Annotated in this window: 62 protein-coding genes (1 of these 62 running past the window's edge); 41 read left to right on the plus strand and 21 right to left on the minus strand. The window is 61.6% G+C overall.

Going from position 1 to position 54,797, the window contains the following annotated elements:
• The 8 genes from BTN82_RS31350 to BTN82_RS14910 all read left to right on the plus strand — a co-directional run.
• Window positions 1-751: hypothetical protein (locus BTN82_RS31350; protein WP_186828397.1), on the plus strand; the 751-nt coding region annotated here is incomplete at its 5' end.
• Between the two features lie 68 nt (window positions 752-819).
• Window positions 820-1,446, plus strand: a complete 627-nt coding sequence (locus tag BTN82_RS14880; RefSeq protein ID WP_261792977.1) for a hypothetical protein — start codon at window positions 820-822, stop codon at window positions 1,444-1,446.
• Window positions 1,437-2,435 carry a DegT/DnrJ/EryC1/StrS family aminotransferase gene (locus tag BTN82_RS14885; protein ID WP_075119890.1) on the plus strand — a complete coding sequence of 333 codons (999 nt, stop codon included), beginning with the start codon at window positions 1,437-1,439 and terminating at the stop codon, window positions 2,433-2,435. Before BTN82_RS14880 ends, BTN82_RS14885 begins: the two co-directional genes overlap by 10 nt.
• The gene (locus tag BTN82_RS14890; protein ID WP_075119891.1) at window positions 2,432-3,679 is read left to right on the plus strand and encodes a hypothetical protein; all 1,248 of its coding nucleotides are present in this window, start codon (window positions 2,432-2,434) and stop codon (window positions 3,677-3,679) included. Before BTN82_RS14885 ends, BTN82_RS14890 begins: the two co-directional genes overlap by 4 nt.
• 212 nt (window positions 3,680-3,891) lie before the next feature.
• Window positions 3,892-5,100, plus strand: a complete 1,209-nt coding sequence (locus BTN82_RS14895) for an MFS transporter (RefSeq protein ID WP_075119892.1) — start codon at window positions 3,892-3,894, stop codon at window positions 5,098-5,100.
• Between the two features lie 69 nt (window positions 5,101-5,169).
• Window positions 5,170-6,300 carry an efflux RND transporter periplasmic adaptor subunit gene (locus BTN82_RS14900; RefSeq protein ID WP_075119893.1) on the plus strand — a complete coding sequence of 377 codons (1,131 nt, stop codon included), beginning with the start codon at window positions 5,170-5,172 and terminating at the stop codon, window positions 6,298-6,300.
• An 18-nt stretch (window positions 6,301-6,318) separates the two neighbouring features.
• The gene (locus tag BTN82_RS14905) at window positions 6,319-9,429 is read left to right on the plus strand and encodes a MexW/MexI family multidrug efflux RND transporter permease subunit (protein ID WP_075119894.1); all 3,111 of its coding nucleotides are present in this window, start codon (window positions 6,319-6,321) and stop codon (window positions 9,427-9,429) included.
• Window positions 9,422-10,855, plus strand: coding sequence for an efflux transporter outer membrane subunit (locus tag BTN82_RS14910; RefSeq protein ID WP_075119895.1), 1,434 nt, complete (start codon window positions 9,422-9,424; stop codon window positions 10,853-10,855). Before BTN82_RS14905 ends, BTN82_RS14910 begins: the two co-directional genes overlap by 8 nt.
• 480 nt (window positions 10,856-11,335) lie before the next feature.
• Here BTN82_RS14910 and BTN82_RS14915 read toward each other — a convergent pair whose 3' ends face one another.
• Complete coding sequence (locus tag BTN82_RS14915) at window positions 11,336-12,811, minus strand: aldehyde dehydrogenase family protein (protein ID WP_075119896.1); 1,476 nt, start codon at window positions 12,809-12,811, stop codon at window positions 11,336-11,338.
• A gap of 100 nt (window positions 12,812-12,911) precedes the next feature.
• On the opposite strand from BTN82_RS14915, the gene BTN82_RS14920 reads away from it, so the two are divergent.
• Entirely contained in the window at window positions 12,912-13,850 is a 939-nt protein-coding gene (locus BTN82_RS14920) for an AraC family transcriptional regulator (RefSeq protein WP_075119897.1), read from the plus strand.
• On the opposite strand, the gene BTN82_RS14925 is transcribed toward BTN82_RS14920, so the two are convergent.
• From BTN82_RS14925 to BTN82_RS14935, 3 genes are all read right to left on the minus strand, one after another.
• Entirely contained in the window at window positions 13,847-14,596 is a 750-nt protein-coding gene (locus BTN82_RS14925; RefSeq protein ID WP_075119898.1) for an SDR family NAD(P)-dependent oxidoreductase, read from the minus strand. The genes BTN82_RS14920 and BTN82_RS14925 overlap by 4 nt on opposite strands.
• Before the next feature lie 152 nt (window positions 14,597-14,748).
• Window positions 14,749-16,068 (minus strand): MFS transporter, encoded by a 1,320-nt coding sequence (locus BTN82_RS14930; protein ID WP_075119899.1) that lies wholly within the window; start codon window positions 16,066-16,068, stop codon window positions 14,749-14,751.
• Window positions 16,069-16,111: 43 nt separating this feature from the next.
• Window positions 16,112-16,885 carry an SDR family NAD(P)-dependent oxidoreductase gene (locus tag BTN82_RS14935; RefSeq protein WP_075119900.1) on the minus strand — a complete coding sequence of 258 codons (774 nt, stop codon included), beginning with the start codon at window positions 16,883-16,885 and terminating at the stop codon, window positions 16,112-16,114.
• A 148-nt stretch (window positions 16,886-17,033) separates the two neighbouring features.
• On the opposite strand from BTN82_RS14935, the gene BTN82_RS14940 reads away from it, so the two are divergent.
• Complete coding sequence (locus tag BTN82_RS14940; protein WP_075119901.1) at window positions 17,034-17,912, plus strand: LysR family transcriptional regulator; 879 nt, start codon at window positions 17,034-17,036, stop codon at window positions 17,910-17,912.
• A gap of 177 nt (window positions 17,913-18,089) precedes the next feature.
• Here BTN82_RS14940 and BTN82_RS14945 read toward each other — a convergent pair whose 3' ends face one another.
• From BTN82_RS14945 to BTN82_RS15020, 15 genes are all read right to left on the minus strand, one after another.
• Window positions 18,090-21,350, minus strand: coding sequence for a response regulator (locus BTN82_RS14945; protein WP_075119902.1), 3,261 nt, complete (start codon window positions 21,348-21,350; stop codon window positions 18,090-18,092).
• Between the two features lie 354 nt (window positions 21,351-21,704).
• Window positions 21,705-22,076, minus strand: coding sequence for a Mor transcription activator family protein (locus BTN82_RS14950; protein ID WP_075119903.1), 372 nt, complete (start codon window positions 22,074-22,076; stop codon window positions 21,705-21,707).
• Entirely contained in the window at window positions 22,073-22,450 is a 378-nt protein-coding gene (locus BTN82_RS14955; protein WP_261792978.1) for a regulatory protein GemA, read from the minus strand. The genes BTN82_RS14950 and BTN82_RS14955 overlap by 4 nt, the downstream gene beginning before the upstream one ends.
• Window positions 22,451-22,527: 77 nt before the next feature.
• Entirely contained in the window at window positions 22,528-23,160 is a 633-nt protein-coding gene (locus BTN82_RS14960) for a hypothetical protein (protein ID WP_075119904.1), read from the minus strand.
• A 1-nt stretch (window position 23,161) separates the two neighbouring features.
• A complete protein-coding gene (locus BTN82_RS14965) occupies window positions 23,162-23,551 on the minus strand; it encodes a DUF2528 family protein (RefSeq protein WP_081375476.1) in 390 nt (129 codons plus the stop codon).
• A gap of 1 nt (window position 23,552) precedes the next feature.
• Window positions 23,553-24,170 carry a DUF3164 family protein gene (locus BTN82_RS14970; protein ID WP_075119905.1) on the minus strand — a complete coding sequence of 206 codons (618 nt, stop codon included), beginning with the start codon at window positions 24,168-24,170 and terminating at the stop codon, window positions 23,553-23,555.
• The gene (locus BTN82_RS14975; protein WP_075119906.1) at window positions 24,163-24,780 is read right to left on the minus strand and encodes a hypothetical protein; all 618 of its coding nucleotides are present in this window, start codon (window positions 24,778-24,780) and stop codon (window positions 24,163-24,165) included. The genes BTN82_RS14970 and BTN82_RS14975 overlap by 8 nt, the downstream gene beginning before the upstream one ends.
• On the minus strand, window positions 24,780-25,064 hold the full coding sequence (locus BTN82_RS14980; protein ID WP_075119907.1) for a hypothetical protein: 285 nt from the start codon (window positions 25,062-25,064) through the stop codon (window positions 24,780-24,782). Before BTN82_RS14980 ends, BTN82_RS14975 begins: the two co-directional genes overlap by 1 nt.
• Window positions 25,057-25,377, minus strand: coding sequence for a hypothetical protein (locus tag BTN82_RS14985; protein WP_075119908.1), 321 nt, complete (start codon window positions 25,375-25,377; stop codon window positions 25,057-25,059). Before BTN82_RS14985 ends, BTN82_RS14980 begins: the two co-directional genes overlap by 8 nt.
• A 1-nt stretch (window position 25,378) precedes the next feature.
• Window positions 25,379-26,557, minus strand: a complete 1,179-nt coding sequence (locus BTN82_RS14990) for an ExeA family protein (RefSeq protein ID WP_075119909.1) — start codon at window positions 26,555-26,557, stop codon at window positions 25,379-25,381.
• A complete protein-coding gene (locus BTN82_RS14995; protein WP_075119910.1) occupies window positions 26,557-28,332 on the minus strand; it encodes a DDE-type integrase/transposase/recombinase in 1,776 nt (591 codons plus the stop codon). The genes BTN82_RS14990 and BTN82_RS14995 overlap by 1 nt, the downstream gene beginning before the upstream one ends.
• A gap of 2 nt (window positions 28,333-28,334) precedes the next feature.
• Window positions 28,335-29,273 carry a hypothetical protein gene (locus tag BTN82_RS15000; protein ID WP_075119911.1) on the minus strand — a complete coding sequence of 313 codons (939 nt, stop codon included), beginning with the start codon at window positions 29,271-29,273 and terminating at the stop codon, window positions 28,335-28,337.
• 10 nt (window positions 29,274-29,283) lie between these two features.
• Window positions 29,284-29,586, minus strand: coding sequence for a helix-turn-helix domain-containing protein (locus BTN82_RS15005; RefSeq protein ID WP_075119912.1), 303 nt, complete (start codon window positions 29,584-29,586; stop codon window positions 29,284-29,286).
• On the minus strand, window positions 29,583-30,062 hold the full coding sequence (locus BTN82_RS15010; protein WP_075119913.1) for a hypothetical protein: 480 nt from the start codon (window positions 30,060-30,062) through the stop codon (window positions 29,583-29,585). Before BTN82_RS15010 ends, BTN82_RS15005 begins: the two co-directional genes overlap by 4 nt.
• Before the next feature lie 389 nt (window positions 30,063-30,451).
• Window positions 30,452-30,664, minus strand: a complete 213-nt coding sequence (locus tag BTN82_RS15020) for a DNA-binding protein (protein ID WP_075119915.1) — start codon at window positions 30,662-30,664, stop codon at window positions 30,452-30,454.
• 85 nt (window positions 30,665-30,749) lie between these two features.
• On the opposite strand from BTN82_RS15020, the gene BTN82_RS15025 reads away from it, so the two are divergent.
• The 24 genes from BTN82_RS15025 (at window position 30,750) to BTN82_RS15145 (ending at window position 46,937) form a co-directional block, all read left to right on the plus strand.
• Window positions 30,750-31,166 (plus strand): transcriptional regulator, encoded by a 417-nt coding sequence (locus BTN82_RS15025; RefSeq protein ID WP_038632459.1) that lies wholly within the window; start codon window positions 30,750-30,752, stop codon window positions 31,164-31,166.
• Window positions 31,167-31,169: 3 nt separating this feature from the next.
• Window positions 31,170-31,760, plus strand: coding sequence for a hypothetical protein (locus BTN82_RS15030; protein ID WP_075119916.1), 591 nt, complete (start codon window positions 31,170-31,172; stop codon window positions 31,758-31,760).
• A 59-nt stretch (window positions 31,761-31,819) separates the two neighbouring features.
• On the plus strand, window positions 31,820-32,236 hold the full coding sequence (locus BTN82_RS31100; protein ID WP_148169553.1) for a hypothetical protein: 417 nt from the start codon (window positions 31,820-31,822) through the stop codon (window positions 32,234-32,236).
• Window positions 32,237-32,473: 237 nt separating this feature from the next.
• The gene (locus BTN82_RS15040) at window positions 32,474-33,004 is read left to right on the plus strand and encodes a hypothetical protein (RefSeq protein ID WP_075119918.1); all 531 of its coding nucleotides are present in this window, start codon (window positions 32,474-32,476) and stop codon (window positions 33,002-33,004) included.
• 105 nt (window positions 33,005-33,109) lie between these two features.
• Window positions 33,110-33,577 carry a structural protein gene (locus BTN82_RS15045; RefSeq protein ID WP_075119919.1) on the plus strand — a complete coding sequence of 156 codons (468 nt, stop codon included), beginning with the start codon at window positions 33,110-33,112 and terminating at the stop codon, window positions 33,575-33,577.
• Window positions 33,574-33,813, plus strand: coding sequence for a hypothetical protein (locus BTN82_RS15050; RefSeq protein WP_075119920.1), 240 nt, complete (start codon window positions 33,574-33,576; stop codon window positions 33,811-33,813). The genes BTN82_RS15045 and BTN82_RS15050 overlap by 4 nt, the downstream gene beginning before the upstream one ends.
• Window positions 33,814-34,008: 195 nt before the next feature.
• Window positions 34,009-34,608 (plus strand): lysis protein, encoded by a 600-nt coding sequence (locus BTN82_RS15060; RefSeq protein ID WP_075119922.1) that lies wholly within the window; start codon window positions 34,009-34,011, stop codon window positions 34,606-34,608.
• Window positions 34,609-34,614: 6 nt separating this feature from the next.
• Window positions 34,615-34,833 carry a TraR/DksA C4-type zinc finger protein gene (locus BTN82_RS31870; RefSeq protein WP_075119923.1) on the plus strand — a complete coding sequence of 73 codons (219 nt, stop codon included), beginning with the start codon at window positions 34,615-34,617 and terminating at the stop codon, window positions 34,831-34,833.
• Window positions 34,830-35,135 carry a DUF2730 family protein gene (locus BTN82_RS15070; protein ID WP_075119924.1) on the plus strand — a complete coding sequence of 102 codons (306 nt, stop codon included), beginning with the start codon at window positions 34,830-34,832 and terminating at the stop codon, window positions 35,133-35,135. The genes BTN82_RS31870 and BTN82_RS15070 overlap by 4 nt, the downstream gene beginning before the upstream one ends.
• The gene (locus BTN82_RS15075; RefSeq protein WP_028684132.1) at window positions 35,132-35,425 is read left to right on the plus strand and encodes a hypothetical protein; all 294 of its coding nucleotides are present in this window, start codon (window positions 35,132-35,134) and stop codon (window positions 35,423-35,425) included. The genes BTN82_RS15070 and BTN82_RS15075 overlap by 4 nt, the downstream gene beginning before the upstream one ends.
• A 2-nt stretch (window positions 35,426-35,427) precedes the next feature.
• Complete coding sequence (locus BTN82_RS15080; protein WP_075119925.1) at window positions 35,428-35,979, plus strand: phage protein Gp27 family protein; 552 nt, start codon at window positions 35,428-35,430, stop codon at window positions 35,977-35,979.
• Window positions 35,976-37,580: a hypothetical protein gene (locus BTN82_RS15085; RefSeq protein WP_075119926.1), complete on the plus strand. Its 1,605-nt coding sequence runs from the start codon at window positions 35,976-35,978 to the stop codon at window positions 37,578-37,580. Before BTN82_RS15080 ends, BTN82_RS15085 begins: the two co-directional genes overlap by 4 nt.
• On the plus strand, window positions 37,577-39,073 hold the full coding sequence (locus BTN82_RS15090) for a DUF935 domain-containing protein (RefSeq protein WP_075119927.1): 1,497 nt from the start codon (window positions 37,577-37,579) through the stop codon (window positions 39,071-39,073). The genes BTN82_RS15085 and BTN82_RS15090 overlap by 4 nt, the downstream gene beginning before the upstream one ends.
• A gap of 1 nt (window position 39,074) precedes the next feature.
• Complete coding sequence (locus BTN82_RS15095) at window positions 39,075-39,914, plus strand: phage minor head protein (RefSeq protein ID WP_075119928.1); 840 nt, start codon at window positions 39,075-39,077, stop codon at window positions 39,912-39,914.
• Between the two features lies 1 nt (window position 39,915).
• A complete protein-coding gene (locus BTN82_RS15100) occupies window positions 39,916-40,392 on the plus strand; it encodes a phage virion morphogenesis protein (RefSeq protein WP_075119929.1) in 477 nt (158 codons plus the stop codon).
• Between the two features lie 134 nt (window positions 40,393-40,526).
• Window positions 40,527-41,339, plus strand: a complete 813-nt coding sequence (locus BTN82_RS30735; RefSeq protein ID WP_081375477.1) for a hypothetical protein — start codon at window positions 40,527-40,529, stop codon at window positions 41,337-41,339.
• 94 nt (window positions 41,340-41,433) lie between these two features.
• On the plus strand, window positions 41,434-42,465 hold the full coding sequence (locus BTN82_RS15110) for a peptidase (protein ID WP_075119930.1): 1,032 nt from the start codon (window positions 41,434-41,436) through the stop codon (window positions 42,463-42,465).
• Window positions 42,466-42,473: 8 nt separating this feature from the next.
• Window positions 42,474-42,842 (plus strand): head decoration protein, encoded by a 369-nt coding sequence (locus BTN82_RS15115; protein WP_075119931.1) that lies wholly within the window; start codon window positions 42,474-42,476, stop codon window positions 42,840-42,842.
• Between the two features lie 13 nt (window positions 42,843-42,855).
• The gene (locus tag BTN82_RS15120) at window positions 42,856-43,836 is read left to right on the plus strand and encodes a major capsid protein (RefSeq protein ID WP_075119932.1); all 981 of its coding nucleotides are present in this window, start codon (window positions 42,856-42,858) and stop codon (window positions 43,834-43,836) included.
• 3 nt (window positions 43,837-43,839) lie between these two features.
• The gene (locus BTN82_RS15125; protein WP_075119933.1) at window positions 43,840-44,271 is read left to right on the plus strand and encodes a gp436 family protein; all 432 of its coding nucleotides are present in this window, start codon (window positions 43,840-43,842) and stop codon (window positions 44,269-44,271) included.
• Complete coding sequence (locus tag BTN82_RS15130; protein ID WP_075119934.1) at window positions 44,271-44,753, plus strand: Gp37 family protein; 483 nt, start codon at window positions 44,271-44,273, stop codon at window positions 44,751-44,753. The genes BTN82_RS15125 and BTN82_RS15130 overlap by 1 nt, the downstream gene beginning before the upstream one ends.
• Entirely contained in the window at window positions 44,750-44,983 is a 234-nt protein-coding gene (locus tag BTN82_RS15135; RefSeq protein ID WP_075119935.1) for a hypothetical protein, read from the plus strand. The genes BTN82_RS15130 and BTN82_RS15135 overlap by 4 nt, the downstream gene beginning before the upstream one ends.
• Before the next feature lie 5 nt (window positions 44,984-44,988).
• Window positions 44,989-46,413, plus strand: a complete 1,425-nt coding sequence (locus tag BTN82_RS15140) for a phage tail sheath subtilisin-like domain-containing protein (protein ID WP_075119936.1) — start codon at window positions 44,989-44,991, stop codon at window positions 46,411-46,413.
• Window positions 46,413-46,937, plus strand: a complete 525-nt coding sequence (locus BTN82_RS15145; RefSeq protein ID WP_075119937.1) for a phage major tail tube protein — start codon at window positions 46,413-46,415, stop codon at window positions 46,935-46,937. Before BTN82_RS15140 ends, BTN82_RS15145 begins: the two co-directional genes overlap by 1 nt.
• Here BTN82_RS15145 and BTN82_RS15150 read toward each other — a convergent pair whose 3' ends face one another.
• Complete coding sequence (locus BTN82_RS15150; RefSeq protein ID WP_075119938.1) at window positions 46,938-47,393, minus strand: hypothetical protein; 456 nt, start codon at window positions 47,391-47,393, stop codon at window positions 46,938-46,940.
• 371 nt (window positions 47,394-47,764) lie between these two features.
• Here BTN82_RS15150 and BTN82_RS15155 point away from each other — a divergent pair, with 371 nt between their 5' ends.
• The 6 genes from BTN82_RS15155 (at window position 47,765) to BTN82_RS15180 (ending at window position 53,693) form a co-directional block, all read left to right on the plus strand.
• The gene (locus BTN82_RS15155; RefSeq protein ID WP_081375478.1) at window positions 47,765-48,175 is read left to right on the plus strand and encodes a phage tail assembly protein; all 411 of its coding nucleotides are present in this window, start codon (window positions 47,765-47,767) and stop codon (window positions 48,173-48,175) included.
• A 188-nt stretch (window positions 48,176-48,363) separates the two neighbouring features.
• A complete protein-coding gene (locus BTN82_RS15160) occupies window positions 48,364-50,955 on the plus strand; it encodes a phage tail tape measure protein (protein WP_075119939.1) in 2,592 nt (863 codons plus the stop codon).
• Window positions 50,955-51,836, plus strand: coding sequence for a phage tail protein (locus BTN82_RS15165; RefSeq protein WP_075119940.1), 882 nt, complete (start codon window positions 50,955-50,957; stop codon window positions 51,834-51,836). The genes BTN82_RS15160 and BTN82_RS15165 overlap by 1 nt, the downstream gene beginning before the upstream one ends.
• A complete protein-coding gene (locus BTN82_RS15170; RefSeq protein ID WP_075119941.1) occupies window positions 51,836-52,042 on the plus strand; it encodes a tail protein X in 207 nt (68 codons plus the stop codon). The genes BTN82_RS15165 and BTN82_RS15170 overlap by 1 nt, the downstream gene beginning before the upstream one ends.
• Complete coding sequence (locus BTN82_RS15175) at window positions 52,030-53,142, plus strand: phage late control D family protein (RefSeq protein ID WP_075119942.1); 1,113 nt, start codon at window positions 52,030-52,032, stop codon at window positions 53,140-53,142. The genes BTN82_RS15170 and BTN82_RS15175 overlap by 13 nt, the downstream gene beginning before the upstream one ends.
• A complete protein-coding gene (locus BTN82_RS15180; RefSeq protein ID WP_075119943.1) occupies window positions 53,142-53,693 on the plus strand; it encodes a phage baseplate assembly protein V in 552 nt (183 codons plus the stop codon). Before BTN82_RS15175 ends, BTN82_RS15180 begins: the two co-directional genes overlap by 1 nt.
• Here the strand turns inward: BTN82_RS15180 and BTN82_RS15185 are convergent.
• A complete protein-coding gene (locus BTN82_RS15185; protein ID WP_075119944.1) occupies window positions 53,690-54,349 on the minus strand; it encodes a DUF4145 domain-containing protein in 660 nt (219 codons plus the stop codon). The genes BTN82_RS15180 and BTN82_RS15185 overlap by 4 nt on opposite strands.
• A gap of 100 nt (window positions 54,350-54,449) precedes the next feature.
• Between BTN82_RS15185 and BTN82_RS15190 the strand changes: the two genes are divergently transcribed.
• Window positions 54,450-54,797 carry the 5' portion of a GPW/gp25 family protein gene (locus tag BTN82_RS15190; protein WP_075119945.1) on the plus strand. 33 nt of this gene lie beyond the right edge of the window, so 348 of the gene's 381 nt are visible here — the first part of the coding sequence; its start codon is at window positions 54,450-54,452; its stop codon lies off the right edge, out of view.

A 54,797-nucleotide genomic window follows, 5' to 3' on the forward strand; every position in this document is an offset into this window, starting at 1 on the left:
CGCGGTCAGCGTCGTCGACCCGGACAACCCGGGGCTGATCGCCTACCGCTATCAGCTCACCGGCAGCCAGCCGGCGATCTGGCTCGGCTACGAACAGGCGCTGCTGATCAACGAGCGGCGCACCAGCCTGCCGGCGCTGAATGTGTTCGACCACCAGGACGCCTGGGCCTCGCTGTCGGTGGAGCGCAACCGCATCCTGTTCCCCGCCGCGGACATCGGCACCTTGCAGACCAACCCGCTGTTCCGTTTCTCGACCCCGGTGGTGCGTTTCGTCGACAGCATCAGCCCGCACATCACCCAGGACAGCTTCTCCCTGGACGGCCTGCCGGTGCCCAAGGCCAGCCTCGACGACTACCTGGAGGTGTTCTTCGCCGCCCTGGGCGCCGGCAGCAACGGCACCACGGTGCAGATCGGCATGGAAGGACGCTACAGCTACGACGTCGCCGGCCCGGGCGTGGTCGCGCGCACCGTGCTGCCGGCCGCGCTGCTGCTGCCGGTGGCGACGTCGCTGAACAGCCCGCCGGACTTCACCGGCGCCTTCAGCCAGGCCATCGACCGCTGGCGCCTGGCCGAGCGGGTCACCACCTCAGGCAACGCCCGGGTCGACCTGACCCTGCGCGCCTTCAGCGCCGACGACCCGGCGCAATTGGCCCTGGGCGCGGTGGCGTCGGACAACCAGCCGCCTTTGCTGAGCATCGAGACCCTGTGGGTGTCGGCAACCAAGGTTCCCCCGGAACAAGGAGGTCTATGAGGCAAAAAAGCAGCGCGCACGCTTGATAAAGATGAACGGCCTTAAATCACACTATTGGAGTACACCTAATGAACGGACACACCAATCCCTCCTTTGACGAAGCCATGCCACTGGGGGCGTCTGATGCGCAATTCATCACCGATCTGCACGAGCTACTGGAGCGCCACGGCAACCTGGATCGCTTCGGACTCTGCCTGCTGCACGATCACTTCGCGGTCGGCGAGGACGAGATCCTTCTCGAATGCAACGACCACGACGCCCGGACCCTGCACCTGGATGTGGTCAAGCGTGGCGACTTGCCGCAAAGCAAGTTCACCAGCTGGCGCATCGGCGGTCCCCGCGCCGAGTCCCTGACCGCGTGCGCCGACGACCATTGCAAGGTCGAGGCGATGACGGCTTGCGCGATGGACAAGTGCAAAGTCGAGGCCCTGACCGCTTGCGCGATGGACAAGTGCAAAGTCGAGGCCCTGACCGCTTGCGCGATGGACAAGTGCAAGGTCGAGGCCCTGACCGCTTGCGCGATGGACAAGTGCAAAGTCGAAGCCCTGACCGCCTGCGCGATGGACAAGTGCAAGGTCGAAGCCCTGACCGCTTGCGCGATGGACAAGTGCAAAGTCGAAGCCCTGACCGCCTGCGCGATGGACAAGTGCAAGGTCGAAGCCCTGACCGCTTGCGCCATGGATAAGTGCAAGTAGCCCCGGGCCCTGCCGACGGCCAGTGGCGGGCACGGGAGGCCGACCGCCTGCCGTGTTCGTCCTGGCTCGCGCAGTTTTACGGGCGCCGGCATGGCGCCCTGCTGGGTTCCGGCACCGCGGCGCTGGAACTGGCGCTGCGCCAGCTGGGAGTCACTGCCGCCTGGCGGGTGGCGATCCCGGCCGCGACCTGCCATCAGGTGGTGGCGGCCGTGCTGAACACCGGCGCGGTGCCGGTCATTATCGAAAACGCCGCCGAACTGCTGCTCAGCCCCGCGGCCCTGGCGCCGCATATCGCTGGCCTGGACGCGGTGATCGCGGTCCATCAATACGGCTTGCCCTGCGACATTCCGGCCTTGCGCCAGCTGGTCGGCGAGCGGCTGCCGATCATCGAGGACAGCGCTGGCGCCTGGGACCTCTGCCGCCCTGGCGCGGCCCGGGTGGTGACGTCGCTGGGCAGCGGCAAAGCCCTGGATATCGGCGGTGGCGGCGCGGTGTTCGGCGACCGGCCAGTGGACGCCGAAGTCGATGTCTGGTCGCCGGGCCAGCGCGCGCGCATCGCTCCGGCGTCCAGCCCGCCCTTGTCGATCCATGCCTTGCCGGCGCTGGTGCCCGCCGTCGCCGCGGCCCAGGCGCGCACCGCCCGGCTCAGGCAACAGGTGCCGGCGTTATTGGCGCGCTTGCGCGATTACGGCCTGGAACCCTGGAGCGACGCCGACGCGCCGCCGCCAAGCTGGCAGTACATTGCGATCCGCACCCGCAACCCCTTGTTGTTCGAGCGCCTGCGCTACAGCCCCTACGCCGATGCCCTGGGCGTCTGCGCCCCGGTCGCCGAGGCCTTGCGCGAACTGCCCATGCTCCGCCGGCGCGGCGAGGTGGCCCACGGGCCGCACCCCAGCCTCAACCTGCGCCACAACTGGATCCTGCTCGACCCCCTCGCCGCTCTCGACCAACCCCGGCGCCTTGCCGCCTGGGCCGGAGGCCACCGATGACCCCGCTCGCCCACCCGCCTGCACAACGCTCCGGGCACGACCTGGACCTGCCCTTCGCCGCCGGCCCGCGGGTTCGCCGCTTGGCCGACTACGCCAGCACCGGCCAGGGCCTGGACGAAGAACAATTGCTCGGGGTGGCCGGCGCCCGGGTGGTGTTCGCCAACTACGCGGCGCTCCGCGCCGATTTCGCCGCGCCCTGGCAGGCCTTGGCGGGCGAACCGGAGACGGCCGCCATCGACCGCTGGCTGCTGGAAAATGCCGCCTGCATTTCCGCCAGCCAGGCCGCGGCCCAGGGCATCAACACGCCGATCGCCCTTGACCGGCGTCGGCTGCCGGCCTGGCGTCCGCCGCGCTATGGCCGCGCCGCGGTGCTCTGCGCGGCGGGCCGCGCCGCGGTGTTGTTCGACGTCAAGGGCCTTGGCGTGCCGCCGGACGAAGCTCCGGTGCTGCCCCATTCCAACGGTTTGCTGACCCTGGGCGAAGCGGTGCACGAAGTGCTGATGGAACACCTGGTGTTCGCCGCCATGCACCACGCCGGCGGCGCCGTCAGCCCGCTGCCGGCCTATGCCTTGATCGACCTCGGCTTCGACGCCTTGTGGCTCGACGGCCGCGCGCCGGAACCGGCGGTGCTGCTGGTGCGCCGGCCCTGCACCCGCCCGCGCTGCCAGTGGCAACGCTATTGGCAGGGCCCCGAGCTGGCCGGCGCCCTGCTGCAGGCCGAACTGCTGCTGCGGCGTTACGGGCTGACGGCCAGCAGCTGCGGCGCGGTGCGTTTCCAGGTCAGCCGCCAGGCCGGGGAACTGCGGGTGCAGCGCGACGGCGAAAGCCTGCCGGTCAGCCCCGAAGTGGCGCAAAACCTGGAACGCCTGCTGGCGGCCAACCGCGGCGCGCCGCTGCTGATCGACGGGGTCAACGTGCAACTGGCCGGCGCGGCCAGCGTCGCGCCGCTGCACCTGCAGGTCATGGATTTCGGCCGCTATCGCTTCGCCGAGCGGTTCGAGCATCACCTGTACGCCTGGGTCGACGCCGACTACCAGAACCTCAACGGTGTCTACCTGGCGCCCGACGACCCGCGCTACGTGCAGCCCGACCCCGCCCTGAGCCTGGCCGGCACCGCCGCCAGCCCGGCCTTCGCCGAGCTGCAACGGCGGGTGCGCGACTTTCGCCAGGGTGTCGAGCCCGAGCGCCTGTGCCAGGCCCTGCGCGCCACCCTGGAGACCGCCTGCCGGCCGTTGCGCGGGTGAGCGCCGCGGTTGCATAGCGCCTCCTGGCGCCGGTTTTCCCTGGGCGAATACCCGCGCCATCGCCGCTCTGGACGCTGGCCAATAAACCCCGGGGTTTCGCGCATGGTGCCGTCCAGCCTGGCCGATATCATGGGCTGGTCGGTTCAGCGCCACCCCTGAGCCCTGGACCGGCGCCTTCTCGCTTGCCTCGATAGCCAACGGACCGATACCCCATGCCCGCACCCACGCTTGCCGGTGAACGGCGTTCGCACGCCTTTGTGTTTTGCCTGGCCCTGTCCCTGATGGTGGCGCTGATGAACAGCAGCGCGCCGACACCGCTCTATCCGCTCTACGGTGAACGCCTCGGCCTGGGCGCGCTGGACCTGACGCTGATTTTCGGCGCCTATGGCGTCGGCGTGCTGGTGGCCTTGATCGCCATGGCCCGCCTGGCCGGCAACCTCGGCGACCTGCGCCGGGTGTTCGTCCCCGCCAGCCTGCTGGTGGCGCTCGGCGCCGCGGCCTTTGCCCACGGCGCGGCGCTGGGCCCGTTGTGCGTGGCCCGCCTGCTGGCCGGTCTCGGCTCGGGGGCCATGACCGCGGCGGTGAATGTCGCGCTGGTGCGTTTCAACCCGGGGCACAACGAGAAATTGCCGGCCCTGGTGGCGACCCTGGCGATGGTCTCGGGCCTGGCCCTTGGGCCGCTGGTCAGCGGCGCGGCCTTGCAGCTGGATATTCGCCCCCTGGCCGCGCCGTTCTGGCTGGTCGCCGTGCTCGGCCTGGCGCTGGCGGCCGCGACCCTGTTGCTGTGGCCGGCCGGCGGCACGCCACCGCCAGCTCCGGAACACCCTCGCGCGGCCAGCCTCAGGGAGGCGCTGCTCGGCATCGGCCGGCCTTTTCACCTGTGTGCCTGGAGCGTGTTTTTCAGTTGGTCGTTCGCCGCCTGCGTGTTCGTCATCGGCCCGCAGGTGGCGCAACAGGTGTTTGGCCTGGAGGACCGCGGCGTGTTCGGTTATGTGGTGTCGGCCTACCTGCTGGTCGCCGGCCTGAGCCAGCTGTATTGCCAGCGCCTGGACGCCCGGCAGGCGTTGCTCGGCGGCTGGTGGTGCCAGTGCCTGGCGCTGCTGGTCCTGCTCCTGGCCTGCTACACCCGCTCCCTTTACCTCGCGCTGGCGGGGCTGGCCATCGGCGGTTACGCCTACGGCGCGCTGTTCGTCGGCAATGCCCGGCTGGTCAACCAACTGGCGCCGCGCCACGGCCACGCCACGCTGATCGCCTACTTCTACGCCACGGTCTACCTGTTCAACGCCACTCCGCTGCCCCTGGGCCTGCTGGTGGATGCCTACGGCGTGGTCACCGCCAGCACCGTCGCCCTGTGCCTGTTCCTCGGCCTGGCCCTGGCGTTGTTCGCCGCGGCGCGCCGCACCCGGTTCGCCGCCCGGTGAACCCACCCCTTCGTCCGTCTTGCCGCCCCGTGCGCAAGGCGCTTGTGCAACCCACGCAGTAGTGAAGACATGAAAAAGACATTCAAACGATGGGCCGGCGGCAGCGCCTTGCTGGTGGCTGGCAGTACCCTCGCCATCGCGCTGGCCGGCAGTGACTCCAGCGCCGCCGACGCCGACGCCGACGCGACGCCGCCGTTGCCCGCGATCAAGGTCGCGGTGGCCCCGGTGGTCCAGGGCCCCATGCCGAACCTGCTGACCGGCATCGGCGAACTGGAAGCGACCCGCCAGGTCATGGTCACCGCCGAAGCCAGCGGCCTGGTCACGCTCATCGCCTTTCGCCCGGGCGAAACGGTGCGCGTCGGGCAGACCCTGGTCCAGCTCAACGACGCCCCCGAACGCGGCGAACTGGCGCGCCTGCAAGCCCAGGCGAGCAACGCCCGCTCGCGCCTGCAACGCACCCGCCTGTTGCTGCCGCAACAAGCGGCCACCCAGGAACAGCTGGACGAGGCCCAGGCCGATTTCCGGCAGATCCAGGGCGATATCGCCCGGGTCACCGCGCTGATCGAGCAAAAGCGCATCAAGGCGCCGTTTTCCGGGGTGCTGGGGGTGCGCAAGATCAACCTGGGGCAGTTCGTCCAGGCCGGTGAGCCGATGGTCTCGCTGACCGATGCGCAAACGCTGTACGCCAACGTCAATCTGCCGGAACGCAGCCTGGCGCAGCTCAAGCCCGGGCAAGACATGCAACTGTCGGTGGACGCCTACCCCGACCGCTCGTTCGCCGGCACGGTCAGCACCCTGGAGCCGCGCATCGACCCGGGCACGCGCACGCTGCTGGTCCAGGCCACGGTGCCGAACGCGCAGCACCTGCTCGCGCCCGGCATGTACGTGAACGCCCAGGTCAGCCTGCCGACCTCGGCCCAGGTCCTGAGCGTTCCGGAAACCGCGGTCAGCTACAACAGCTACGGCGATTTCGTCTACGCCGTGCAAGGCGACGACCCGCAAGCGCTGAAGGCGCGCCTGGTGCAGGTCAAGACCGGCCAGCGCAGCGCCGGCCGGGTGGTGCTGCTCGACGGCGTCAAGGCCTCGGACCGGGTCGTCACCTCCGGCCAGCTGCGCCTGAGCAATGGCGCGCACATTGAAATCATTCCCTGGGACAACGTGGCCCTCAAGGCCCCGCTCGCCCCGGCCTCGAACCAGTAACAGGCGAAAGAATCTGCCATGAAGTTCACCGATCTGTTTGTCCGCCGCCCCGTACTGGCGCTGGTGGTCAGCACCCTTGTGCTGTTGCTCGGGTTGCTGGCCGTCAAGCAATTGCCGGTCCGCCAATACCCGCTCACCGAAAGCTCCACCCTGACCATCACCACCCAATACCCGGGCGCTTCGCCGCAACTGATGCAAGGCTTCGTGACCCAGGCGATCGCGCAATCGGTGGCGACCGTCGAAGACGTCGACTACATGACCTCGACCTCCACCCAGGGCCGCAGCGTCATTGCCGTGCGCATGAAGCTCAACGCCGACTCGAACAAGGCCATGACCCAGGTGATGGCCAAGGTCAACGAGGTCAAGTACCGGCTGCCCGCCGAGGCCTACGACCCGGTCATCGTCAAGTCGTCCGGCGAGGCCACCGCGGTCGCCTATGTCGGCTTTTCCAGCCCGAGCCTGTCCACCGCGGCGCTGTCGGACTACGTGACCCGCGTGGTCCAGCCGCAGCTGTCGTCCATCGAAGGCGTCGGCAGCATCGACCTCAACGGCGGCCAGAAAATGGCCATGCGGATCTGGCTCGATGCCAATCGCATGGCCGCCCACGGCATCTCCGGCGGCGACGTGGCGCAAGCGTTGCGCGACAACAACGTGCAGGCCGCCCCGGGCCAGGCCAAGGGCCTGTATGTGGTGTCCGATATCCAGGTCAACACCGATCTGGTCAGCGTCGACGAATTCCGCGACCTGGTGGTCAAGGCGACGCCGATGGGCATCGTGCGCCTGAACGACATCGCCACCGTGGAACTGGGCGCCGCCTCCAGCGACACCAGCGCCACCATGGATGGGGTCAACGCGGTGTTCTTCGGCCTCAACGCCGCGCCGAACGCCAACCCGCTGGTGATCGTCAAGAAGCTCAACGAGCTGCTGCCGGGCATCCGCCAGAACCTGCCGCCGGAGGTGAAGGTGGCCGTGCCTTTCGAGCTGGCGCGGTTTATCAGCGCGTCGATCGACGAGGTGCTGGGCACCCTGTTCGAGGCCATCGTCATCGTCGTGCTGGTGATCTTCCTCAGCCTCGGCTCGGCACGCGCGGTGATCATCCCGGTGATCACCATTCCGCTGTCGATGCTCGGCGCCGCCGCCTTCATGGCCCTGTTCGGCTTCAGCATCAACTTGCTGACCCTGCTGGCCATGGTCCTGGCGATCGGCCTGGTGGTGGACGACGCCATCATCGTGGTGGAAAACGTCCACCGGCATATCGAGGAAGGCCACTCCCCGGCCCGCGCCGCCTTGATCGGCGCCCGCGAAGTGGCGGCGCCGGTGATCGCGATGACCCTGACCCTGGCCGCGGTCTATGCGCCCATCGGCCTGATGGGCGGCCTGACCGGCTCGCTGTTCAAGGAGTTCGCCTTCACCCTGGCCGGCTCGGTGCTGGTTTCCGGGCTGATTGCCCTGACCCTGTCGCCGGTGATGAGTTCGTTCCTGCTCGACAGCCAGATGAACGAAGGCTGGATGGCGCGCCAGGCCGAACGCTTCTTCCACGGCCTGGGCCAGGCCTACGGCCGGATCCTCGACCTGTCGCTGCACCATCGCTGGGTCACCTGCGCCGTCGCCGCGGTGGTGCTGCTCAGCGTGCCGTTGCTGTACAGCCGCGCGCAAAGCGAACTGGCGCCGGTGGAAGACCAGTCGACCGTGCTGACGGCCATCAAGTCGCCGCAGAACGCCAACATCGAGTACGTCGAGCAATTCGCCAAACAGTGGAACGCCGTCATGGCCGACGTGCCCGAGCAGAGCAACCTGTGGCTGATCAACGGCATCAACGGCGTGTCCAACAGCATCGGCGGGGTGAACTTCGTCGACTGGGAAAACCGCCAGCGCAATGCCAACCAGATCCAGGTCGACATGCAGAACCGCGCCAACGCCATCGAGGGCAACAACGTCTTCGCCTTCCAGTTGCCGTCGCTGCCGGGCTCCACGGGCGGCCTGCCAGTACAGATGGTGGTCAAGAGCGCCGGGGACTACCGGATTGTCTTCGAAGCCATGGAGGCGCTGAAAAAAGCGGCGCGCAGCAGCGGCCTGTTCATGGTGGTGGACAGCGACCTGGACTACAACAATTCGGTCATCCGCATCCAGGTCGACCGGGCCAAGGCCAACAGCCTGGGCGTGACCATGAAGGCCATCGGCGACACCCTGGCGGTGCTGGTGGGCGAGAACTACGTCAACCGCTTCGCCATGGACGGGCGCTCCTACGACGTCATTCCCCAGAGCCTGCGCCACGAACGCCTGTCGCCCGAAGCCCTGGCGCGCTTCTACGTGACCAGCGCCTCCGGCGCGCAGGTGCCGCTGTCCAACCTGGTCACGCTGTCGACCGGCGTCGAACCGAACCAGCTGACGCAGTTCAACCAGCTCAATTCGGCCATCCTGCAGGCGATTCCCAACCCCGGGGTGAGCATGGGCGAAGCGGTGCAGTTCCTCGAGGCCCAGGCCGCCGCCCTGCCCCCCGGGTTCAGCCATGACTGGCTGTCGGACTCGCGCCAGTACCACCAGGAAGGCGCGGCGCTGGTCATGGCGTTCGTCTTCGCCATCATCGTCATCTACCTGGTGCTGGCAGCCCAGTACGAGAGCCTGCGCGACCCGTTGATCATCCTGATCAGCGTGCCGATGTCGGTGTGCGGCGCCTTGATTCCCCTGGCGCTGGGCATGGCGACCATCAATATCTATACCCAGATCGGGCTGGTGACGCTGATCGGCCTGATCAGCAAGCACGGGATCCTGATGGTCGAGTTCGCCAACGAGGTGCAGATCAAGGAAGGCCTGGACCGGCGCGGCGCCATCCTGCACGCGGCCAAGCTGCGCCTGCGGCCGATCCTCATGACCACCGCCGCCATGGTCACCGGGCTGGTGCCGCTGCTGTTCGCCTCCGGCGCCGGCGCGCACAGCCGCTACGACCTGGGCCTGGTGATCGTGGTCGGCATGCTGGTCGGCACGCTCTTCACCTTGCTGGTACTGCCCACCATGTATTCGCTGATTGCCGTCGACCATCGCGCGGCAGCCGACAACCCGCGCGCCCGCGAACTGGCGAGCGTCGATACGGCCATCGCCCCCACCGAGCCAGGAGCCACGCATGTTTGATCGAAACGTTTTCCCCCGGCGTCTGCTGTCCGCCCTGCTGTGCCCGGTCCTGCTGGCCGGCTGCGCGGTGGGCCCCGACTATCGGCGCGCCAGCGAGCCGCCGGTGACCTTGTCGCAAGCCGTGTCGCCGGCCCTGTATGCCAGCGACCGGCTGCAACAGGACTGGTGGCGCCAATTCCAGGACCCGCAACTGGATGCCCTGATCGAACGGGCGCTGGCGGCCAACCACGATATCCGCCTGGCCCAGGCCAGGCTGCTGGAGGCCCGGGCGGTGCTGGACGAACGCCAGCTCGACCGATTGCCGACGGTGACCGCCGGCGCCGCCTACTCGCGCAGCCTGGCCCAGGACAACCCGGGGCCCGCGGGCGAGCGCAACCTGGCGCAAAGCTACCGGGGCGGCCTGGACGTGCAATGGGAGCTGGACCTGTTCGGCCGCCTGCAACGCTTGTCCGAAGCCGCCGCCGCGCGTGGCGAAGCCGCGGCGGACGACCTGGCGCAGGCGCGGATCCTGGTAACCGCGGAGGTCGCCAGCCAGTACTTCCAGTGGTACGGCGCACAGCGGCAACTGGCGGTGGCCCGCGCCAGCCTGGAGAACCAGGACGCCAGCGTGGCCGTGGTGCAGAGCCTGGTCGGCAACGGCCGCGGCAGCCCGGACGAACTGGCCAGCGCCCTGGCCTTGCGCGCCCGGACCCAGGCCACGCTGCCGCCCCTGGAAACCCGGCGCGACCTGGCGCGCTACCGGCTGGCGGTGCTGGTCGGGGTGCGCCCCGACCAACTGCAGGCGCTGGACCAGGCCCCGGCGCTGGCGCCCCTGGTGGCGCGCCTGCCGCTCGGCGATATCGGCGACCTGTTGCGCCGTCGGCCGGACGTCGCCAGCGCCGAACGCGCGCTGGCCGCCGCCAATGCCGACGTCGGCGCCATCACCGCCGAGCTCTACCCGCGGATCGACCTGGGCGGCTTCCTCGGGTTTGTCGCGCTCAGGGGTGGCGACTGGGGCGACGGCGCCAGCCGCGCCTTCAGTGTCTTGCCCTCGGCCAGCTGGCCGGCCCTGCACCTGGCCAGCGTCAAGGCCCGCCAGCGCGCGGCCGAGGCGCGCCACCTGGGCGCCCAGGCGCGCTACGAGCAAGTCGCCTTGCGCGCCATCGAAGAGACCGAAGCGGCGCTGACCACCTACAGCCAGTCGCAACAACGCCTGCGTGCCCTGGCCGATGCGGCCGGGCAAAGCGCCCGGGCCTCGGCGCTGGCCGGTATCCGCTACCAGGCGGGGCGTGCCCCGTACCTGGTCCAGCTGGATGCCCAGCGCACCCTGCTCGACGCGCAGGACGCGCTGGCCCAGGCCGACACCGCGAGCTACCTGGACGTGGTGGCGTTGTACAAGGCACTGGGCGGCGGCTGGCAGTCCGTCCCGGCGCTGACGGCGAACTGATAGCAACCCCTGGCTGACCCACAGGCCCTTCGCAACAGCACCGCGCTGGCGAAGGGCTTTCCTGCCCACGGCCAACGCCTCGCTCGTCACCCACAAAACCCTTCGCCCCGCCCGGGGTTTGACCGGACAGCCTCTGTCCCCGCGCTCGCTCAAATCCCCCCCGGAACGATCCCGACGGGCCGCCACGCGGCTCATCGCTTGGCCTGGTTGGCCGGTTCATCGTCCCGCACCGGCCAGAGCTGGCTCAGGACCAACCTGGCGCAGCCCGAACCCGCTCGATAAAACCCCGACGGCAGGTTCGAACGGTGCGGGCATGGCGGATTGCGCGGGTGCGCAGGCCAGTCGAATCGACGCGGCTTGAAAGGACCCGAGGCGCTGGCGGCAGGCATTCCATGGGCACGCGCCGGCGACTGCCGACCTTTGCATCGCCCACAAAAAAGCCGCTTGCCCCTCAAGGGGCAAGCGGCCTGTGCCGACGGCTCAGAGCGGCGCGAACCAGCTGTCCGGCACCTGGGCCTGGACGGTGATGGTCTTGACCTGGGTGTAGGCATTGAGCGTTTCGCGGCAGAACTCGCGGCCGATCCCGCTGTTCTTGTAGCCGCCGAAAGCCGTGCCGTCGGTGATGTTGGAATAGCGATTGATCCACACCGAGCCAGCCTCCAGGCGGCTCGCGGTGTCCATGGCGTGGCGCAGGTTGCTGGTGTAGATGCCGGCGGCCAGCCCGTACTGGGTGTCGTTGGCCTGGGCGATCAGGGTCTCGTAGTCGTCCCAGACGATCAGCGACAGCACCGGGCCGAAGATTTCCTCCTGGCAGATGCGCATGCCGTTGTCGGCCAGCAACAGGGTCGGCTCGATGAAGAAGCCGTGCTCGCACCCTGCGACCTCGGCCCGCCCGCCGCCGGCCAGCAGCTCGGCGCCTTCGGCGATGCCGAGGTTGATGTAGTCCAGCACCTTCTGGCCCTGGCGGGCGTTGACCAGGCAACTGACGCGGGCGTTTTCGTCCTGGGGCGAACCGACCCGCACCCGCTGGAACGAAGCGACCAGCTTCTGCTTGAACGCCTCGAAGATGTCGGCGTGCACGAACAAGCGGGTTCCGGCCAGGCACGACTGACCGTTGTTATGGATGGCGGCGAAGGTGGCGTTGTCCACCACCGCGTCGAGGTCGTCGATGTCCGGGAACACGATATTGGCGCTCTTGCCGCCCAGTTCCAGGGTCGCCGGCACCAGGCGCTGGGCCGCGACCCCGGCGACGATCCGGCCGACTTCGGTGCTGCCGGTGAAGGACAGCTTGCGCACCGCCGGATGCTGGCTCAAGGCCGCACCGGCCACCTCGCCCTGGCCCGTGACCAGGTTCACCACGCCCGCGGGAAAGATCGCGTTGATCAACTTGCCCAGCTCCAGGGTCGACAACGAGGCGTTTTCGTCCGGCTTCAGGACCACGGTATTGCCGGCCACCAGCGCCGGCGCCAGCTTGAACGCGGCCATGATGGCCGGGGCGTTCCAGGGAATGATCTGGCCGCAGACGCCCAGGGGTTCGCGGCGGGCGATGGCGTAGCCGCCGTCGATTTCGCGGGCGCTATCCTCGTGGGCCATGATCACCGCGGCGAAGTAACGGTAATGCCGCACCGCGGTCTGGTAGTCCTTACGCACTTCGCTGATGCAACGGCCCACGTCATGGGCATCGATGCGCGCCAGGCGCTCGCCGTGCAATTCGATGGCATCGGCCAAGCGCGCGATCAGCCGCGCCCGCGCCTGCTGCCCCAGGGCACGCCAGGCCGGCCCGGCCTGCTGCGCGGCCGTCACGGCACGATCCACATCGGCTTCGTCGCAAGCGCGGATTGACGCCAGGTGTTGCCCGGTGGCCGGGTCCACGGCGGCGAACGAACGGTGGGCCCCGGCGGTTTCAAAAACGCCGTCGATCAGCGGCCCGTAGGCCTGGTCCAGGTCGATCTTCATGCTGGTTACCTCATGGTTGAATCTGATTTGTATGAATGAAAAAAGGACTTTCTCTATGCTAAATTGCGGATGACTTTATCAATCGTCCAAAAGGTGCCCCATGGATCCGCTTTCCGGCGTCCTTTCGCTGCTGAGAATCCGTAACTACCATTCGGCGACGTTGCAGCTGGGCGGCGACTGGGCCTTCGAGTTTCCCAGCCGGCCCGGCATCAAGTTCACGGCCGTGGTCAAGGGCCGTTGCTGGGTCTGGGTCAAGGGCGAACCGGCCCCGCAGCAGTTGGAGCAAGGCGACTGTTTCCTCATGACCCGCGGCGAGCCTTTCGCGCTGTTCAGCGACCTGTCGGTGCCGGCCATCGACTCCGCGGGCCACTTCCAGACCCTGGCCGCGGACGAAATCGCCCTCAGCTACGGCGGCGACGAGGTGCAGTTGGTCGGCGGGCGTTTCGACTTCAGCGGCGTGCCCACCCAGTTCCTGCTCAGCACCCTGCCCTCGCTGGTCCATGTGCAGGCCAGCTCGCCCCAGGCGTCGATCCTGCGCTGGGCGCTGGAGCGCTTCACCGCGGAGCTGCAGCAACAGCGCCCCGGCCGTTCGCTGATGAACGAGCACCTGGCGCACATCATGCTGGTCGAGGTCCTGCGCGCTCACCTCGCCGCCCTGGACCGCAACGGACTGGACGACGGCATGGGCTGGTTTTTCGGCCTCGCGGACCGCCACCTCAGCGCCGCCTTGAGCGCCATGCACGCGGAGCCGGCACAGCGCTGGACGGTGGAGGAGCTGGCGCGCCTGGCGGCCATGTCGCGGTCGGCCTTCGCCCTGCGCTTCAAGCAGGTCGTCGGCGCCGCGCCGATGGAATACCTGACCCATTGGCGCATGCTGCTGGCCGGCGACCGCCTGAGAAACTCCAGCGACTCGGTGGCGACCATCGCCTTTTCCCTGGGCTACGAGTCGGAGAGCGCCTTCAGCACCGCCTTCAAGCGGGTCATGGCCCACTCGCCGCGCCAGTACCAGCGCGAGCCGCTGGCCGCCGCCGAGGCTTAGTGCAGGCCGCCGCCGATCACCAGGACTTCGCCGGTGATCCAGCCGGCATCGGCGGACGCCAGGAAGGCCACGGCCGGCGCGATGTCCTCGGGCTTGCCGATGCGCCCCAGCGGGGTGATGGCTTCGATCTTCTGGCGGAAGGCGTCCTCGAAGAAACCGCTGGCATGCACCCCTTCGGTGGCCACCAGGCCCGGGTTGACCGAGTTGACCCGGATGTTCTTCGGCCCCAGCTCGTTGGCCAGGGTCCGGGTGACGGCGTCCACCGCGCCTTTGGAGGCGGTGTAGACCGTGGAGCCGGCCGGGGTGAACGAGGTCACGCTGGAACTGATATTGACGATGCTGCCGCCCGCGGGGTTGAACACCGCGACCGCTTCGCGGGTGCACTGGATCAGGCCCAGCACGTTGAGGTTGAACTGGCGGTGGTACTCCTGCTCGTCGATGTCGGCCAGGGCGCCGGTGGCGTAGACCCCGGCGTTGTTCACCAGGATGTCCAGGTGCCCATGCTCGTGCGCGATGGCCTTGAACAGCGCCTTGACCTCCAGGACGTTGGCGATATCGGCCTGAATCGCATAGGCCCGCCCGCCAGCCTGCAAGACCTCTTCGACCACCCGATCGGCCTCTTCGCGGCTGCGGGTGTAGTTGACGATCACGGTCGCGCCGTCCTTGGCCAGCTGCTTGGCGATGGCCGCGCCGATGCCCTTGGACGAGCCCGTGACCAGGGCGATTTTCCTGTGCAGTTTTTTCATCTTCGTAGGCTTCTCTTGCGGGGTCTGAAGGGGGCGGCGACCGTGGACAACCGGCCGCCGCTCGACCCAGCCAGCTTATGAGCGAGGCCTCGAACGGTTAATAGGCGGTCCTCCAGAATAGCTTCGCCATCGTCCAGACCTGTCGCCGCGGCTCAGCGCCGGACCTTGACCAGGGCCATGAGCAAGGCCGCGGACAAGACGCCCAGGGTCATGAACACATAGGCCGCCCCGGGGTTGCCGGTGAGGCCGATCAGGTAGCCCACGACCCACGAACCGGCAAAGGCGCCCAGGGCCCCGCAAGCGTTGATCAGGCCGATGGCCCCGCCGAAGACGTTGGCCGGCAGCAGCTCCGGAATCAGCGCGAAAAACGGCCCGTAGGGCGCGTAGAGTGTCGCCCCGGCCAGGCTCAGCAAGGCGAACGACAGCCAGAAATGCGAGGAACCGAGCAGGTAGGAACAGAAGAACGCCAGCGCACCCACGGCCAGCAGCGGCCAGACGAAATGCTGGCGTTGCTGGTATTTGTCCGAGGCCCAGGCCACCAGCAGCATCAGGCCGACGGCCGCCACATAAGGCACCGCGCTCAACCAGCCGACCGTGACGATGTCGGCGGCCGCCGCCTGCTTGATGATGGTCGGCAGCCACATGATGAAACCGTAGACGCCGATGCTCCACAGCGCGTGCACGCAGCAGAGCTGGAGCACCAGCGGGCTGGCGAAGGCCTGGCGATAGTTGCGCACCGCCTGGATGCCCTTCTGCTCCTCGGCCAGGGTCGCGGCCAGGCGCTGCTTTTCGCCCTGGCCTAGCCAGGCGACCTGCTCGGGCTTGTCGCGCACCAGGCGCCACCAGACGAACGCCCAGAGCAGCGCCGGCGCGCCTTCGATGACAAACATCGCGCGCCAGCCCCAGGCGTGGATCAGGTAGCCGGAGACCACCGACATCCACAACACCGTGACCGGGTTGCCCAGCAGCAGGAAGGTATTGGCCCGCGAGCGTTCCTGGCGGGTGAACCAGTTGCTGATAAGGATCAGCATCGCCGGCATGACCGCCGCCTCGACGATGCCCAGGGAGACGCGGATCACCATCAGCATCGGGATATTGGCCACCAGCCCCGTGAGCATCGCGCACACGCCCCAGAGGATCAGGCTGTAGAACACCAGTTTGCGCACGCTGTAACGCTGCGCGTAGATCGCGCCCGGGACCTGGAAGAAGAAATAGCCGAGAAAGAACAGCGCGCCGATCAGCGAGGACGTGCCCTTGCTGATGCCCAGGTCCTGCTCGATCCCCGCGGCGCTGGCGAAGCCGTAGTTGGCGCGGTCCAGGTACGCGAGGCTGTAGGTGATGAAAATCAGCGGCATGAGGTACAGCCAGCGCCGGCGGGCGAAGCCCTCGGCCCTGGCGCTCGGGCGGCTGCCGACAGGCTCGGCGCAGCGGCCAGCGCCTCGCGGTTGCGGGTGTTCTTGAAGATGGCTCATGGGGCGTTACCTATTGTTGTTGTTTTTCGCTACGGCGGTGGGGTCAGACGACGCTGGTCAAGCCGCCGTCGACGAACAGGGTCTGGCCGTTGATGAAGTCGGACGCCGGCGAGGCCAGGAAGACTGCCGCGCCGCACAGCTCCTCGACGCGCCCCCAGCGCCCCGCCGGGGTGCGCTTGCACAGCCATTGGGAAAACGCCTCGTCGTCGATCAGCGCGCGGTTCATCTCGGTGGCGAAATAGCCCGGGGCCAGGCCGTTGGCCTGGATGCCGTGGCGCGCCCATTCGGCGCACATGCCCTGGGTCAGCATCTTTACCGCGCCCTTGGACGCCGCGTAGGGCGCGATGCTCGGCCGCGCCAGCTGGCTCTGCACCGAGCAGATATTGATGATCTTGCCGCGCCGCCGGGTAATCATGTGCCGGGCCACGGCCTGGGACACATGGAACACGCCGTCCAGGTTGACCCGCATCAGGGCGTGCCAGTCGTCGGCGGCGAAGCTCTCCAAGGGCGCGCGACGCTGGATGCCGGCGTTGTTGACCAGGATGTCGATGGCCCCGGTCTGCGCCTCGAAGCGGTCGATGGCCTCGAACAGCCCGGCGCGGTCGGTGACGTCGAACACCGCGATCTCGGCGCCGACGCCCTCGTCGCGCAATTGCCGGGCGATGGCCTGGGCCTTGTCCCTATTGCGATCGTTGATCACCACATTGGCGCCCGCGGCGCCCAGGCCACGAGCCAGTTCCAGGCCGATGCCCTTGCCGGAACCGGTGATCAGGGCCCTTCTTCCCTGGAGCTGGAAACAATCGGGGTTGAATGACATGCTTTTCTCCGCACAATGGCCGCGGGGGTCGTATCGGCCTTGCCGGCACTTCACCGCAGGCGGCCGAGGCTGTCCAATCGTCATTGATGATCTGGTGATCAATTCCCGTGATCATGCAATCGAGCCGTTTTCGCCCTGGAGTTGCCCGATGGAAATCAAACATCTGCGGTCGTTCGTGACCCTGTCGCAGGAGCTGCATTTCGGCCGCGCGGCCCAGCGCCTGGCCATCGTCCAGCCGGCGTTGAGCATGCAGATCAAGCTGCTGGAGGATGAGTTGGGTGTGCGCCTGTTCGAGCGCAACCGCCATTCGGTGGCGCTGACCGAGGTCGGGCAGCGCTTCCTGCCCGAGGCCCAGGCGACCCTGCACCAGGCGGCCCACGCGATGGACGTGGCCCGGGCCTCGGGGCGCGGGGAAATCGGCCGGGTGCGCCTGGGGTTCGTCTCCTCGGTCCTGCCGGCGTTTTTGCCGGCGCTGATCCGCGCCCTGCATGAACGCTTTCCGCGCATCGAGCTGGAACTCAAGGACATGCCGGGCCCGGACCAGGCCGCGGCGCTGAAGAACGGCCAACTGGATTTCGGCCTGATGCGCCTGCCGGCGGTGATTCCCGGCATCCAGACCCGCGAGGTGCTGCAAGAAAGCTTCATGGTCGCCCTGCCAAGCGACCATCCCCTGGCCGCGCACACCCGCCTGGCGCCGACAGCGCTGACCGGGCTGCCGGTGTTCATCCTCGCCCGGCGCTATGCGCCGGGCTTTCACGACCAACTGATGCAGGTGCTGGACCGCCATGGCGCACAGCTGGACGTCGCCGCGGAACTGGGGGAATTCACCACCATGCTCGCCCTGGTGTCCGCCGGGCTCGGCGTCGGCCTGCTACCGGCCCACGCCGGACGCGCCCTGCCCGCCAACGTCAGCACCCGCCCCCTGGAGCTGGGGGGCTATCGGGCCACCACGGGCCTGGCCTGGACCGATCTGGAAAGTCCCCTGAAGCAGACGGTGTTCGGAGTGATCGATGAGGTGTTCGGGTGACGCCTGCCCCTGGGAATCTGGACGCACGCCAATAACCTCAGGGGTTTCGCATAGGGTCTCGTTCGCTCCGCGAGATATTATGGCCGGCGCACATTAGTGGCTCGGAGCCACTAGCGCATCGGCTTTCGTATCCCTTTCGAGACCTGACGAACAGTGAGCACAGCCTGGTTTATCGTTTCAAGGAAGCGGTCCTTGGGCAGCGCCATCCAGCAACGCCAGCGCCGCCTCAACCCGCTCGACGAAGTGCCTGAGGGCCAAGACCATCGCGTCCTGGCCACGGCTTTCGGCCTGAGCCTCCAGTTCCTTGCTCAACCGTATCAACGATCGGGCCTTGCCCACGCTCAGCGAGCTGCGAATCCGATGCAGCAGGCGCGCCACTTCGCCAGCGTCGTAAGGTCGGGTCGCCGCCTTGAGCTCATCCAGGTCCTGGCGCAGGGTCTGGGTAAAGAGAGCCAGCATGCGCGGCGGCACCTGCAGCGGGTCCACAACTGGCTCGGTGAAAGGCTCGACGACGGTCGCCAACGTCTCCCCAACCGGTGCCGGCACCGCCACGGCTTTCAGGCACAGGTACAGGCCGTCGATCGAGATCGGTTTGCTCAGCCAACTGTTCATCCCCACCCGAATGCAGTGCTCGCCTTCCTCGCGCAGGGCATTGGCGGTCACACCGATGATCGGGATCCGCGAGTCGTCCCGGCGTACCGCTTCGGTCAGTTCGTAGCCATCCATGAGCGGCATGTTGACGTCCGTGAGGATCAGGTCGAACGTCTGTCGCTCCAGCGACAGCAGGGCTTCACGGCCGTTGCCGGCCAGGGCGACCTGACACCCGATATTTTCCAGCTGTTCACGCATCAAGGCCTGATTGACAGGATTGTCTTCGACCAGCAGCACACGCAGCCCCAGATCGTGACGCGGGCTCGCCTGTGCCTGTTCGGGCTCTGGCAGTTCCCCGGTCATGGCCAGCAACACGCCCCGCAGAACCGCCGCAAGGCTGTGCTGATTGACCAGCACATCCTTGCCGATGCGCTCGAGCAAGGCAAAATCATGCCGGGCGAACACGGTTGGCCCTCCCCATTGCAGATTCGCCCCGGCTTCGGGCATGACGTCCAACACCGCGTCGGGCTGTTCCAGGTCCAGGTCTTCCTGGATCGAAGTCCGGGCCCCGAAGTGTTCAAGCCAGGCACAGAGCGAATCGGTCAGGTCGGGGAACGGGCTGCGGACCACGACCTTGCGTCCCGCCAGCCCGCTCAGCCGCCATGGCGCGTCTTGATCCCGGGCACGGGCCAGGCTCAGGCCAACGCTGAATTCACTGCCTTGGCCCACCTCGCTGCACACGTGCAAGGTTGCGCCCATCAGTTCGCACAGACTGGCGCAGATCGGCAAACCCAGCCCGGCCCCCGTGATGCTGTGGCGCTGGTTGTCGACCTGGTAGAACGGCTCGAACAAACGCCGCCGGGCAGCCTCTTCTATGCCGGGGCCGGAGTCGATCACTCGCCACGACAACTGCACGCTATCGGCCTGCTGCGCAGCGACCGTAAGGTGAATTGCGACGTATCCCTTGTCGGTGAACTTGATGGCATTGCTCAGCAGGTTGCCGATGACCTGGCGCAGCCGGTGGCTGTCCCCGCTCAGTCGCGACGGAACCTGTGGATCGATGCAGGTGTAGAGCGCGAGCCCCTTGTTCGCCGCACGCTCGCAAAACCCTCGTACCAGTTCCTCCAGCATGTGCAGGGGGTTGAAGTCCATGAGCTGGATCTGCAATTGGCCGGACTCGATCTTTGACATGTCCAGCACGTCGTTGATCACGTGTAGCAACAGGTCCGAGGAATGATCGATGGTCAGCAGGTAGGCCCGTTGTTGCGGCGTCAGTTCGGTCAACCCCAACAGTTCCAGGGTGCCCAGCACCCCGTAGAGAGGCGTTCTGATTTCATGGCTGACCGTGGCGACAAAACGGCTTTTTTCGGCGCTGGCCGCGTCCGCGACCTGACGTCCCAGCACCAGCGTGGCAGCCGCCGCGCGGTGCTCGGTCACATCGGTGAACGTACAGAGCAGGACCTCTTCGTGCTGATACACAGTAGGGGCGTAGCGCACATGGAAGGCCCGCTCGCCGATCATCAGGCAGCCCTCGCCGGTCAACGGCTGGTCGCCGTCGAACATCAACCAGTCGCTCATCAGCGTGGTGATGGGCTGCTCCTGTTCCAGCCAGTCACTGAACAGACTGTTACAGGTCACCTGCTCATGCCCCTTGAGTACACAGAGCGCCAGGGGCACGGTTTGCAGGAGCGAATGGTTGAAGTCATGGTTGCTGCGCAACTCGCTGTAGTGGCTGCGCGCGGGCAGGACGATCCGTCGCCGGTACCAGCTGGCGATTCCCCAGCCGCTGAATATGCAAGCCGCCAGCAACCCGGCGAGGCTCAGCAGTTGCCATCTGGCATGTTCGACCAGGCGCATGAAGCTGATGCGATACAGTGCCTGCCAAGCGCCCACCGGACCTGCGCTGCGCTTGATGACCAGGCCCGAACTCGTCAGGTGAAAGCCGTTTTCATAGGTAAAAATACCTCCGCCCGCCGAGCCCAGCACGAAGGTGCCGTCAGGGGCCACCAAGTCGATCGAGTCGAACGTCACCGAATCGAACATCTCCTGGTCGATTCGAACAGCGATTTCGTCGGGCTCGCGCAGGTCCACCAGGGTGGCGGCCACCAGTTCCCCCGGAAGGCGCTCCGACCAGCGTCCGGTATTGGCCCTGGGCACCGAGACATAAGCCAGCAACTGTTCGTCGCCAGTCTCGGTGTAGCGCTCGGCCGGCGCCCAGTGCACCAGCAGATCGTAGTGCTGCGGCGGCTGTCTCTCGATGGTGCGCTTGATCCGTTGCAGAACCGGCACGACATCGCCTTGCACGATGCTTTCGCGCGACGGCTCGGGGTCGATCGAGGGCAAGGCGATGTCGATGTGGCGATCCGGGTCGAGCAGGAACATCTGTGGCGCCAGAAACGACGAACCGCTCCAGAAGTCGCTATAGACATTGGCCAGGCCAATGCCCAGCGCCAGGGAGTGGCCCAGAGGGTCGGGACCTTCCTGGGAACGGGGCATGACAATGGAGAACGTCGTGGAATATTGCGAGGCCTGGCCGGTATAGATCAGGGCCTCGCCGTCCACGCTTTTGCTCAACTCGGGCTTGGCGAGCTGGACCAGGGGGTTGTATTCGGGGGCGACACTGGCGTTGATCGCCCGCAGCAGGAAAATTTCGTGGTCATAGGCACGGCCGACGAAGCCCAGGAAATGGTAATTGGCCTTGACCCATTCGCCACGAAAGACCTTGTAGCTGACCCAGTACCCGGCCACCACGAAAAACACGCACAGCAGCAAGGACAGGATCAGGCCGAAGTGCAAGCGCAAGGACACCCTGGCCAGGCGGCCAACCTTCGACTGATTAATGGGCATGGGGCCCGCGGGCGCTTGCAGCCGTGATCAATAGGCGACTCATCATCAATACCTGTCCTGACGGGCTCATTGCCGTTGAATGGCGAAAAATCTTAACACGTCAGATAAGTCCTACATGGCGCTTCGACACTGCTGATCCCCCCGCCGCCGACCGACGCTTCACTGTATGCTGTTTAGGACTGAGATAAATACAGGGGTAGGTGTGAGGTAAACCCGAGACATTCCGGGATTAGACGGTACAGAGTGGTATGGGATCTGTAATTGAGTTGCAGTAGGTGCAATTAGATTTAGCCCCGGCCAGTGCCTGGTGATCGGGGCGGTGGGTGAAAGGATAGTGCTCTTTTCTGCTGAGGCCTACTCTTCGTCATCCTCGTTATGGGACGCGAATAAGTCACCCTGGTCACGAGCAATTATTGCCAGCCGCATCCTTTTAACAACCTTGTAAACGAACGCCAAGGAGAGATTGTACTTCCTGGCCAGCTCTCGCTGGTTACGTCCCGTGCATTCATCAAAGAGTTGCTGATGCAACTTCGAGGCTTGCAAATGGATGCCTTTGGGCATGTAGAGATTCTGCCCACCCCACACAGTAGCCATCAGCATGGCAACTTCGTTGCCGTGAGCCTCAGCGAGTTCAGGACCGACACCCAGGGTTTCCTTGGCGGACTGAGCTACATGGTCGGCCAGGGTCTGAAGAAGCTCACCTGCCGTGCTGCTTGGCTCTTTCATATGGCCTCCTTATTGGTCACGCGGTGTTGCCACTGTTTCAGGTTTTCGATCACTCGACTTGCCTGGCGGACGCTGAGCCACTGCAGAGCAGACACCTTGGTCATGCTCTTTACGAAGCTGGCTAGGGCCGCCTCGGACGGATCGCGAACGGCGCCCAGGTCGTGCAGTGCGAGCCACAGCGAACGGATCTTCTTCGACTGCTCGTCGTTGGCCTGGGGCCGCTTGCCAGCCTTGTTTGGACGAGGTTTAAAGCCCTTCTGCTTGAGCTGTTCCAAAACCCTCAGCAGGTTTGGAACGCTCAAGTCAGCGGAGGACGTCGCACCGCCCAACTCCGTCATTCCAGCCAGCATCAGGCGGTACGTATCGTCGTCCATACGCAGCTCACGCCGCGCGACATGGATCATCTTGATGTACCGCAATCGGGTAGGGTCGGTAGGCGTAGCACTCACAATCAGTCCTCCCGCTCTTCCACAACAGTCCAGGCGTCTGGGTCAAGAGGTGTTCGTCCGTAGGCGCTTAGCAGCTCACCGTTATCACCGCGGTGAGCCCACCCGATGCAGCTATCGTCGTTGTAGTACTTCAGTTTTACAGTGGAGCCGTATGGATACTCGATAGCGGCCTGCCGAGTGCGCGAGATTTCGCTCATGTCACACCCCTCCGGCGTGATTCGCCACTTGCTGTCTAGACCACCAGTCGCCTGGGGATCTAGGCGCTCAATACTGAAGGGGTAGCCGGCAAAGATCTTTTCAGCAACGAGCTTGACCGCACAGCGCTCTTGCAGGGAGTACGCACGTGGACCCTGTACGAATCCAGCACAGTAGTTGCCACCAATAAGGGAGACAGGAACATCAATAGGTGTCAGGGGTTTAACGGAGCGCACTGTTGACTCCACACGCCCAGGATGTCCATCAAGCAGAAACTCGACAACACCGCCGCTCTTGAGACCGATGAGATTTGTAACCTCTATCCCGAGCCAAGTGTGGTTGTGCTCTGGCCAGCTCCTGGTGACCTTGCCGTGTTCGTCGACAGCCCAATACTGAAAGCCTTGGCGTCGGTCATGAAATTCGATCAGTGTCTTGCGCATGTCAACCCTCCTGGAACTCAAGATCGAGATCGACTTCAACTTCAGCACTGACCAGGCGAATACCGCACCACCCAAATGGCTCATTGCCCTCAGTTCCGCCCCAGCCCTCTTGGTTGTGCAGGTTGTCACGGGTCCAATACCCTGCAGCCTCAGTGGTGTTACAGATGCCGCCACCAAACTCCAGAAAGGCATAGACCAGCTGCTTAGCTGCCATCTTGATAACCGCCATGACAACATCTTGATTGGCATCATCAAGGCGATATTCTGAGTCCGACCAGTACTCATTAATCAGCGTGGCACGCTCAACAGTGAGCTGGTCATGGTCGACCTCAAGGGTGATTTCCCATTCTTTCCAAGTGTCTTTCAGCGTGTACTTCTTGAGGTTCGTCATATCACACCGCCGCTAGGTCAAGAGGAATGGCCCGGTACTCGTCAGTACCATTCACCCGCTCGTAAACGCGGACATACACGGCACTGCCAGATACCAGGATCGAGTCCTTCACAGCCTTCATCGCTGCTTTCCAGGTGTCGTCATCGATCTCCAAACGCAACAGGTCCAGCACATCGGCGGTTCGGATCTGGCCTTTATTATTTGGGCTGAAGGTACGATCTACGATGGCCAGCAAATGGTTGTCCGCACCCTTGCTCCAGGTCTTGATGCAGTCGTACACCATGACCTTGGCCACTTCCATTTCCTCGGTGAAGGTCAGCCGGTCTGCGTGCGAACGCACTACCTTGTACTTGCCGTCATAGGTGGAGATGGTCACGTTGCCTTTTTTGCCGCCCATCTGAACGCCATAGCGCTCACCGGCAATGCTGATCAGATCGGCGATGTCACCGAGCGATTTTTTCTTGAAGTTCTTCAGCTCCAGGTGCAGCTTTTTGGCCGCTTCAGCAAGCTCGCCTGCTACCTGGTCGCGCAGCTTGTCCTGCTCGCGCACCTGGTCAACTGGCACCAGGTGGCCGATGGCATTGCGGACAAAGCCTTCTGGAATATTGATATCAGACATGGGGTTCTTCCTTTTGGGTGCTTGCTGCAGCGCGGTCGAGTCGGTCAATTTCAGCGAGGATCAAGGCGCCGGCCTTGACCAGGTTGCGACGTTGGTCGCGTGGCCTCCAGGTCACTGCCATCCACGGCCATGACTCGGGAACGATGCGCATGGCGCCCTCGGTTTCAGTGGCTTGGACGAATGCCTCGGTGGCATAACAAGCCGCTGCAATAGCCAGGTCACCGTCAACGTATTCCACATCTTGCTCGGGATAAAAGCAGTGAATCTGAATCTGGCGGATACGCTCGGCCAGTACGCTCTGCAGTGACGCCGGGGCGGTTTTCGCGTACTCCGTTGCGTTGAATGCCGCTTGGTCCGCAGCGATCAGGCGGTAGATGTCACGAATGTCACCAGCGTTGTCATACACACCGTCAAACACCTGATCGGCGATCCAGGTAAGCAGGTGTTCATTGATCTCAGCAGGCATGCCGCCAACCGATAGGCCATAACGATCAATGTGTTTGAGCAGCAAGGAAACGTGCTGCATTGCTTCTTGCCAGAACAGGGCTGGCGTCTCAGAGGCGACAGCCGTCCGCAGTGTGTCGATTGAGGTTTTAAGAGCCTGATTCATCAGTGAACCTGCCTTGCAGCGTGAGCTGCCATCTGCTGTTGGTAGTAGTCACCGAGCCGCTGCATCTCGCTATAGATGTCGCTGTAGTTACCAGCGAGCTGCAGCTTGGCGAGCCTTACCAAGGTCGTGTTGAGGGAGTGGACCTGCTCTTTCAGCTCGATGATTTTCAGGTCTTTACTGAACAGCTCGTCGTTGGCCCGTTTCAGCTCAGCTCGAACTTGTTGCTCGCTGAGCAGGTCCGGGTTGCAGAGGGTCGAACATGCATGAACGATGACTTCACTCATGGTCCTGCTCCTTCACCAAGCTGTACCAGGCGACATCAACGCCCCGGATCGTCACGGTGTGGCATGTGAGCCGCCCGCTGGATGAGCTGCGCAGGCGCCGCAGCTCATGCCCAAACCGCCGCAAAAGCAGGTCGACGCTGGGCTGTTCGATGAAGATCTTGTTGTCCACAAACACCAGGTGTTTGATCGCGATGCCGGCCCCGCGAATATCGCGGGTCAGGTCGTTGAAGGCAGCCAGCTTCGTGGGGAAGTCATCGGCCAAGATACTTGGCGGCATCGCCACTTGAACCCCTATCAGGTACAGAGCGGCCATATCACACCCCCTTTACAACTTCGGCGGTGATCATCGGCGCACCCAGCTGTGCAGCCAGATTCATAGCCGCGATCACCAGGTTGCCGATGGCCAGCGGGTACAGCGAAGAAGTAGCCTCATCTCCCCCGCGCTTACTTGGCTGAGACAGACGTTCAGTAATCGCCTGGATACCGCTGGCGTCGATGACCTCGCCAAGTGCCTTGCCTGCCCGCTCGAAACGAAACTTCAGGAACTCCCCCAGGCGCTCACCTTCAATTGGCTCCAGGGTGACCCGCTCGCAACGCTGTACGACCTCACGCACTTCGGCGTTGCGTGAGCTGAGTTTCACATTCAGTTCGGGCTGGCCGATCATGATGATGCTGACAAGCTTGGTGAAGCCGACTTCCAGTTCAAGAACACGCTTGAGGTGTTTGAGCGTCGAGATCGGCAGGCTGTGCGCTTCTTCGATAACCAGGCAATGGCGGTAGCCGGCCGCATGCGATTCTTTCAGCGCCTTGTGCAGTTGTGCGAAACGCGCTTCGGGGCTGCTCTTGGGCTTTGCCAGCGGCGCGACCGCAGCCATCATCGACTCGGCAATGTGAGTACTTTTCAGGGCCTTGCCCTTTGTTTCGCTGTCCTCGGATGCCAGAACATAGGGTTCGATGATGATCACCTGGTCACCGCCTTCGGCGATGCGGTTCACCAGGTCGCGGCGCAATGTGCTTTTACCTGCTCCCGATTCACCCACGACAGCGAGGAACCCACCGTGCCGTGCCGTCTGATACATGACCTCGCGGACATAGCGAATGTCAGGGCTGACCCACATATCCTGAACGCATTGCAGTTCGTCAAAGGGATCACGGAACAGGCTGAAAGCCTTACGGGTATTTGGCTGTAGGGTCTGTTTTGGCAGTAACATAGGTTCGTCCTCCCCGGACGGCTCTTCATTAAGGGCCGGATCTGCCGTGTTGGCGCACGGCAGGTCCACTTCTTCAAAGGCGTTGGCGATATCGGCATCGTTGGCGCCGGCTTCGCTCAGGAACACACGAATGCGCCCCTGCAGTTCGTCGCTGTCCAGGCTGCGCGGCCATTGACCGTGGTTCAGCAACTGGGCAACTGTGGCTTCACTGAGACTTAGCGACTCGGCCAAGGCCGCCTGAGGACGGCCGACCCCCTGTAAAACTTGCTTCAGCTTCAACATCACTCACCTCCAACCGCAGCCAGGACCAGGCTGAACGGTTTGCGCGTGACCTCAACAGGTCGTTTCAGCTCCACCTCAATGGCATCGAGCTGTTCTTGTGGTACTCCTTCCGGGTATTTCTGCTGCAGCCAGCTGAAGGATTCAGCGGACCAGAGGTTGGCCAAGCGTGGCCGCAACAGCTTCGCGGCCTCGACGTGCGTCAGCGGCGCATGCTCTACGGTCGGAGCGTTGACGCTCAGCGACGTACCACGACGCGGCATGTAAGCCGGCAACACCGTGTCGTTGACGTGTTTGTGAGGATCGATCAGGCCACCGAATGGCACCGCCTTGGCCTTGCGGACTACTTCGGCTTCGGCTTCGCTGGTGGTGCCGGTAGCGATCTGTTCCAGGACTTTGCGCGAGACCTGGGCAGGCGTTTCGGCGTGGCGTTTGTACTGCTCGCCAATGGTTGCTGAGGTCTCCGCGAACCCGAACTGATCGATTCCGATCCGGTCGATAACGTGAAACTGTTCGCGGCCGTCCTCACCGACCAGGACAGCAATGGCGGTGTCCTGATCTCGCCAGCAGTTGCGAGTGATCAGCAGCTTTTCAGCGACCATCACCGCCGGTACAGAGCTGACATCGAATTGAGCGCCCCGGAACGAAACCCGAAGCAGGTTGCTGACAGTGCGGTACTGCGGCGTGCTGATCGCCATATCACGGCAGACCTCGACGCTTGGCGCCAGGCGCAGCTGGTCCTGCTTGATCAACTGCCACACGCCGTACCGGGTACGCCGGGTGCGGGTGTGAATCGCGGTCGCGTTGTAGTAACGCATCCACTTTCCGGCCCAGGTGTTGATTTGCTCCAGGCTGTTCGCGGCCTGGAGTTTCAGCGCGCTTTCAAACTCACGCTCAACGATGTTATGCGCCTGCTCGACCTGACCTTTGGCCCGGGCATTACCGACCTGGTTGATGATCAGGTCAATAGACATGGCCCGGCACAGGTTGCGGAACATGCCGCTGGTCATCGCCGCGCCAGGGTCGGTCATCAGCATCCAAGGCACGCCGTGGAATGGGTCCGATTCGTGGCGCTTCTGCATCGCGTTGATCAACACGCCGCACAGGTTTTCCGCCGATTCAGCGCCCAGCACGTACTCCAGGTACAAGGTGCCGCTGGTATGGTCGGTGATCACATAGCGCCACAGGCGCTGGCGTTCGATCTTCTTCAGGTTGCCGGGCTTGCCGTCATAGAACTCGGCTTTATTCATCACCTGGGCACCGCTGTCAGCCAGATAGAACTGTGTCGAGATCGAGGCGTCTACCTGCCAAACGTGGTTTGGGTGATTGCTGGCCAGCGATACCGCTGGGGCGTCCTGCAGCAACTGCTCGGGATGCAGCTTGTAGCTCTTCAGGGCGCGACTGATGGCGCCGCACGTCAGTGGTCGAAACAAGCCAGTTGTTTCATCAACCCGGCCGGCCATGATCAAACCATTGCTGCGCAGACGTTCCACCGCACGCTCGATGGTGGACAGCTGTTTGTTGTTGGCACGGATCGATTCCAGCAGCATGGCCGAAACCAATCGGGCCTCATCCAGGGGTAAGGCGCTGTTACCCGCATCGCTTCGGCGCTTACGCGGAGCTGTCACTCTGACCTCCTTCAGCTTGCGCTGAAGTGTTTGGATGGAAACACCCAGCTCTACCGCGCCCGCCTGATAGACGGCAGTACGCTGACCGTGTGGGGCGTTGTCCGCTCGCTGGGCGATCTGGGTTAGTTGCTGGATCTCTACCGGGTTCATGGTTAAGCCTCGGCCGCGTTCAGCCAGGTTGGGCCGCCATCAGTGTCTACCTGCTCCGGCAAGTGGAACTCGCTACGGACCGCTGCAAGGGTGATTTCGAGCTGACGAATCAAGCCGGCCTTGAAGGTGCGGTGGTCTTCACCGCTCTCGGCTGCGTGCTCTTCCAGCTTGGCGAAGCCTTCGCGCAGAGAGCCGAGAATGTTTGCTTCAGCCTCATAGGCAACCGCTGCGACTTCCTGTCGAAGCTCTTTGGCGACCTCATTCGCAGGCATGGACTTGAGACGCTTGCGAGTCTTCTCCAGCTCCTGCTTAGTCTTATCCAGCTCGGTGGTTTTCCTCGCCATGACTTCGCTTTGCGCTTCGTAGTCGGCGTTGGTTTCGTCGAGACGCTGGGTCAGCTCTTCTTTTTCCTTGGCGTGTTTGGCGATGATCTCTTCCGCGAGATCAACGAAGGCATCCTTGTCGCCCGTCTTGGCGACTTCGATCAGAGCTGTTTTTTGGTCTTCTGGTAGACGGCGGTATTGGCGCATTTCGCGGTAGCCGATGCCCATGCGGGACATGGAATCAAGGGCTTCTTCGCCGAAAGCCCGAAGGTTAGAAATATCGCGGTCAACCTGATCGACAGAGCGCCCCAGCAATGCGCAGAATTCTTCCCATGAGCCCGTCATTATTTCCGCACCGTGCGGACTTTTGCGCCCAGCAATAGCCCTGTAGAGCTTGTTTTCCTTGACGAAAGCCAGCTTGGAGGTCCGCACCGTGCGGGAAAACTCTTCAAACGCTCCGGCCATTTGAGCCTGGCCCAGCAACTGATTGACCATGTCACGCTCTTCGCTGTGCGAGGCTTGCATGGTTGCCATCGAGTTCTGGCTGGCTGTGAGCATTTCGCCATTCAGAGCTGGTAGGTCGACTGCCTCTGCGGGCTGGATTTTGGTACGTGCCATGTTGTTCTCCTTAGTTCGTCGATCCAGCGGCAATACGCTGGTTGATTTCCTGCATGCGGTTGGTCAGGCGGGCCATGTGTTCGGCATGGGCCTGGGCGATCTGCAGCACGCCCACGGAATGAGCGAAGCGGCCGTTGTCCAGCTTTACCGCAAGACCTTCTTCAATCAGGGTCTGCATAGCTCGGGTAATGTTGCTGGGGCTGTCCTGGGTGAGATGGACCAGTTCGGTGTTGCTAAGGCCGGTCACGGTGTGGCCCTTCAAGGCCTTGAGTACACGCAGTACCCGTGCAGCGGCTGAGACGGTGCGACTCATGGCTGTCCCTCCAGTTCAAGCTGTGGTTGTTGGGTTTGGCTGACATTGCCTCGATGCCATGCAAGCCCCTCCATTGCGGCCTGGATGGCCGCAAGGGTTTCTTCGGCTTCGCAGCTCTTCGAGTAGAACGCGAGCAACCTGCCGGCTGCTGTGGTGAGAAGCTCTTGTAGTGCCTGCGTATCCTGGGCGGTGCAGTGCCGGCCGGTGGGCACATCAATGGTCAAGCGGCCTGCACTGGCAGCAATCCAGCGGGTGACGTAATCGCATCCGCAAGCCCGCTCATAAGGGCGGATCAGGTTGGCCGGCATACGGCCTGTTTGTAGCCACTTATAGAGAGACCAGTGATCAGCGACGCCCATTTCATCGGCGATACGCTCGACGCCCTTGTTATGTGCGTCCTTGGCGAAGTCCTTGCACAGCTCTAGCGCATGGCGCAACGAGGTTGGTTGAATGCTTTTCCAGCGACGGCGACTCATTGGAAAGACCTTTCTGAAGCGCACTCCAAACAATCTGAACTTTTGCGGCTATGCAAAGTGATTGCGCCGGGTGCAATGTTTTCGGGTACATTCCCCAACATGGACACGAGAGATGACCGACCGTATTGAGAGACTTGAGGCGCAGGTGAATGCATTGGCGCAGGGCTGGTTACGCCTTGCAGCCGCTCTTGAAGTTCAAGGGCTCGTTTCACCTGATGGCATAGATCACGCGCTACTGTCAGTTCGGTGGCCTGGACAACCCATAGAGGCTGAGGCAACCAAGACCCTGACATGGTTATGTGATCAGCTTGCCGAAGCGCGGTGCGCACGACGATCTGCGGCGCCGCAAGCACCAAGCGGTTGGTACGGAACTGCTGTGAAATAGCCATTTACGCTGCCAACGCAGCGGTCGGCTTGAGACCAAGCTTCACCGCAATATCATGGGCCTTGCCGTAATTGGCTTTGGCCTGGCCATTGAGGACGCGGTACACCTCGTTGCGGGTGTAGCCGTTTTCGGTAGCCCATTGAGTAATGGTTTTGCCGACGCGACGGAAGTTTTCTTTGACCTGGTCGGCGGTTAGGGCTTTGGCATGGGTGGCCATGGTGGTGGCTCCTGTGATGCAAAGATAATTGGGTTATGTGGTAATCATGATGGTATGCAAAAAGATACCCGTCAAGTGGTGAGTAATGCTTTTGAATATCGGAGAGCGCCTTAGGGAAGAGCGCGAGCGCCTGGGTTTTAGCCAGTCCGCAATTGGGGCCATCGGAGGGGTGAAGAAGCTTGCTCAGCTCAAGTACGAGCAGGGTGAGCGGTATCCCGGTGCGGATTACCTTGCTGCGGTCGCGAAAGTTGGTATCGACACGTTGTATATCGTTACAGGCGAACGCTCTGTTGGTTCGCTTACGGCTGATGAAACAGAGCTGCTTGAAAAGTTCAGGTCTGCGCCGGTGGCCGTTAAAGCAGCGGCTATTGCAGCCGTGACTGCGGGATCAGCTCCGGTTAAACAAACGTTCCACGGGTCGGTGGGCCAGGCTGTGGCTGGCAATATCACCAACAAGTCAGGCGTTACCTTTAATGTCGGGGATGTGAAATCCAAGGAGTGACCCATGAGCCAGGACTTTCATGGTGAGGTAGGCCAAGCAGCTGGGGGCAATATCAATAACTACGGTGTCAATATCAGCCTTGTGGATAAGACTGAGGCCCGTTTTTTGGTATCTGCTCAACGTAAAGAGTTGCATGAGCTGCGGGCGAAATGTGAAGAGCTTGGGGATGACCCTCGTGATGTTTGGCGTAGAGTTCACGCTCAACTCGGGGTGAATACGATTAGCGAGATAACCGCCGAACAGTTCGTGGACGCACGAAATGTAATGCAAACAAGATTGGAGCTTCTGCAAGAAGAGGCGGACAAACGTCGTTTAGTCGGCAAGGTACTGCGAGCGGTAGCTGAAAAAGATGCTAAGGTCGAGATGAATACTTTTTGTGAGTTGAACTTTGGTCGTACTCAACTCAAAAACCTTCAAAAACCCCAGCTCCAAAAGGTATTAGAGTTTGTACTGAGTTTTAAGCCGGATGTACAAGCCGGATCCTTAGCCCCTGAAATCAGCTCGCTAACGTTTCGGGAGTTTGTGATGTTGCATCGGCAGAATGCCGCAGGGTTGTTTTGCCTAGGTCTGCTCATCGGTGGGATTCTGTTCTAGTTGAAAAATATGGAGGCGCCTGCTCGACCTCTTCAGGTTGTTATATAGGGAGATTAACGTTGAAAATTGTATTTTTCATTCTGGCTTCACTGTGTTCTGTGACAGCAAGTGCAGAGACTATTGCGGAAAAGCTCACCACATTGAGCCTAGATAAAACGTTTAAAAGTGACTCTCCAGAGGTGGAACGCACCCAGGCTGCACTTACGAGAGGCCTAACCGTATGCAATGTCGAGAATGAAGAAAAGCTCGCCAACATCGCATGGTTCATCACCAAAAAAATCCGCGCTGAAGGTCGCTATGCTGAAGCCACAGATGTAATCGAAGGAGCTAACGCAGTACTTCTCGGCGTCAAGACCAAGCAGGACTGTACTGAGTTGCTGTCTTTGTATGCAGTGAATCGTATTCAAGGAAGTACGCACTCAGATGCTGTTGCTGGGGGGCGAGGACTCTATCGCTCAACTGGAGTTGTTGAGTGAGTGCGTAGATACGGAGTGCGCTGCGGTTTAAATATATAAGATGCTAAAACAATAGGAGCAGTTTTATGTCAAACGATCGCAAGGATAAAAGCCGCGAGAAGAGCGAAAGCGGTACTGATCGGGCTTCAAACAGTGAGAAAAGTCGGAATACCAATCTCGACTATAGTGAAAAAAGGGATCGAACAGCTGTCTTTGATACACTCAAGCCACCACCACGACCAGGTAGAGGGAGCGGAGATGACGGAAGAGACGATTGAACCTCTTGCAGATCGCTGGCACAGCATGTTGTTTGGGATTCGTCGGTCTATCCGATATCACCAACGGCGGCGAGCTTTCTTCGACCGCCTGGATCAGTTCTCCAACATGCTTTCAGTGATCTTTGGGTCGGCAGCTATCTACGGCATTCTTGAAAAAAATGCATTGGCTATTGCCTTGCTGGCCTCTGCCACTGTCACTGTGCTTGCCGCGATTAACTTGGTTATCGGCAGTGCCCAGCGTGCACGTGCTCATGCGGACTTCATGCGTCGATATGTCGAGTTGGAGAAGCTCATGCTGCAACCCCAGTCTGAGGAGTGCCTGTTAGGCGTGACTCAATCCCGACTGAGTATTGAGGCTGAAGAACCCCCGGTTTTGCATGTGCTGAATTGCATCTGCCATAACGAAACCATGCGAGCGATGGGGTACGAAAAAGACGGTATGCCTAAGATAGGATGGTTCCAACGCCTGGTTGCTCAGGTCTTCGACTTCCGTGAAAGCACCATCCACTAATCTCTTTAAACTCGATTAAAAGCCTTCCTGTACCACGCCGCCGATCATGGCGGCGTGTGTATTTCTGGCGTCCGAAAAGTACGGCGCCACTACAGGAGGCGTCCGATGCGACCCGAACCCCCTCGCGGTATCCGCAATTTTAACCCCGGCAATATCCGCCACGTAAAAGGCACCCGCTGGCAGGGTATGTCGGCGAATCAGAACGACACTGCGTTCGTCCAGTTCATTGATCCTCGGTGGGGCATCCGAGCCATTGCCCGTACCCTGATCACTTACCAGGACAAGCACGGCTTGCGCACTGTCCGCCTGATTATCGGTCGCTGGGCGCCCCCGAACGAGAACAACACCGAGAGCTATATCCGCCAGGTTGCCACCCGCCTGGGTGTGTCGCCTGAAGAGCGTATCGACGTGTACGACTACCGGACCATGCGCGCGCTCACTGAAGCGATCATTCGCCACGAAAACGGCGCAGGTTCTCTCCCCGAGGGCAACTGGTACGGCGAAGCAGTGATCAATGAAGGCTTGCACCTGGCCGGCATTGTCCCCGACGCCTATCACGGGGAGCCGGCATGAAGCTGATCGACAATTGCCATTGCTGCTGGAAGCTTCACAGCGTCCAGCTGGCCATCGTCATTGCGCTGCTCGGTCTCGCCCAGGCCACCATCTTGCCGATGTGGCAAGCGCAACTTTCTTCATCCACCTATGCGGCAGTCAACAGCGGCTTGGCCGTTCTGCTGTTCATCGCTCGCTTGCTCAAACAAGGCCCTCCAGACCAGGCCGAGCAATCAGACCAGGAGATTCCGTCATGAGACTGAACCTCTTCGGCGCCGCCTTCTCGGCGCTGCTGGCAGGCTTGGCCGGCGCTTGCCGTTGGCCCACCCCCAGCACCGCCGCTGGCACTTGGATCAGGTCCAGGGTCATGCCCCTTTATCGCCACGGCAAAACCGGTATCGCGGCCGCCAATCGCCGCGTTCGTAAGTCCCGCAACCGCATGAGGCAGCGCCATGGTGCTTGAACGGTTACCGACAGGGCTCCTTGTCGCCGGCCTGGCCTGCGTGATCAGCGCAGCGGCGGCCGGCTCAATCGCCTACGGCTTCGGCTTTCGGTACGCCGAAGCCCTGGGCAATTCCAACCTGCAGACATTCAAGGCCTTGCAGGCAGTACAGGCCGGGGCGGCGGAAAAGGAGAACCGTCTGCAGCTGCTGCAGCAAGTCACCCGTGCCAACGAAGCCGAGGCGTTGCTGCTCACCACCCTCGAACGCCATGCCGAAGAGAAGCGCCAGCTCCAGGAGCGAATCCCCCATGTTACAACCCAATACATTCCGGCGCCTGGCGCTGTCGCTAAGCCTATCCCTCGTTGCGTGTTCACTATTGGTTGGTTGCGCGACTTCAATACCGCCCTCGGTGTGCCCGCCCCAAGATCCGGCGCCGCTGCCGCCGCGCCTAAAAAAGCGGCCTGGCCCACCCCCGGCACTGACGCCGAACTATTGGAAAGCGGCGTCACTCCCGCCGACATCCTTGCCCACGCCCAGGACTACGGCGAGTGGGCACGCGCCAACCTCGCCCAACTCAATGAGCTGCTCAATCTACGAGAAAAGGACTGACGCTCTATGGATGTAGCTGAACCCGCTACAGATGACGACATCAGCGATTCGGAGTTACGCGTCCGCAACAGCGGCCTACGTCGAGGCTCCGGTCGGTCGGTTTACCGCTGCGAGGAATGCGGCGATGCGATTCCCGAAGATCAACGCCAGGACAGCCCTGGTATCGAACATTGCTTTGACTGCATAGACGCTTTGGAACACATGGCCACGCGGGGTTTTGAATGAATCTGAACGACCTCAACTTCGGTTTCCAATCGGTGCAATGGCTGGTCCTGACGGTACTCGGCATTTACACCTGGATGACCAAACGCCAGACCGCCAGCGCCCAGGAACTGCTGGAGCTGCGCACGCGCATCGTCGCCCTGGAGGAACACGTCCGGCACCTACCTGACCAGACCGCCGTCACCGATCTGCTGGGCGACATGAAAGCGGTACGGGCCGAACTGTCGGGGGTCAAGGAAGCGCTTGCCCCTTTGGCCCGTTCGCTGGACCGGATCAATGATTACTTGTTGCGAGAAAAGATATGACCGAATTCGCCTCATTTCTGCGTGAAGATTACCGCTTGGTGATTCTGCGCCTGCTGGCCGAAACGACCGGCTACAGGGCCAACAGCTCGGTGCTGAACATGGCCCTGGACAGGTTCGGCCACACCCTCAGCCGTGACCAGGTGAAGACCGAATTGCACTGGCTGGCCGAACAAGGCGCGGTGACCGTCTCCGATGTCGGGCCGGTACTGGTGGCCACGCTGACCGAGCGCGGCCAGGACATTGCAGCAGGCCGCGCCCGCGTCCCTGGCATCAAACGGCCGGGGGCTTAACCATGGCGGGCAAGTCATCCATCAATCGTCTCCCGCCGATGGTCAAGGCGTACATCCAGAAGTTGCTGCGCGAAGACCGCATGACCCTGGATGATATGCTTGCCGACATCCAGTCGCGCTTTCCCAACGAGAAGGCCCCCAGCCGCAGCGCGCTGGGGCGCTTCAAGCAAGGCTTCGATCTGCTGACCGAGAAGACCCGCCAGCACCGCGAACAGGCCGAGGCCTTCGTTGGTGCGTTCGGCGAAGATGCGTCCGACAAGACCGGCGCCTTGCTGGTCGAGGCCATATCGACGCTGGCTTATCAGGCCGCCATGGGCGCCCATGAGAAGGATGACGTCACCACCAAGGAAGTGGCCGAGCTGGCGCGGGCAGCGAAGAACACCATGCAGGCCCGGACGCTGAGCATCAAGGAGCGCCAGGCTATCGAAAAGGCTGCGCGTGATCGCCTGCTCCAGGAGCAAGCGGCTGAACTGGATAACGCCGTGAAGGCCAAAGGCATGACCGAAGATCAGGCCATGTTCTGGCGTCAGAAATTCCTGGGCGTGAAGCAATGAAAGCCTCGGCCAGTACCCTGCGTGTCGTCGAATGGGACGAGCTTCCGCCAAGCGTTCAGCAGATCCCCGAGGGCTACAACCCTATCGCCGAAGGGATTCTGATGGCGCACCAGGCGGATTGGCTGCGCATACAAGCACAGATCAAGCTTTGCGAAAAAGGCCGCCGCACCGGCATCACCTTTGCCGAAGCGCTGGACTCTGTGATTACCGCCGCTTCGCAAAAGTCAGCCGGGGGCATGGACTGCTTTTACATTGGCGACACGAAAGAGAAAGGTCTGGAGTTCATCGGCTACTGTGCCAAGTTCAGTCGGGTTATGGCCGAAGCTCAGGCTTCAGGCGTCAGCGAAATTGAAGAGTTCCTGTTTGATGACCAGGACGACGCCGGCAATACCCGGCAAATCAACGCCTATCGCATTCGTTACGCATCGGGCTTCAAGATCGTTGCACTGTCCAGTAACCCGGCCAACCTGCGCGGCCTGCAGGGTAAGGTCATCATCGACGAGGCGGCATTCCACCGCAACGTTTCCGCCGTCCTCGATGCCGCCACGGCGCTCCTGATCTGGGGCGGCCGCATCGTCATCATCAGTACTCACAATGGCAAGGGAAACCCGTTCAACCAGATGGTCAATGACATCCGGGATGAGCGCTACGGCGACAGCGCCGAAGTCTACCGGGCCACCTTTGACGACGCCGTGGCCAATGGATTGTATGAGCGCGTGTGCTTCATGGCCGGCAAGGAAGCCACCGCCGAAGGCAAGGAAGCCTGGTACAAGAAGATCCGCAACGCCTACGGCCCACGCAAGGCGCAAATGCGGGAAGAACTGGATGCCATTCCCCGTGACGGCAACGGTGTATGCATCCCCGGCGTATGGATCGATGAGGCCATGCGCCCCGGCCGAACCGTACTGCGCCTAGCGCTGCCAGACGACTTTACACAGCAGCCCGTTCACCGCCGCGACGCCTATGTTGAGGACTGGATACAGCGCAATCTGGCGCCGCTGGTAAGCCAGCTCGCTCCAGATCTGCGCCACTACCTGGGCATGGACTATGCCCGCCACCGCGACTTCTCTATCGCTTGCCCGATGTCAGTCGATCAGGCCCGCCACCGGGACGTGCCCTTTGTCGTAGAAATGCACCGTGTCCCTGCTCGCCAGCAAAAATTAGTGCTGTTCTACACCCTGCGCGGGTTGCCTCGTTTCAGTGGCGCGGCGCTCGATGCATCGGGCAACGGTGAAACGCTCGCCGAAGAGACCGCTGACGAGTTCGGTCATAACCTCATCAAACAGGTAAAAATCAGCCGGGCCTGGTACGGCGCCTGGATGCCGAAGTTTGTCGGCTTGTTTGAAGACAACACCATCACCTTGCCCCAAGACGACAACCTGCACCAGGACGTGCGCGCCATCGAGACGGTGGACGGCATCCCGATGATCGTAAAAGCCCGTTCACAAGACCTCAAAGACCCGGACCTCTACCGCCACGGCGACTTCGCGGGGGCCGGCGCGCTGGCCAACTTTGCCACACTGGAAATCACGTCTGGCCCGGTATCGGTCAAATCACGCCGTCCTCGTCAGGGCAAACGAATCACTCAGGGGTACACATGAACAAGAAAGGTGTGTGGGTCAGCCCCACCGAATTCGTCAACTTTGCCGACGCCCAGCGTAGCGCCACCCTCGACCAACATATTGCTACCCGCGGTCGTTCCAGTGCAGGCGGTTTTAGCGGCGCCAACCTACCCAACCCTGACCCGATTCTTAAGGCCTTGGGCAAGGACATCACCGTCTATCGAGATCTGCGTAGTGCGGCATTGGTCGGCGGCAACGTTCGCCGTCGCAAGGCTTCCGTACTGTCACTGGAGCGCGGCCTCAAGCGCGGCGATGCGCCTACCAAGGTGGAGCGATTTATTCGTGACTGGCTCGCCGGTCTCGACCTCGACCGCATCATTCGCGAGCTGCTCGATGCGCCGTTGTTCGGGTATCAGCCGGTCGAGTTGATGTGGAAACCGGTAGGTATGAATCTGGTGCCGGAAGATCTGCTCGGCAAACCGGCCGAATGGTTCTTTTACGACAAGGACAACGAACTGCGCTTTCGCTCCAAGGAGGCGGGCCAAGACGGCGAGTTGTGCGACCCTCAACGCTTTATCGTTGCCCGACAGGATGCCACCTACGCCAACCCTTATGGTTTCCCGGACCTCAGCATGTGCTTCTGGCCGACCACCTTCATGAAAGGCGGCCTGAAGTTCTGGGTCCAGTTCACCGAGAAGTACGGGAGCCCTTGGGTCATCGGTAAACATCCACGCGGCGCCGCTGACGGCGAAACCGATCTGTTGCTTGATAGCCTTGAAGCCATGGTGCAAGACGCAGTGGCAGCAATCCCGGACGACTCCAGTGTGCAGATTATCGAAGCCGCTGGCAAAGCCGGTAGCGCCGAGGTCTACCGTGAGTTGCTGGAGTACTGCCGGAGCGAAATCAACGTCGCCATGCTTGGGCAGAACCAGACCACCGAGAAGGACAGCAACAGGGCCAGTTCTGTAGCTGGCGCCGAGGTGACCAAAGACATTCGCGATGGTGATGCCGGTATTGTCGCCGCGTCGTTGAATGCGTGTATTCGCTTGGTCGTAGATCTCAACTTCGGCACTGATGTGGTGGCACCGCTGTACGAGCTGTGGGAACAGGAAGAAATCGACAAGACGCTGGCCCAGCGCGACAAGGCGCTGACTGAGTCCGGTGTGAAGTTCACCAGCGCGTATTGGAAGCGCACCTATAACCTGCAGGACGGCGACCTGGACGAAACCCCGGCACCGGCCGAATCGCCGGAGTTTGCCGAGCCAACCCTGAAACCCATTCTCGACCAGGTAGCACTGGACCAGGCGATCAACAGTCTCCCCGCCGAGGTGCTGCAGCAGCAGGCCGAACAAGCCGTAGCGCCGTTCATCGAAGCTCTGCAGCGCGCTCGTGATGGCTCAGAGGCGCTCGGCCTGTTGGCCGAGACGTTCCCGCAAATGGACACTGAGGCGCTGCAACAGCAGCTCACCAACCTGTTGTTTATCGCCGACACTTGGGGTCGTCTGAGCGCAAGCGCAGACCTGGAGGGCTGAAATGGCTACTGCTGCGAAGACCCCGACCCCGGCCGACCTCAAGGCCATCTTCGGCATGGAGCCGAAAAACGCTGTGGCCTACTTAAAGTCCAAAGGCTACGCGATCACCTGGAGCTGGCAGGACATGCTCGACCAGGCGCACGACCAATCCTTCACCGTTGCGAAGGCCATGCGCCTTGATCTGCTCTCGGACATTCGCGCCGCCCTGGAAACCGCACTGCAGGAAGGCCAGACCCTCAAGCAGTTCATCGCCGATCTGCAACCGGTCCTGGAATCGCAAGGCTGGTGGGGGCAACAGGTCATTGTCGACAGTGAAGGCATCGGCGAGTTAGTCCAGCTGGGCAGCCCGCGCCGTCTCAAGACGATCTATCAGACCAACCTGCAGTCGGCTTACATGGCCGGCCGCAAAGTCGAAATGGAACAAACCACCGAGACGCACCCGTACTGGAAGTATGTGGCCATCCTGGATGGCAAGACCCGACCGAGCCACCGGGCACTAAATGGCCAGGTGTTCCGGCATGACGATCCTGTCTGGTCGGCGATCTACCCGCCGAATGGGTTCAACTGCCGTTGCCGTGTTGTCGCCTTGACCGAGGCGGCTGTGAAGCGCCGAGGCCTGAAGGTCGTGTCGAGCGAGGGGCGCATGTTCACCGATACCGTGGAAACCGACACCGACAAACGTACAGGCGAGATCCGCACCGTCCCCGTCACCGGCATTCGCACAACAGACGCGGCAGGCAAGGCCATTACGTTCCGCACCGACCCAGGCTTCAACCATGCACCAGGTACTGGCCTGGCCGACATGCTGAAGCGCAAACAAGCAGCCGCTCAGGAGGTTTGAAATGTTCACCGTTGAACTGGATCACCAACGCGTACAGGACGCCCTACGCAAAATCGAATGGGCCGTTGGAGATCTCGCACCGCTGATGCGCGGCGTCGCCGCCGAGCTGCTCAGTCAGACCGAAGAAAACTTCGGCGAGGAAGGTCGGCCCGAATGGGAAGGCCTGTCCGATGTCACCACGGCACGCCGGGAGAAAAACGGTAACTGGCCTGGGCAGATGCTCCAGGTCAGCTCTGCAGGCCTGGCCGCTTCGATCACGACGCAGGCGACCGACAGCTCGGCGCTGGTCGGCAGCAACAAACCCTACGCCGCTATGCAGCAGTTCGGCGGCACTAAGTCGGACTTCCCCCACCTATGGGGAGACATTCCAGGTCGTCCCTACTTGCCGATGGACGCCGAGGGCGAGCTGCAGCCCGAAGCAGAAGAGGCCATCCTGGATCTGGCCATGAGTCACCTGGAAACCGCCGCTCGCCTGTAAGGCCCTCAGAGACGCCCCAGCATGCGCACTGCTCCGGTTCATCATCACGACCACTGGAAAAGCGTCATAAACGCTTTATAAAGGCTTATTGGGGGGCTCTGGGTGCAGGGCTGTGCGTAAAAGTGAGGGGTGCGATGAGCCAGATGAATAAAATGGAAGAAGAGGTTGTTTACCTCTCTGCTGTAGTTGAGCTGCTCAAGTCAATGGTCAACTACGAACTGATGGCAGTGGTTGGTGAGGGAGACGACAAGAACGTCCAATTCAAAACGATGACGCATCAGCAATTCTTTTTCATCGCACTAGTAGATTTTTTATCACAGACTGACAAGAAAGCACCTGTTCCGCCTGTTCCTTATCTCAGAGCATTGAGAGCTATCGCTAACGCACCAAACTTCACGGTAAACGATTCTGAGTCTGACCTAAGAAATGCGGTGGAAGCTTTTGCTGATTGGCTCCATGTAGAAATTGCCGTCGATCTTTGGTTGCCATCATTAGATCTAGAGGTCGAAGTTCATATCCCCAGACACTTGCTGCTGAAGATCGTCGGCACTCTCTCAAAACACAACTCTTTACGATCTGTCGGAGTAGCTGAGGAATTGCAGCGTCTCCTTCAGAAAGCAGGCAAGACAGTCGAGTTATATCAAGCGATGCTTGTCCAAGAGGAAATATTTGAGATTTTCCACGACAACGTTTGTGCATACCACGCCAGTACCATCGCTGAGTTTTTGAATGGGTTGTCATGGGGGATTCAAAACTATCTCAAGCCAGAGTACTCCCGCAGTTTCACTCCTGCGGACGACGGCACACCGAGGTATAGATTCCAATATCCTAAGCAGCTTGAGAACTCTTACGCCAAAAGCTGCTACTGGAATTTAATGAACCACGTTCGATCCGGCCCGATTTTCGAGCCCTTCACAGTGACGAAGCACCTCAAAGGACGATACTGAGTCCTTTCGCAACACTCTTTAAACTCGATTAAAAGTCTTCGGCCGAGCATTGGCTCAGTCTGTGTGCATCACCTTCAACTGAAGTGCACAGACCATGAAAACCATTCCTTTTTTTCGTGCCGGTAAGCATGTCGATAGCCAGGGTCGAACTGTCGAGTTCACCGAGGCAGACCTTGCGGCATCCATCAGCGGTTACGACCCTGCGTTGCATCGGGCACCCCTAGTCATCGGTCACCCCAAGGACAACGGGCCGGCATATGGCTGGGTCCGGTCCATCAGCCGCAACCCCAAGGGCGAAGCAACGGCAGTACCTGAGCAGGTCCACAACGACTTCGCCGAAGGTGTGGCGGCGGGCACCTGGTATCCGCGCTCTGCGTCCTGGTACGCCCCTACTGATCCACGCAACCCCAAGCCGGGCGTCTACTACCTGCGGCATATCGGTTTCCTCGGCGCCCAACCGCCTGCAATCAAAGGCCTGTCCGACATTGAATTTGACGATGGCGAGGGTGTCCTGGAAATCGAGTTCGGCGACTTCGGCGATGCCGTTTCGGCCGGGATCTTCCGTCGTCTGCGTGACTGGTTCATCGACCAGTTCGGCCAGGAAACCGCTGACCGGGTTGTTCCTGGTTGGGACGTAGACAACCTGTTGGCCGAGTCGCGCCGCGAAGACGACCGTCCTTCATTCACTGAACCCACCCCACTCAGCAAACCCACCACCGAGGAACACACCGTGACCCCAACGGAACAGGCCGCCCTGGAGGCGGAGAACAAACGCCTGAGGGCCGACATCGCCAAACGCGAAAAGGCTGACCTCACCGCCGAGCAAGACGCTATCCATGCGTCGAACGTCGAGTACGCCGAGAAACTGGTTGCGGCGGGCATGAAGCCGGTGCACGCCCCAGCGGTCATTGCCGCACTGGACTACGCCGAGTCGAGCAAAACGCCGCTGGAGTTCGGCGAAGACGACGCCCGCGAGCCCTTGACCGATGGTCTGAAGGCGATCTTCAGCGACCTGGCTGGCGGCGTCAGCTTCGCGGAGGTCGCGACCAAGCACCGCGCAGGCAAGGCCGCAACTCAATCCACCAACCCGCTGTTGGCTGACGCCGAAGCCCGCTCTCAACGATAGGAGGCCCTATGGCCACGTTTACTCAACCGAAAGACCCAGGTGATTTGCTCCTGGTCGAAGTCTGCGCCGGCTGGACGAAAGATAAGGTCACGTTGCTGGGCGGGCCGAACTACCTGTTCGGCCAGGTACTGGCAAAAGTCTCTGGCAAGTACCAGGTGCTCGATCTCGCCGGTACTGGCGCGGCCAAAAAGTCAGCGGCGATTCTGCTCGAAGCCGTGGACGCAACGGCCGGAGATCAGCCAGGCCTGGTGATTTCTCGTGGCGCCACCGTCGATCTCGCCGAGCTGGCCTGGCCGGCAGGCATCACCGAACCCCAGAAGGCCACCGCCCTGGACGAACTCAACGCCCTGGGCATCGTTGCCCGCACAGCCCTTTAATCTGGAGTACTCCATGAATCTGCAAGACATGTTCAGTGTTGCCAACCTCACCGCAGCCGTGAACAAGCTTCCCGCGATTCCCGGCAAAGTCGGGGCCATGGGGCTGTTCGATGAAAAAGGTGTCACCAGTACCAGCGTTGTTATCGATGAGCGCGAGGGCCGCCTGGTATTGGTGCCCAACACCTCGCGCAGCGATGATCCCGCCCCGATCAAAGGCGGCAAGCGTAAACGCCGCACCTTTGAAACACTGCACCTGCCACTCAACCGGCCGATCCTGCCTAGTCAACTGCAGGGCGTTGCTGCGTTCGGCCAGGAAGACACCGCCGCGCCTGTGGTGACGGTGATCAATGACAATCTGCAGGAGCTGAAAAACAGCATCGAAGCCACCCGCGAATTTCAGCGTGTGGGCGCGCTTCGCGGCAAGCTGCTGGATGCTGATGGCGAAGTCATCACCGACCTCTATAAAGAGTTCGAGGTCACCCAGAAGAAAGTCACCGTGCCACTCAGCAATGCCGGAACCAACGTGCGCAAGGCGTGCCTCGACGCGAAGCGTTTTTCCGAATCCAAGCTGGCTGGCGTGATGGTCACCGGTTTCCGGGCACTGTGTGGCCCCGACTGGTTCGATGCGTTGATTGACCACGAAAAGGTCAAGGCGGCGTTTGCCAACTACCAGGAAGCCCAGGACCGTCTCGGCGGTGATGTGCGCTCGGGCTTTACCTTCGGCGGTATCGAGTTCATCGAGTACGACGTCACCGTCAGCGGTCAGCGTTTTATTCCGGCCGACATTGCCCAGGTGTTTCCCGTGGCACGCGGCGTATTTCGCATGTTCAACGCTCCGGCGAACTACAACGAAACCGTCAACACCATCGGCCAACCGTTCTACAGCAAGGCCGAGGAGCGCAAGCTGGGTAAGGGCTGGGATCTGGAAGCTCAGGCCAACCCGTTGGCTATGTGTCTGTTCCCTGAAGCCCTGGTCGAGCTGAAGGCGGGCTAACCCATGCGCTACTGCACTCGCGCCGATATCGGCAAGGCCATCCCGGAGATAACCCTGGTTCAGCTCTCCAACGACGACCCCGCCGCGATGGAGCCCAACGAGGACGTCATTGAGGACGGCGTTCGCCAGGCTGAAGAGCTGGTCGACGGTTACCTTCGCGGCCGCTACAACCTGCCGCTCGATCCGGTTCCGACCGTGTTGCGCGATGCAGTGGTGTACCTTGCCCGGCACTGGCTGTATCAGCGCCGGCCCGAAGGGGCATTGCCCGACGCGGTGAAAGACAGCCGCAAGGACACCATCAAGCTCCTGGAAAGCATCCGCGACGGCGTGGTGACCATGGGCATGCCTGATGGGCAGGCTGCCCCTGAGCCTGGCGAGATCCGCGTTCGTGCCCGCCGTCAGCAGTTCGGCGGTGACCTCTTGGAGCGTTACTGATGGCCCAGCCCAAAACCCAAACCAAGCAGCTGCTGGACGCCATGCAGAAGCTCCTGCAGGAGACCTTCGGGACAGAGCTGATGGTCGAGCTGTTTCCTGAAGACCCGGCACGTTACCGCCTCAACCACCCACGGGGTTCGATCTTGCTGGCCTACGGCAAATCGACCTTCGGCGGGTCCGAGGCCAGCGACTCGATGTTTCAGGCTCGCAATATCGTCATCAGGTTGACCCTGGTGTTTCGCCAGCTCAACGGAAAGGACGGAGTGGTCAGCTACCTCGACGAAATCCGTGCCTGTCTGACGGGCTGGTTTGCACCGCACTGCGATCAGGCCTGCCGTCCAGTCGCCGAGCAGTACATCGGCCAGGCGGGGGGACTCTGGCAGTACGCCCAGGACTTCGCCCTGCGTGCCACTCAACTGCAGGTCATGGGTCCCGAAAGTGGGCCTCTGCTGACCGAACCCCGTTTTGAGGAGTACCCATGAAACTGACCCGCTACATCTATAACGGCCCGCAGAGCGGCGCCACTCTGCGGGTAGGCGAAGCCCGCGAACCGCTGGACGTGCAGCTGCTGCCGGGCAAACCCGTCGATCTGCCGGCCGATCACGAGTACACCCTGGTGCTACTCGAACTCAAGCACCTGGTGCTTGCACCACCTGAAGCGAAGCCGGCCGGTAAGACTGCTGTCGCGCCTCAGAAACCTGGACAGGAGTAAGCCCAATGGCAGCTAACTATTTGCATGGTATCGAGACCATCGAGGTCGAACGCGGCCCTCGGCCCATCCGTGTGGTCAAATCTGCGGTCATCGCCCTGGTAGGCACCGCACCCATCGGACCGGTCAATGAGCTGACCCAATCGCTGAACGAAGCAGACGCCGCTCAGTTCGGTTCGCACCTCACCGGCTTCAGCATTCCTGAAGCCCTGGTCGGCATCTATGCCTTCGGCGCCGGTACGGTGCTGGTTGTCAACGTCCTCGATCCGGCGATTCACCGCACCAACGTTGTGGGCCAGGAAAAGCAGTTCGGGGATAACGAGCTGCTGCAGCTGGAACACGGTGCGCTGCAGGTACTGGCGATCAAGTCGGCCGATGGCGAAACCACCTACAACCTGGGCACTGACTACACCGCCAATATTCTGACTGGGCGAGTGACGCGCTTGGCGACCGGAAGCATTCCCGCCAACGCCCAGGTGAAAGCGGATTACACCTACGCCGACCCGAGCAAAGTGACTCCGGCCGACATCATCGGCGGTGTCACCGTCGCCGGCCGGCGTACCGGCCTAAAAGCTTTCCAGGACAGCTATAACCTGCTCGGGTACTTCCCGAAGATCTTCATCGCGCCGGGCTTCAGCACCCTGAACTCTGTGAGTGTTGAGTTGATCGCCTCGGCCGAACAAGTCAGTGCAATGGCCTACATCGACGCTCCTATTGGCATCACGGTCCAGCAAGCTATTGCAGGGCGTGGTCCTGCCGGTTCTATCAACTTCAACACCAGCAGTGACCGTGTGCGCCTGTGCTATCCGCATATGAAGGTATACGACGCCGCGACCGATGGCGCACGTCTGCAGCCGCTGTCGATTCGTGCGGCGGGCCTGCGCGCCAAGATCGATAACGACAATGGGTACTGGTGGAGCATGTCGAACCAGGAACTGGTTGGCGTGATCGGTCTGGAGCGGCCATTGAGTGCGCGAGTGGATGATCCGAATAGCGAGGTCAACCTGCTCAACGAAAACGGCATCACCACCGTCTTCAACTCTTTCGGTACGGGGTTGCGTCTGTGGGGTAACCGCTCTGCCGCCTGGCCTACGGTGACCAGCACTCGCAACTTTGAAAACGTGCGGCGCACCAAGGACGTGGTGGACGAATCCATTCGCTACAGCGCGCTGCAGTTCGTTGATCGGCCTGTTACCAGCTCGCTGATCACCAGCGTCACCGAAAGCGTGAATCTGTTCATCCGCAAGCTGGTTGGCGACGAGGCGCTTCTCGGCGGCGAGTGCTGGTATGACCCCGCCCGGAATCCGCAAACCGAACTGGAGCTGGGACACGTCCTGTTCAGCTACAAACTCGGGGTACCTGTGCCGTTCGAGCGCGGCACCTTTGAAACTGAAATCACCGGGGAATACCTGGTCAATCTGGGGGCTCAATAATGGCCGGCTTTAGCGCGCACCGTATTTCCAACGCCAACATCTACCTCGACGGCACCAGCTTCTTCGGCAAGTGCGAAGAGATCGATCTCGGCTCAATCAAGACAGTATCCAGCGACTTCCAGGGGCTGGGCATGGTCGGTCTGATCGAGCTGCCGGATGGCATCGATAAGCTGGAAGGCAAGATCACCTGGAACAGCCTATACGCTGAAGCGGCAAAGAAACTGGTGACTCCGTTCAAGAGCATCCAGTTGCAATGCCGCTCCAACGTCCAGGTGTTCAACAACGGCGGCCTGGTCGACGAGATCCCGTTGGTCACGATAATGACCATCACCGGCAAGGAGTATCAGCTGGGTAGTCACAAACCACGTGACCCGACCAAATACGAGACTCCGTTCTCGTCCACCTACGTGCGCCAGTTAATCAACGGTGACGAGGTGGTGTTGCTGGACTACCTGTCCAATATCTTCCGGGTCGGCGGTGAAGACCAGCTGTCCAAGTACCGGAAGAATATCGGCCAGACGTAACTAGGAATTTGCGAAGTCGATCGCTGCCTTCGCGCCATAGGTTACGGCTTTGTTCAAGAAGTCAGAAGCAAGCTCTTTGACCTTGCTTGTCATACCTTCTTTTGCTGATGTCACGAGCTGTTCGCCCATGGATGGGCCTTTGACCTCTAAGCTCTCCGGAACGGCGGATAGCACACTCAAGGTCTGAGCAGTTAATACGCACTCCAGTCCGCCATTTGGATGGAGAATTCCGTGACGAATGTAGCCATGGTTTCCAAGCCAGGTAATTGTAGCCAAGAGAAATACACCATCTTCTCTTCGCAGCATATTCTCCTCCCCTGGTGCCCGCTCCCCAATTATTAGCTCATTCACGAAGCCAGATGAGTCGAGCGCTAATGGTACGGGAAAGCTCTCATACAGCTTTGCAAAGATTGCTCCGACTAGAATGTTAAAACGCTCGATATTTTCAGCTGCCATTCTGAGTTTCCTTACCCATTCTTCTGTGTCACGCTTTTAATGTAGGAGCGTAGATGAGGGCGTGCAGCGCTCTCAGGGCTCAGATCGCCGAGTGGGCTTGTTTCCCGCTGTTCTCCATTGGGTAGATACACCGTCAACGTATCTCCGTACACGGCATAAGACGCCGAGTATTCAATACCTTCATGCTCGATTGTTACTTCATCTTCCATTCGTGGCACCTGGCTTAACTATGCAAAGGGTATGTGAAGACTCGCTAACGAGATGCTGGAATCCTCTCTTTAAACTCGATTAAAAGCCAGCGCCACGGCCAGGTGCGATGCTCAGGGCTCACTTAAAGCAGTCGATTAAACCGACAACCTGGAGCAACAAAGATGGCCGAACCAATCAGCTTGACCCTCAAGTTTCCCTTCAAAAGTCCCAGCGCCGAGGAAATCTCGAAGCTGCCCATCAAGCGCTTGAAGCGCAAAGACATCAGCGCTGCCCAGGCAGTCGCCAAAACCGAAGTCGAGATGGAAACCATGCTTATCGCCAAAATGCTGGGCATCACCATCGAAGATCTCGGTGAGTTCGATATCGCTGACTCTAAGTCGGCCACCGAGGTTCTACGGGTAATGTCCGAAGGCGGTGACCTTGCTGAAGTGCTGGTAAAGCCTGCCGTCGCGGGAGTCCCGGCAGTCACCGGAGTGCCCTCTGAGACATTTCAGGACGTGGCAGGAGATGGAGAGTCTGTTGCAGTCATGGGACGAGGCACTGTTGCTGGTGCTGAGGATGCAGCCGTCTGAGATCGCCAGGCTGGACATGACCACGTACTGGCGCTGGGTCGAGTCTTGTGAGCGTGAAATCAACCGGCGGGTGGAGGCCGCCGAGAGCATGAACCGCTGACACCCCCAGCACCATGTCCACCATCGGCACGCCGCCTTCTGCAATGGAGGGCGGCTACCAGCAATAGTCGCCCCTCGTAGAGAAAATTATGGCCAATGAAGTTCGGGTTGGATTAAGGATCGGGGCAGTCGTCTCTGGCACCCTGAGTGGTGCATTCGGTTCGGCCAAGTCGACCGTGCAGCAGCTCGGCCGGGCAACTGATGGTCTGACAGCCAAACAGAAACTCATGGGCACCGAGCTGGCCGCGTCCCTGGCTCGTGGTGGTACTGGAATCGAACGTATGCGTCGTCAGTACGACCAGGCCGGTAGAACCATTGATCAACTCAAGATCAAGCAGGACCGCCTGAACACCAGCATCGCCCGTGGTGAAACCCTCAAGAACAAACGTGGCGAGCTTCGCGGCCAGGCCATGGAAACCATTGGCACTGGCGCTGTACTGGGTGCGCCGGTTGTTCAGTCGATGCGCACTGCCATCGACTTCAAGGACCGAACCAATGACATCGCCATTACTGGTGGATTTAACGCGGCCGAAGAGACAGAACTCAGTAATGTAATGCGTGCTTCGGCACTGAAGTGGAATCAGACACAGACTGAAGTCGCCACCGGCACAGCGGTCCTGATTGCCGGTGGTATCTCCAGTGCCAAGGAATTGGCTGCCTATGCACCAGTGATGGCCAAAACCGCTACGGCTACCCGCGCCAGTATGGATGACCTAGGGTCGGTGGCCATCGCGCTCAATGACAATCTCGGCATTGGTGCAGCAGGTCTGGAGCGCTCAATGAACATGCTGGCCTTTGCCGGCAAGAGCGGACAGTTTGAGCTAGCGGACATGGCCAAGTGGCTGCCGCAGCTTACCCCTCAGTTTGCCGCCCTAGGCGTAACTGGCGAGCGTGCAGTTGCGGAGATCGGCGCTTCTCTGCAGATCGCTCGGCGCGGTGCAGGCAGCAACGACGAAGCGGCAAACAACTTCAAAAACTTTCTTTCCAAGTTAACTGCGAAGGACACGCTTAAGGCTTTTGAAGGGGCCGGAATTGATTTAACAGACGCTATGAAAAACTTGGTCGGGAAAGGTCTTACTCCCGTTCAGGCGATGCTGGAGGTTATTACTCAGTATGTAGGTAGTAAGGGGCCAGAGGCTGCTGATAAGTTTCAGAAAGTGATGGCCATCACGGATGATAAAGAGCGGCAGATTGCCCTCAGCCGTTTGAATGAAGCGTACAAGCTGGGGGAGCTGTTCGCCGATCAGCAGGTACTTTCTTTCGTTCGGCCGGCGATGGCCAATAAGAAGGATCTCGCCAGCATTCAACAGGGCAGTATCGATGCTGCAGATAAAGGCGGGCTTGATGCTGACTGGAACAAGCGCATGGAAAGCCCAAAGGAGCAGCTGAAGGCGCTGACCATTAATCTGTCGGATATCGGAATCACTGTCGGCAGCGTCTTGCTTCCAGCACTTGTCGACGTAACCCAGGCAGTCAGGCCAGTACTGCAGTCGTTCGCCACCTGGGCCGGCGAGAACCCTGGTTTGATAAAGGGTATCGTCGGCTTGGTCGGTGGTCTCCTGCTTAGCAAGTTGGCTTTCATCGGCGTTGCCTACGGGGCAAACCTGGTGCTATCGCCGTTCGTGGCCATCTCTACCACGGTCACCACACTTTCCGCCAAGTGGACCTTGCTGCGTGCTATGTGGCAAATGGGCAAGTTCGCGCCATTAATCTCCGGCCTATCCCGCACGGGGCGCGGCCTGGTGACGGTCGTTAGGTACAGCGGACTCTTCTTGCGTGGCCTGACTATGGCCCTAGGCGCGCCGCTGTTAATGGCTGCCCGTGGAGCGCTGGCCTTGGGCAAAGTCCTGGGCAGTACATTGTTATTTGGTCTGAAGTTGGTCGGCCAGACGGTGCTATGGCTTGGTCGAGCCCTGCTGATGAACCCCATCGGCTTGCTCGTCACGGGTATCGCTCTATCGGCATACCTGATCTATCGCTATTGGGAACCCATCAAAGGGTTCTTCGGGGGGCTTTGGGGCGAGATCAAGACCGGCTTCAGCGGTGGTCTCAGCGGTATAGCCGGGCTGATCGTTAATTTCTCGCCGCTAGGCCTTTTCTATCGGGCGTTCACTGGAGTCATGAGCTACTTCGGCGTTGAGCTGCCGGCCAAGTTCACCGAGTTCGGCAGCATGATCGTCACAGGCCTGGTCAACGGCATCAGCAACATGGCCACGTCGCTGAAAGACAGCGTGGTCGGTGTCGGTTCATCGGTGAAAGGCTGGTTTACCGAGACGCTCGGTATCCAGTCGCCGAGCCGTGTGTTCATGGGTTACGGGGCAAACATCAGCGAAGGCGCCGCGATTGGCATCAGTGCGCAAGCCGGCATGGTGCGCAAGGCGGCGCTCGGCATGGCAGCACAATCGGGCGTCGACCTTGCACCACCGAACCCGGCCAACGTTTCCAGAGCGGCCATGATGGGCGGTGGTGGCGGTGTTGCTCCTGGTGCTGCTCCAGCTGCAGGCGGCCAAACTGTTATCAACTTCTCCCCACAAATCACCGTAGCTGGTGGGGCTGGCGTTCAACAACAGGTTCAGCAAGGACTACAGGCCAACTATCCCGAGTTCCTGCGGCTAATGGAGCGCTACATGCACGACAAGCGCCGCCTGAGCTATGGCTTGGGTGACGGAGGGCTGACCTGATGTTTGCCATCCTGGGCGATATCGAATTCACAGTAGCAGGTGGCATCACCGGCATGGAACACAGCGGCACGGCCGATTGGGCCGAGCATGCCCGTATCCAGGGCAAGCCGTTGCTGGAATGGATTGGTGAAGGGCTGGACGAGTGCAACCTGACCATTGAGCTGCATCCGCTGCTGGGCGATCCCGAGGCACGCTTGAAGGCGCTGCGGCTGGCCAAGGCCAAGCATGAGCCCTTGGCGTTCGTGATGGGGTCCGGCGAGTATCACGGCGCCTTCGTCATCACCAACATCGGCAACACCATCCGCCGTGGAACCGCGACGGGCCAGATCCAGTCTGCGACTGTTCAACTGAGCCTGAAGGAATATACCGGCGCCTTCACTCGCAAGGTGGCTCATCCTGGTCTACTCGATACTGCCTTGAGCGGTACGCCTGCAGCTGCTGCAGGATCGCCCGGACTGATCTCACGGCTGATGCCATCCCCCAGCACCGTGCAAGCGGTGATCGGTCACGCCAAGACGGCCGGCAACATGCTCAAGGCCGGCCAGAACCTGTACGAGACGGTGAAGAGCGGCAACGCCTCGATGATCCTCGGCCAGGTTCCGCAATTGCTGGGGGTCACCGCCCGCGCCATCGAGCCTTTGCAGGGGCTGACGGCCGCCGCGGGGCTGCTCAAGGACGGCGCCGATTTGTCGCGTCTTGGTGAAGACGTGCTGAGCAGTGTGACGGGCGCTCGCTCCGCGCTCGATCCGGTCGACCTCGGCAACATCGTCGACCGGTTCACTGCGTCCCGTCAGTCGCTTGATCAGGCGCTGGCCACCATGGACGGCGCGAGCACTCGCCTTGCTGGCCTGGCCGCGCAAGTCCTTACGAGGAAATCTTGATGTTTCTCACCCATGTCACCACCGAGGGTGAACGCTGGGATCAACTGGCGTGGCGATACTACGGCGATGCCCATCGGTATTTGCCGATCGTTGAAGCCAACAAGCATGTGCCGATCACAGGTGCGTTGCCGGCAGGTTTGACCCTGGCCATACCGATCCTGGAGCCCGTGGCCACAACTGAGGATCTGCCGCCGTGGATGCAATAACCCCCGAACTGGTGCCCGAGGCGCGCTTCGTGCTGACGTACCAACAGCGCAACATCACCCGCAACATCAGCGAACACCTTCTGTCGCTGAGCTACATGGACTTCTTGTCTGGCCAGGCTGACAGCCTGGACGTCGAGCTGGAAGACACTGAGGGCAAATGGCGCGATGCCTGGTATCCGGGACATGGCGATACCCTCGCACTGTCCATCGGCTGGGAGGGGCAGCCACTGCGCACCGTGGGCCGGTTTGAAATCGATGGCATCGAGCTGCGCTGCCCGGCGTCCTCGGTGACAATCCGCGCCCTGGGCACGGGCATCAACGGTTCGTTGCGTACGCCCGAACACAAGGCCTACGAAAATACGACCTTGGATGCCGTGGCCAAGCAGGTGGCGACACGTCAGGGGCTAGAGCTGATCGGCAGCATCGAGCCGATCAAGCTCGACCGGCTGACACAACAGGAGTCTGATCTGGAGTTTCTGCGTAACCTAGCGGGCGAGTACGACTATGCGTTCAAGGTGACCGGCAAGCGCATGGTGTTCCATGCCATCAGCGAGCTGGTCAAGGGCGCCCCGGTCGCATCCCTGGTGCTGGGAGACCTGGCAAACGTCACGCTGCGCGATCAGATCCGCGAAGTACCGAAGGCCGTTGAGGTCAAGCACAAGGAGCCGGCGACCAAAAAGCTGATCTCGTACACCATCGTCAATGGTGAAACAGTCGCGGTGCCGAGCAGCTCCAGCAAGGCCACGACCAGCGGCGACACAAAGAAGAAGCGCAAGCGCAGTGCCTCGGCCGACGAGGCCAAGGCGAAAGCCAAAGCCGAGCTGGCCAAGGCCAACCGCGACCGCACAACAGGTGCCTGGACCGCCATGGGGCGGCCCAACCTGGTCAGTGGCAACATCGTGACGCTGGCAGCGGCCGGCAAGCTCGGCGGCAACTACCTGATCACCTCAGCCCGGCATGAAATGACCCGCAGCGGCGGCTACATCGTCGACCTTAAGACGTGCCGCGTTTCGGCGCCCTCGATCTCGATGAACCAGAACAGCACGAAGCCCGACTTGGCGCTGTCGACCTACGGCATTAAGAAAGAGGCAACAGCCTGATGGGCATTGAACTGGAGTACGGCGAAGTCAGCGCCGTGGACTACGTGACTTGTCGTATCCGGGTGCGCCTGGACGACCGGGACGGCGTCGAAAGCTTCTGGCTCAACGTGCCCCAGCGCAACACCCAGGCCACACAGCGCCGGCCGTTGATGCCGGAGTTGAATGAGCAGGTCGCGGTGCTGCTGGACGCTGACGGTGTGGGTGGCGTTTACCTGGGCGGGATCTATTCAACAGCCGAGCCGCCGCCCGTGGTCGACGAGAACACCGACTATGTGCGGTTCAGTGATGGGACGGTCTCAACCTACGACCGTGCGGTTGGGGTGATGACGTTGGATTGTGTGGGGGAGCTGCTGTTGAAGTGCGGTCGGAACATCACCGTCGAAGCCGGTGAACCGGTGGTGGTTAAGGCACCCTCGGCGACTCTGGACATCCCGCAGGTCACCCTCAATGGCAACCTGCAGGTGAACGGTGATGTGAGTGTGAATGGCAACATCAACGCGACAGGGACTGTCCTCGATGTCGGCGGCAACTCGAACCACCACAGCCACTAAGATGTTTTAGCCTCGTCGCGCTTAGCAATGGCTGCTAGGGCTCCAGCTGGCAAGCTGTTGAAGCGTTCGGCTATTTGTTTTGGTCGAGCAATCAACTCCTCTACGATCAAATTGATCATCTCAAACATAATCGTAACGTGCTCAGGGCTGTCCTCAAGAGACATCTCGCCAGGATGCACGGCCTGATTACCTGTAACACGTACGAGGTCCAATGCCTGCTGAACTTGGGGAGCAAGCCCTCTCTGTACAAGAAGTTTGATGTCGTCATTGATGTTTTTCCCTTCTCCCCCTAAGTGCAAACAGAGCTTTTGCAATGCCAGCCGGAGCAAGGCTGCCGAGCCTCTGGGGGACTGGCCTGATATCTCACGGGCTTCATTAAAGTCCTTTTTGCACTCATCAGGCAGGTCGGCGTGAGGCATAGGGGCGTTCACAGACGAAGGTAAAATCATAACCCCTTCTTTCGTTTCACCATTCCCCATCCAAAGGCTGAATTCTTGACAGTGATCGCAATAGCATTGGTGAAACTCAGTGCTCCCATAACCTCGACTCATTCCCCAGAAAGTCCTTAGGGGATACCAGCTCATTGTTGTTAGAACCCCACAAAAAACGCAGGTAAAGGCCTTCTCTCCGAAGGTTGGGTGAACATATTTCGACATTGAACATTTCCCTTTACGTTCGGTTGGTCGTTGGCCAGCAGATTACCCTCTTTAAACTCGATTAAAAGCCTACGTCAGCAGGCTTTTGCATTATGGGCGCATGACGACGCCTATCTCTTACACCAGCATCACCGCCGCCCTCTGGCAGCCCGCACTCGGTACATCCGGGGCGGTGGTCGAGGGCCTGCGCGATATCGATCAGTCCATTCGGATCATCCTCACCACACCCAAGGGTGCCGATACTCACCGGCCGGACTTCGGCAGTGACCTGCATCTCTATATCGACTGGCCTGTCAACCGAGTGGCCCCGCACCTGGTGCGGGAAACGGTCGATGCTCTTCGCCGTTGGGAAACTCGTATCTCCGTTGTTCAGGTGCAGGTGCAGATTGAAGGGTCGCAGGTCACGGTACGGGTGCAATGGCGTGTCGCGGATGGTGTCGCCCAATTG

Source organism: Pseudomonas chlororaphis, from assembly GCF_001921865.1.
GTDB classification, from domain to species: domain Bacteria; phylum Pseudomonadota; class Gammaproteobacteria; order Pseudomonadales; family Pseudomonadaceae; genus Aquipseudomonas; species Aquipseudomonas chlororaphis_D.

Excerpts from the sequence above, each read along its gene's own strand:
- BTN82_RS15110 (WP_075119930.1), top strand. The coding sequence starts at position 41,434 with ATGAAAACCATTCCTTTTTTTCGTGCCGGTAAGCATGTCGATAGCCAG.
- BTN82_RS15150 (WP_075119938.1), bottom strand. The coding sequence starts at position 47,393 with ATGGCAGCTGAAAATATCGAGCGTTTTAACATTCTAGTCGGAGCAATC.
- BTN82_RS15155 (WP_081375478.1), top strand. The coding sequence starts at position 47,765 with ATGGCCGAACCAATCAGCTTGACCCTCAAGTTTCCCTTCAAAAGTCCC.
- BTN82_RS14920 (WP_075119897.1), top strand. The coding sequence starts at position 12,912 with ATGGATCCGCTTTCCGGCGTCCTTTCGCTGCTGAGAATCCGTAACTAC.
- BTN82_RS30735 (WP_081375477.1), top strand. The coding sequence starts at position 40,527 with ATGAGCCAGATGAATAAAATGGAAGAAGAGGTTGTTTACCTCTCTGCT.
- BTN82_RS15130 (WP_075119934.1), top strand. The coding sequence starts at position 44,271 with ATGGCCCAGCCCAAAACCCAAACCAAGCAGCTGCTGGACGCCATGCAG.
- BTN82_RS15005 (WP_075119912.1), bottom strand. The coding sequence starts at position 29,586 with ATGAGTCGCACCGTCTCAGCCGCTGCACGGGTACTGCGTGTACTCAAG.
- BTN82_RS14955 (WP_261792978.1), bottom strand. The coding sequence starts at position 22,450 with ATGGACGACGATACGTACCGCCTGATGCTGGCTGGAATGACGGAGTTG.
- BTN82_RS14990 (WP_075119909.1), bottom strand. The coding sequence starts at position 26,557 with ATGTTGAAGCTGAAGCAAGTTTTACAGGGGGTCGGCCGTCCTCAGGCG.
- BTN82_RS15010 (WP_075119913.1), bottom strand. The coding sequence starts at position 30,062 with ATGAGTCGCCGTCGCTGGAAAAGCATTCAACCAACCTCGTTGCGCCAT.
- BTN82_RS15170 (WP_075119941.1), top strand. The coding sequence starts at position 51,836 with ATGTTTCTCACCCATGTCACCACCGAGGGTGAACGCTGGGATCAACTG.
- BTN82_RS15040 (WP_075119918.1), top strand. The coding sequence starts at position 32,474 with ATGACGGAAGAGACGATTGAACCTCTTGCAGATCGCTGGCACAGCATG.
- BTN82_RS14965 (WP_081375476.1), bottom strand. The coding sequence starts at position 23,551 with ATGACGAACCTCAAGAAGTACACGCTGAAAGACACTTGGAAAGAATGG.
- BTN82_RS14935 (WP_075119900.1), bottom strand. The coding sequence starts at position 16,885 with ATGTCATTCAACCCCGATTGTTTCCAGCTCCAGGGAAGAAGGGCCCTG.
- BTN82_RS14970 (WP_075119905.1), bottom strand. The coding sequence starts at position 24,170 with ATGTCTGATATCAATATTCCAGAAGGCTTTGTCCGCAATGCCATCGGC.
- BTN82_RS15145 (WP_075119937.1), top strand. The coding sequence starts at position 46,413 with ATGGCCGGCTTTAGCGCGCACCGTATTTCCAACGCCAACATCTACCTC.
- BTN82_RS15160 (WP_075119939.1), top strand. The coding sequence starts at position 48,364 with ATGGCCAATGAAGTTCGGGTTGGATTAAGGATCGGGGCAGTCGTCTCT.
- BTN82_RS14980 (WP_075119907.1), bottom strand. The coding sequence starts at position 25,064 with ATGAGTGAAGTCATCGTTCATGCATGTTCGACCCTCTGCAACCCGGAC.
- BTN82_RS14925 (WP_075119898.1), bottom strand. The coding sequence starts at position 14,596 with ATGAAAAAACTGCACAGGAAAATCGCCCTGGTCACGGGCTCGTCCAAG.
- BTN82_RS15120 (WP_075119932.1), top strand. The coding sequence starts at position 42,856 with ATGAATCTGCAAGACATGTTCAGTGTTGCCAACCTCACCGCAGCCGTG.
- BTN82_RS14975 (WP_075119906.1), bottom strand. The coding sequence starts at position 24,780 with ATGAATCAGGCTCTTAAAACCTCAATCGACACACTGCGGACGGCTGTC.
- BTN82_RS15045 (WP_075119919.1), top strand. The coding sequence starts at position 33,110 with ATGCGACCCGAACCCCCTCGCGGTATCCGCAATTTTAACCCCGGCAAT.
- BTN82_RS15000 (WP_075119911.1), bottom strand. The coding sequence starts at position 29,273 with ATGGCACGTACCAAAATCCAGCCCGCAGAGGCAGTCGACCTACCAGCT.
- BTN82_RS15070 (WP_075119924.1), top strand. The coding sequence starts at position 34,830 with ATGAATCTGAACGACCTCAACTTCGGTTTCCAATCGGTGCAATGGCTG.
- BTN82_RS15030 (WP_075119916.1), top strand. The coding sequence starts at position 31,170 with ATGAGCCAGGACTTTCATGGTGAGGTAGGCCAAGCAGCTGGGGGCAAT.
- BTN82_RS14950 (WP_075119903.1), bottom strand. The coding sequence starts at position 22,076 with ATGAAAGAGCCAAGCAGCACGGCAGGTGAGCTTCTTCAGACCCTGGCC.
- BTN82_RS15180 (WP_075119943.1), top strand. The coding sequence starts at position 53,142 with ATGGGCATTGAACTGGAGTACGGCGAAGTCAGCGCCGTGGACTACGTG.
- BTN82_RS15050 (WP_075119920.1), top strand. The coding sequence starts at position 33,574 with ATGAAGCTGATCGACAATTGCCATTGCTGCTGGAAGCTTCACAGCGTC.
- BTN82_RS15060 (WP_075119922.1), top strand. The coding sequence starts at position 34,009 with ATGGTGCTTGAACGGTTACCGACAGGGCTCCTTGTCGCCGGCCTGGCC.
- BTN82_RS15140 (WP_075119936.1), top strand. The coding sequence starts at position 44,989 with ATGGCAGCTAACTATTTGCATGGTATCGAGACCATCGAGGTCGAACGC.
- BTN82_RS15095 (WP_075119928.1), top strand. The coding sequence starts at position 39,075 with ATGGCTACTGCTGCGAAGACCCCGACCCCGGCCGACCTCAAGGCCATC.
- BTN82_RS14890 (WP_075119891.1), top strand. The coding sequence starts at position 2,432 with ATGACCCCGCTCGCCCACCCGCCTGCACAACGCTCCGGGCACGACCTG.
- BTN82_RS15025 (WP_038632459.1), top strand. The coding sequence starts at position 30,750 with ATGCTTTTGAATATCGGAGAGCGCCTTAGGGAAGAGCGCGAGCGCCTG.
- BTN82_RS15020 (WP_075119915.1), bottom strand. The coding sequence starts at position 30,664 with ATGGCCACCCATGCCAAAGCCCTAACCGCCGACCAGGTCAAAGAAAAC.
- BTN82_RS15075 (WP_028684132.1), top strand. The coding sequence starts at position 35,132 with ATGACCGAATTCGCCTCATTTCTGCGTGAAGATTACCGCTTGGTGATT.
- BTN82_RS14930 (WP_075119899.1), bottom strand. The coding sequence starts at position 16,068 with ATGAGCCATCTTCAAGAACACCCGCAACCGCGAGGCGCTGGCCGCTGC.
- BTN82_RS14945 (WP_075119902.1), bottom strand. The coding sequence starts at position 21,350 with ATGCCCATTAATCAGTCGAAGGTTGGCCGCCTGGCCAGGGTGTCCTTG.
- BTN82_RS15090 (WP_075119927.1), top strand. The coding sequence starts at position 37,577 with ATGAACAAGAAAGGTGTGTGGGTCAGCCCCACCGAATTCGTCAACTTT.
- BTN82_RS14940 (WP_075119901.1), top strand. The coding sequence starts at position 17,034 with ATGGAAATCAAACATCTGCGGTCGTTCGTGACCCTGTCGCAGGAGCTG.
- BTN82_RS15080 (WP_075119925.1), top strand. The coding sequence starts at position 35,428 with ATGGCGGGCAAGTCATCCATCAATCGTCTCCCGCCGATGGTCAAGGCG.
- BTN82_RS14895 (WP_075119892.1), top strand. The coding sequence starts at position 3,892 with ATGCCCGCACCCACGCTTGCCGGTGAACGGCGTTCGCACGCCTTTGTG.
- BTN82_RS14960 (WP_075119904.1), bottom strand. The coding sequence starts at position 23,160 with ATGCGCAAGACACTGATCGAATTTCATGACCGACGCCAAGGCTTTCAG.
- BTN82_RS15185 (WP_075119944.1), bottom strand. The coding sequence starts at position 54,349 with ATGTCGAAATATGTTCACCCAACCTTCGGAGAGAAGGCCTTTACCTGC.
- BTN82_RS15100 (WP_075119929.1), top strand. The coding sequence starts at position 39,916 with ATGTTCACCGTTGAACTGGATCACCAACGCGTACAGGACGCCCTACGC.
- BTN82_RS15125 (WP_075119933.1), top strand. The coding sequence starts at position 43,840 with ATGCGCTACTGCACTCGCGCCGATATCGGCAAGGCCATCCCGGAGATA.
- BTN82_RS15165 (WP_075119940.1), top strand. The coding sequence starts at position 50,955 with ATGTTTGCCATCCTGGGCGATATCGAATTCACAGTAGCAGGTGGCATC.
- BTN82_RS15115 (WP_075119931.1), top strand. The coding sequence starts at position 42,474 with ATGGCCACGTTTACTCAACCGAAAGACCCAGGTGATTTGCTCCTGGTC.
- BTN82_RS14995 (WP_075119910.1), bottom strand. The coding sequence starts at position 28,332 with ATGAACCCGGTAGAGATCCAGCAACTAACCCAGATCGCCCAGCGAGCG.
- BTN82_RS14905 (WP_075119894.1), top strand. The coding sequence starts at position 6,319 with ATGAAGTTCACCGATCTGTTTGTCCGCCGCCCCGTACTGGCGCTGGTG.
- BTN82_RS14985 (WP_075119908.1), bottom strand. The coding sequence starts at position 25,377 with ATGGCCGCTCTGTACCTGATAGGGGTTCAAGTGGCGATGCCGCCAAGT.
- BTN82_RS15085 (WP_075119926.1), top strand. The coding sequence starts at position 35,976 with ATGAAAGCCTCGGCCAGTACCCTGCGTGTCGTCGAATGGGACGAGCTT.
- BTN82_RS15135 (WP_075119935.1), top strand. The coding sequence starts at position 44,750 with ATGAAACTGACCCGCTACATCTATAACGGCCCGCAGAGCGGCGCCACT.
- BTN82_RS14910 (WP_075119895.1), top strand. The coding sequence starts at position 9,422 with ATGTTTGATCGAAACGTTTTCCCCCGGCGTCTGCTGTCCGCCCTGCTG.
- BTN82_RS14880 (WP_261792977.1), top strand. The coding sequence starts at position 820 with ATGAACGGACACACCAATCCCTCCTTTGACGAAGCCATGCCACTGGGG.
- BTN82_RS31870 (WP_075119923.1), top strand. The coding sequence starts at position 34,615 with ATGGATGTAGCTGAACCCGCTACAGATGACGACATCAGCGATTCGGAG.
- BTN82_RS14900 (WP_075119893.1), top strand. The coding sequence starts at position 5,170 with ATGAAAAAGACATTCAAACGATGGGCCGGCGGCAGCGCCTTGCTGGTG.
- BTN82_RS14915 (WP_075119896.1), bottom strand. The coding sequence starts at position 12,811 with ATGAAGATCGACCTGGACCAGGCCTACGGGCCGCTGATCGACGGCGTT.